Below are 57,671 nucleotides of genomic sequence, written 5' to 3' on the forward strand. Positions count from 1 at the left end.
TAAATATGCAAGATATTTTTATAGTGTTTTTCTATCAATATTACTCATTTTTCGAGGTTGAAATTGGTATATACCAATTTTTAGGATTCGCTATTCATAATATTACAAAAAATGTTACAATACACTCAAATTTATACTATAAAATCATTTTAATATGAAAAATTGGAATGAAAAGAAAGGAGAGGAATATGAATAAAGATGTCGCTTTGAAATGATTATTATCATTTCATTAGGAGTTGATGTAAAAAGATGAAGAGATACGAGGAATTGGATTCTATAAGAGGGATTTCTTCATTAATAGTAATGATCGGTCATCATTTAATGATTTTTTTAGCATTTCAAAATTACAGTTATGGAGATAATAAACCATTTGTTGTGTACCTATTAAAAGAAACGCCTGCTCGTCTTATTTTTAGTAGTGGTAACGAATCTGTTATTATCTTTTTTGTTTTGAGCGGATTTGTTTTGTACGAATCTATTCAAAAAAACTATAGTAGTTATGGGGCATACCTTTTAAAACGTATATGCAGAATATATATTCCCTATATTGTAGCACTAATTATAGCTATTATATGCCAGGCTACAATTAGTGAATATGGTATTTCTTATTTAAGTGAATGGTTTAATCGCTCATGGACGATTGAAAGCTCTTCAAGCTTAATAGCGCAACATATTTTATTGGTTGGGAAATACAATACAGATGCATATAACGGTGTGATTTGGTCACTTGTCCATGAAATGCGAATATCAATAATTTTTCCGTTAATTTTGATGATTTGTTTACGAAAAACGTTGAGGTGTTCATTACTATTATTGTTTAGTTTAAGTATATGTTCTGTTGTAATATTATTTTTGTTTCGTTCGGGCTTAACATTGACAAGCTATGCATTAACAGTGCATTACACGGTGCTGTTTTTACTAGGAGCACTAGTTGCGAAGTATAAAAACAATTTAATAGTTTTTTATAGTAATTGTACTAAAAACACGAAAATTGCATGGTTTTTATTTGCGATTTTACTTTTTATGTATGAAGGACTTATTGGAGAAATTAAAGTGCTCAATAATTTTATATTTCGAGACTACGTAGTGGCGATAAGTGCAAGTCTATTTGTCATATTAAGTTTGTCAATATCAACTTTGTCGTCCTTGCTACGTAATAAATACTTGTTATATTTGGGGAAGATTTCTTACAGTCTTTATTTATACCATATTATATCGTTGTTCTCCCTTATATACATGCTCCATGAAATATTACCATTGCCTATTATTTTAATTTTTTCACTTGTTTTTTCGTTTATACTTGCAATACTTTCGTATGTATATGTAGAAAAGTTTGCATTCAGAGTCGGAAACTATGTAACAAAACAAGTGGACAGAAAGAAGAGAGAGTTATCTGTAAAGAGTGACTTGCAGGATGTTATTCAGAAAAGGGCGGTGAAATAATTGAAGCAAGAAATGAGTATAAAAGATTTTCAACAATTATTGAAAAGAAGATTCGTAACGATTATTTTAACGATGTGTTGTTTAACCGCTTCTTTAGTTCTTATCTCAATGTATGTTCTAAAGCCGTCATATCAATATTCAACGCAAATTCTTGTTGGGAATTTAGATGAGTTTAATAAGGAAAATTCAACAAATAAAACACAAGAAAATAAGCAACTAGTAACATCGTATGTTGATATTTTAAAAAGCCCATTAATTATTTCAACAGTCAAAAAAACTTTGAAATTAGAGCAATCAAGTCATGAATTAGCACAAAAAATCTCGGTTGTGAATACGGATAACTCACAAATTGTAACTGTTACAGTAAAAAATTCCAATCCGAAAGTCGTGAAAGACATTGTAAAGACATTGGCAGAGCAATCACAACAAAGTTTTCAACAGTACACAAATGTACAAGGTGTGAAAGTGTTGACGGATCCTGAGTTACAGGAACAGGCTGAAAAATTGTTTCCAAAATTTCAACTAATCATTCCTATTTCTTTAATTGTTAGTTTTTTTGTTGGGGTAGGTTTAGCTGTATTTCGAGATTATTTTGATGAACGTATATACACGGAACAAGATTTAGAGAAAATAACAACAGTCTCTGTTATTGGTCACATAAATATGAAACCGAATAGAAAAAAGAAACCTACAGAGGTTGATAAACAATCATCTATATATCGAGGTGAACATGTTGATGTTTAGGACAAAGAAACAGCTGCCATTCGATCTGCATGATGATCTGATGAAAGAACAGTTTTATACGGTGTATCACGAGCTAAAAAAATCTGGAAAACAACTGTTCACAGTTAGTTCAACGAAGGACAGAGGGGTTGTTGCCTCGCTTATAGTAAATATGGGTCTAGTGTTTGCGGAAATGAAGAAAAAGGTGTTACTTATTGATGTGAATTTTTCTGATCCTAAATTACATGTATTATTACAAAGTGATCACATGATAACAGTAAACGATATAATAAGCTCTTCCCCCTGCAATTATGAATCTTTTTCTAGTAATTTGTCTAAATACTTATATTGTATTCCTGCAAAAAAAACAGTACACACAGGGACCCCCTTAGTTGCTATGGATGAATTTGATAATGCGATTGCTAAGTGGAAAGAAGATTTTGATTACATTTTCTTTTATTCTTCTGAAGTATTTGATCTTCCTGCTACGCACATTATTGCAGGGAAATGCGATGGAGTGGTCTTAGCAGTTAAAAAGCGAAAAGATTCACTACGTACAGTGCAAAAAGTAATAGCGGATATAAAGAGGAAAGAATGTGAATTAATAGGTATAATTTTATATTCTTGAATGTGGGGGTAACGATCCATGATTCGTGAAACAAATCAAGCCAAGTTGTATACGATTCCGGCTCAAGAAAAGCCTAGTATATTGAATCGAAGTGTAAAACGCTTGTTTGATATTATATTTTCAATCATATTGTTACTATTAACAATACCAATTATGTTGTTCTTTTGTATTATGATTACTTTAGAAACATCAGGTGCTCCATTTTACTTTCAAGAACGTTTAGGTATAAACGGGAAGAAGTTTAATGTATTTAAATTAAGGTCGATGGTAAAGGATGCTGAAATGAACGGACCACAATGGGCAAAAGAACATGATCAAAGAATTACAAAAGTTGGATTGTTTATAAGAAAAACGAGAATTGATGAATTACCGCAACTTTTAAATATTTTAAGAGGAGATATGTCTTTTGTAGGCCCTAGACCAGAGAGAGAGTTTTTTTATAATGAGTTTGATGCGTATATTCCAGAGTTTAAGGAACGTTTAATAGTAAAACCAGGATTAACAGGATGGGCACAAATAAATGGAGGGTATAATCTTGATCCAAAGGAAAAGTTGAGGCTGGATATGGAGTATATTGAAATGAAAACATTTCGGATGGACATCCGTATTTTATGTAAAACCGTTTTAATTGTATTGAATGGTAATGGTGCAAGATAAATATATATGTAAACAAACAACATATGTAAGTAGGTTACTTGCAAAGGAGAACTGGTATGGGTAGATCTATTCTAAACAATATTATCCATCTATTTTATAGTACGATTTTAGCTAACCTTCTTCAGGCCGTCAGTTTAATTGTTTTAGCAAACTTTTTTAACACACAACATTATGGGATGTTTAGTGTTGCCATAGCAGTGACGTTTGTTATGTTATTTTTTACAGACTTAGGACTTAGTAATACGTTTCTTCGAGAAGGGGCAAAGGATGGAGCAGATTTAGAGCAGATTTTATCATCGTATATAAAAATAAGGATGATTCTACTTATTTTTATTTCTATCATCGGTTATATTGCTATTCATTATATGTATGCGGATAAAAATTTAATTTATATGATGATAAACGTAATGTTTTTCATGTTAATAGGATTAACTTGGCAAAACATAGGGGTTGCCTATTTTCAACTGACGGAACGAATGAAGTATATAGCGCTCATAAAAGTTGTATCAGCATCAGTTGTCATTATAATTACATGTTTTTGTATTTTCGGAGAGTTACCGGTGTATGTAACAGCTCGCTTATATGCTTTTGGGTATATGATCGGTGGTGTATTCAGTATATATATCATGAGAAGAAAGACGAAAATGAATATGAAAGTCGTAATTCATAAAGCGTTATTTTGGCAATTAACTCCCTTTATTATTAGCGGTTTTTTAATAATGAGTACGCCACAATTAGCGCCTATCTTGCTTAACTATACATTGCCATTAAGTATGGTAGGTGTTTTTGCAGTGGCGTACCGGATGCCGGCAGCTTTATATCAAGTACCAGGGGTAATTGCAGGTGCATTTTTTCCAGTGCTCTTTAAGCATTATAACCAGAATAATTTAGAAGCGCATACGAAATTAAATTTGCTTCAAATTAAATCAATGGCGATTGTAGGAATATGTATGACGATTGGTTTATATCATTTAGCACCATACTTTATTTCTATATTTTTTCATGAAGAATGGAGCAATGCAGTAGAACCACTCCAAATATTATCATTTCTTATTGTGCTACAAAGTTTAAATATTGCCATTGCTGACGGTTTAACGACGAGTGGATGCCAAAATAAGAGAACTGTTGTGCAGTGTGTAGCATTGGTGATAGGTGGGGTTATGCTTTATAGCTTTAGTAGTCTTGGTGGAGTGATAGGAGCGGCATACGCTATGGTTTTATTTGAAATTGTCGCTTTAGTGGGATATATAGCGGTAAGTGTAGTGAAGAAAAAAATTGTATTCCAAATTGTAATGCCGTATACAATTTATTTTGGTGTAACCTTTATTGGAGTGCAATATATATTGCATACATATCATTTAATTGCGCTTGTTCTTAATATACTAATTGTAGTAGCTGCCATATTCCTATATGATTATGAGCTAAAAAAACTTCTTCTTTCTTTTATAAGAAAAATACGCAAAAAGGATTATATTACGAAACAGGGGATATAGCCTATGGAAAATAGTATGAAAGTATCGATGGGATGGATTATTCTTCTAATATTATTTGTTATGTTAAGTAAATACAATTTATATATTGGATTTTCATTGAAAATATATATGATTTTTTTAGTCATATATTTTTGTTTAACAATTAAAAACTTTCATATTCAAAAGTTATATTTTCATGAAGTTATATTTTTACTGTTTTATTTCATTTATTGTTTAAGTGGAATTCTTTCTATGTATTTAAATGCTAGTATTCGTATGATTTTTGGCGTGCTACTCGTTTTAGGATGCTATTTTATAATGAGGAATTTATTGGGGAATACTGAAATAGTGGTACTTGAATCATCTATTGCTTATGTAGGAGTAGTATTTAATATTGTAAGTCTAATACTCTATATAATCGGTTTACAATACTTTAGTTTATACGGTGGAGAAGAGAGAGAAATTTTTGCTGGTTTATTAGTTGATAGAGGATATCCACGGTTAATTGGATTGCTAGATGATCCTAACATTTTTATTTTCTATAATACAATATTTTTTATGTACTATATAACTAATTTACAAAATATCACTAACATCCTAGGGTTAATTTTATGTGTTACGACGAGTCTATTAACCTTTTCAAGGGGTGGTATATTAGCGCTTGTGCTTGTCGTTTTTGTATATATATGTATGTCTAGTTTCGCTAAAAAAATAAAAATAATTATGAGTTTAGTATTGTTTAGTGTAGTTATTTTTAGTTTATCGAATAGTGTAATGGGGGGGCAATTAGATGACATATTAAATAAACGAATCTCTGATTTTTTCCATGATAATGGAAGTGGTAGATTTACATTATGGGAAGCTGCTTTTAAATATTATTTATCCAATCCATATATCGGAATCGGTGCTTTTAACTTTTCGAATTATTATGAGTATCAATTTAATGAAAAATTGTATGTACACAATACATTTTTAGAAATTTTGTCTGAATCGGGTACAATTGGTTTTCTTCTATATAGCGCGTTTTTATTCATATTAATATTCAAGCTAGCGCAGCATACTTTGTTTCGTGAAAAACCATACCTTCTATTGACTATGATTGCATTTTTATTTCAGATGATGTCATTGTCACTCATTATTAACGAAGCGTTCTTTTTATTTTTAGCAGTTGTTGTGAAGTATATTTCAATATATGAAGGAAGGGGAAAGATAGATGGTAAAATGTCTATCAGCACATAACGAGCCGCCTTATGTTTCTGTAATAACACCTTCTTATAATAGTATACGATTTATAGGTGAGACAATTTTATCTGTACAGAATCAATCGTATGAAAACTGGGAAATGATTATCGTTGATGACGGTTCAACCGACCAATCTGCGGAAAAAATTAAAGAGATAATAGAAGGAGACTCACGAATTAGATTATTATCATTAAAAGAAAATGTTGGTGCTGCTAAAGCTCGGAATTTAGCGATCCAAGAGGCAAGAGGAAGGTATATTGCCTTTTTAGATAGTGATGATATATGGTTGCCGCATAAATTGAAGACACAATTGTTATTTATGGAAGAAATGAATATTGCTTTTTCATATGCGTCGTATAGTTTAATTGATGAAAATGGTAATGAACTAAATCGCGAAGTGAGTGTACCAAAATCTGTTGACTATCATTATTTAGTAGGAAATACAATTATCGGGTGTTTAACAGTGATGATTGATCGTGAAAAAATTCCGTATGTAGAAATGCCTAGTATACAGCCGGAAGATACAGCGTTATGGCTGAACTTATTACATAAAGGGTATGAAGCAAAAGGGATACAGCAAGTGTTAGCAAAATATAGAATTGTTACAAATTCTGTTTCTAGAAATAAAATTAGAGCAGCTTTCCGGTATTGGAAATTGTTAAGGGAACAAGAAAGACTGAATTCGGTACAAATTTTTTACTATTTCAGCAAGTATGCTTATCATGCTTATAAAAAAAATAAAATCAATGTAGTTGGGAAGACGCAATTATGAATATACTGTTGATGACAGATAAATTGATAACTGGCGGAGCCGAGAGCTATTTCTGTAAATTGGAAAGTAATTTGCGTTATGAGGATTTTAAGATTTATACAGCTGCAGGTGATGGAGAACTATATGAATCTCTTACTAGAAAAGAAAATTTCATCTTACTTAGTCGATGGAATCATTTGAGGAATATTTATTATTTACGAAACGAAATTTGTAAACGAAAGATAGAACTTATTCATGCAAATAGTTTGCGAATGGTATTATATGCTTTGCTACTTCAAAAGTTTATTAAAAAAAAGATGAAAATTGTTTATACGAAACATAATGTAACGATATTAGAAAAGAAAATGCCAACGCTTTTTCGTTATTTCATGAATAAATATGTAAACAATATTATTACAGTAAGTGAGTTTGAAAAGAATAATTTAATTTCAATTCATGTAGCAGAAGAAAAAATAAATACAATTTATAACGGTGTCGATATTGAAAAGTTTTTATTCCAGCAGAAAAAGAAAGAATCTACATATAAAATAGGGATATTAGCTAGATTATCCAAAGAGAAAAACCATCTACTATTTGTCAAAATTGCAAATGTGTTGAAAAAGAGAAATGATTTTATGTTTTATATTGCTGGTGATGGACCAGAGAAAGAACCGATTATGAAAGAAATAGAAAAATATGGATTGCAACAGAGTGTAAAGATGCTAGGAAATATTTCTGAGCCGCATGAGTTTATAGGGAATATGGATGCCTTACTTTTATTATCTTTTCGTGAAGTGTTTCCAATGGTAGTAATTGAAGCAATGGCTACAGGGACACCAATAGTTTCAATAGATGTTGGTGGAATACATGAAGCAGTAATAGATGGAGAATCAGGTGTTTTGATATCTGAATATTGCGAATATGAATTCGCGAGTGCGCTTGAGGAACTACAAGGGAATGAAGAAAAGGTAATTGCTATTAGACTAAAAGCACGAGAGAAAGCAATGATGTATTTCTCGTTAACTAAAATGATAGAGGAAACGAAAAATATATATGAATTAAACAAATGACCGGGTAGGTCGTTTGTTTTTTTTATTATAGAAACTTTTAAGAGACAACTCACATATTATATGAAAAAGGTAATATGAGGAGTGAATTTATTTTGTCACAATATATTTCTTCCCAAGAAGATTGTGTGCCAGAAAGTAGCGTTCACATTAATTGTTTTGGCGCAGTTCCAAACTCGGGAAATGATAGCTCATTAGCAATTCAGCAAGCTATTGATTATTGTGTAGCGAATCGAATTTCGACGGTTAGAATTACCGGGGTAAATACGTACAAAATTGTAAAGCCGATTGTTATTAAATCAAACGTAAGATTAGAGTTAGATCCTACCGTAACGCTGCAAATTGATGGAGATTTTAATGCATTTGAGCTACAAAGTAACGCTTCGATAGTTGGTGGTACTCTTCAAGTTATAAATCCATTGTTTCAATCTGTTGTTATTTATGTTTCTGGTTCACAACAAATCGAAGTACCTAATCAATCTGTTATATCAAATATAAATATAGTAAATGCAACCCCATCGTATAAAGGAAAAGCTATACATTTTTATTGTCAAAAGGCATGGGATTTTATTAGTTTCTTTCAAGTTAAATTTATTCAAATTAAAAACTTTCAAACTGCAATACATTTGAAGACAGAATATATAAATGATATCAATACACCTTGTTGGATTAACGCCAATGTATTTCAATCTATATTTATTGATGGATGTGTGTATGGGATTGAAGTAGATGGAAATAGTGATTTACCAAATGAAAGTTCAGGAAATACGTTTCATGATATTCAAGTACAATGTAGACAACAAACGAAAAAAGTAATTCGTTGCTCAGGTGCGTATAATACATTTGATTGTATGATCTGGGATACGTACCGGATGAGTAGTGAACAAATTGTCATTGAATTTTCTTCTAATTCTCATCGTAACTACCTTTTTTCAAATCTGCTTTCGACAACTATTGTAGATAAAGGGCAATATAATGTTTGTAAGTCTACCTATGAAGAATCTCTTCGAATTCAGTTACCGATTACGTTAAATAAACCTCACTTAATAGGCAATCAAGATGATATATTAGTAAATGCTCAGCAAAAGTATATTGTTAAGCAAGTAAGTGGGAAAGTACCGTACGGTGGAAATCTAGCAAATTGCTTTAATTTAATAGATGAACAAAGTGTAAACTATATTGACGTTCCAGATAGTAATCCAGTTGTTATTGAACTGGATTTTACGAAAAAACCAATACAAATGTTAAATTGTTTCGGAATGTATTTTGGATGGGGAGAGAGTCCAAAAAAAATTAAAATTGAATATGCATTAAGCGCAACTGGAAATTGGGTTATCGCATCGGATGTTCCATTAAATGTAGGCGATACAATTATATCGAATATGAAGGCGAATCAACTATATAAAGTAAGAATTACATTAAGTGGTTATTCTCAAGATCATAAGCGTTTTCGAATTAATCGTATCTTTGCAAGATCTTCTCTGGAAAACGGGAATGCTTGGTTAGCGACAACTGGTGGCAGAATGTTTGGAGATATTGAAATAGAGGCAAGTAAAGGTATAATCATGAAGACTGCTAGTGGAGCGAAATGGAAAGTTACTATTAATGAAGCTGGTCAACTTATTACGACTAAAATAACTTGAGAGGGTGTTTAAGTGTATATTCTTAGACAAGTTACAACGTAGTGGGATATAGGTAATGAAAAAGAGATTGTAATTTGGTTTCAACCAAACTACAATCTCTTTTTTGTTTAAATTACTTCCACCAAATCCAAGTCCAAAGGTAATTTCGTACATTTCGAGGAGTAATGCGAATGAAGTGTTCACCGTCAAAGAAGCAATTTAAATTTGGAAGTGTTTCATCTGGATTTTCTGGAACAAAGGTGACGATGTTTTCGTTACTTGTAACGGTTACTGTAATTGGTGGGTCGGTAGGCGATACTTGAAGTTGTAACGAAATATTGGCCGTATTTTTAAATTCTTTATTAACAGGTGGGCTTATTACTTGTACTGTGAATGACACGATAATTGTTTCGTTTGGTTCCAAATTAGTAGCGACTAGGAAACCGATATTCGGATTCGCTAGTGGAGAGCGTTCACCGTTAATAAAGACAGTGCCGTTTATAAATTGTAAACCTGCTGGAATGGTATCTTGTAAAGAAATATTTGAGAGTGAAATTTCGGAAGTATTTGTAACACGTACCATATAATCAAAATATTGATTTAAATAAACTGAGCTGACGGAAGCGTTTTTCGTGACTGTTGCAGTTACAAATTGAACTGGTATACGAACGATATTTGAATTAACAATGAAAGTAACAATTGGATCCTGTGGTGTCAATTGAAAAGCAGCGGTAACTGTTGCAGAATTTATAATTGTACTGTTTGAAGGAATAGAAGTTACGAGAACTTGAAATGTTATAGTTGCTACTGAATCTGCGGGTAAAGAGCCGATATTAATACCAGTATCTGGTCGGATGTTTGGAACGGGAGTACCGTTAATTGTTACACTGTTTTCTATTAATGTTGTACCAGCTGGAATCATATCTAAAACGGAAGTACTTACTGTAGGAATTGGGGAATCATTAAATGCCTCTAATGTGAATGTAATAACATCTCCTATAATGACGATAGATTTGTCTGCTGTTTTCTCAATGCGAACTATTGGATTAATGATTATCGTTGTAACAATATTTGTTTGTTTTGTAACAGTATTTATTTGCCTTCTAATCGTAATAGGTGGTTCGGTTGGACCGACAATAGACGTATAGGAAATAGTCGCATCGTTATTGATTCTAGATTGAAGAGTAGAAGAAGAAATTTTCACTTGGAACGTAATAATAACCGATTCATTAGGAGCAAGATTTCCTAACGTAATACCATTTTCAGGGTTCTCATTAGGCTGATTGATTCCGTTAATCGTAACACTACCAATAACGAATGTCGTATCTACTGGTGCCGTGTCTACTAGAAGAAGATCTTCAATAGTGATATTACCATTATTCGTAATAGTAATGGTGTACGTTAAAGTTTGACCAGGCAAGGCGCTCGTGAAATCAACAACCTTTATCGCAACGACATTATCATTTTGGACAGTTGTAGTGACAGTATTTGTTGTAGTTGTATTCGTAACAGGTGCGTTATTTGGGTTGACTATATAGTTAAAGGTAGTAATTGCATTGTTGTTGAGTTCATTTGGTGTTGGGATAGAAGTTACAGTTACTTGGAATGAAACTATTGCGTCTCCACCAATAGGTATAGTACCAATTGGTATGCCGCTTACTGGATTCACTCCTGGAAGGATTTCTCCGTTTACAATGACGCTATTTTCTATAAACGTAGTACCTTGAGGAATAATATCTTGAATAATTACATCATTTACTGCAACATTACCGGTTTGATTTAGTGTAATCGTATACGTTAACGTATCACCAACCGTTGCAAATGCAAGATCAACAGTTTTATTACTATTCAAATTCGCATGATTAATTTCTGTTGCTGCAGCTGATGAAATAATGGTTTCCGTAATAGGTGGTCGATCTGGTAACGTGTATTCATATTCAATTGTACTCGTGTTAGAGATAGGATTGGTTTGTGGAATCGAGGTGACCCGTACTTGGAATAGAACAGTTGCTCTCGTATTAGGCGGAATGTTATCAATTTGTATACCGTTAAGTGGATTGTCATTTGGACGAGCGTTTCCGTTCACAATAACACTATTCTCTATAAAGTTCGTATTTCCTGGGATGCTATCTGTAACAATAATGTTTTCTATTTGTATATTTCCGTTATTTATAATGGAAATTGTATAAGGGATGATTGTTTGTAGGTCAGCATATTGGATAGGTGTTGTTTTTGTCGCAATTACATTAGCAGAAATAACTTCAGTGAAAGTAATATTACTAGTCGATAGTTGTTCCTCGCCAGTAATTGTATAACGAGAAGTTGATTGATTTTGAACATAGCCGCTGGCTGGAAGAGCTGCGACAGTAACAGAAAATGTGACTGGGATAGAAGTGTTAGGAGCAATCGTTCCTACAAGTATACCAGCACTTGGATTGGCATTAAGCTGAGGAATGTTATTTACTAAAACGCTACTGTCAATAAAGGTTGTTCCATCAGGTATATTGTCTGTAAATACAACAGCAGTTGCATCCGTATTCCCCGTATTCGTTAAAGTTGTTGTATAAGTTAAAATGTCACCAATCGTTACAGAGGTCAAATCAACAGTTTTAAGTGAAACGATATCAGCATCATTAATTTGAACGAAAGTAGTATTGGAAGTAGTCGATTTTTGAATTGGTGCAAAGTCAGGATTGAAAATAAAGTCGTAGACGATGTTTGCAGTATTAGGTGTTGGATTTACAGCAGGTAAATTCGTAACTGAAACTTGGAATGTTATTGTAGCTATTTGACCTGATGCGATATTAGGAATGGAAAAGCCGATATTCGGATCTGCTGCAGGAAGTACAGTGTTGTTAACTGTTACACTTCCCGGAATAAATACCGTTCCATCTTCTATAATATCAGTAAAAAAGATGGAGTTAGTTGTAGTGGATCCGTTATTTTGAATGGATACTGTATATTCAATGGTTTCATCAATGTTAGCTAATACAGTATTAGCAGATTTTGTAGCAATAAGAATAGCATCAATAAATTGTATATTTGTACTATTGGAAGAGGTCGTTTCTGAAATTGGTGGGGCGCTTGGGTCTGGTCGATACTCATAGTGAATGACAGCGATATTATTAATGTTATTTTGTGGCGGTATAGAGACTACGCTTACTTGAAAAGTAACAATAATCGTGTTATTTGGAAGAATTATATCAAGATTGATACCGGTAATTGGATTTTCATTAGGCCTTGGTATGCCATCTACAAGTATGCTATTTGGAACGAATGTGGTGCCAGCGGCAATTGCGTCAATAAGGAGAGTATTTGTAATAGGTACTGTACCAGCGTTTGTAACTGCGATTGTATATGTGATGATTTGACCTATGCGTGTAATAGATCTGTTAGCGGATTTAATTGCACTAACATTTGCCGTCCGCACTTCAGTATTTACTGCATTTGATAACGATATGCGCTGAATAATAGGAGAACTAGGATCAATTTGGTATTCGTACGAAGTGTCTGAAATATTAATGACTGCATTGCCATCTGGTATATTTGTAAGTTGTACTTGGAATGAAATAGTGATTGTTTCATTTGGTTGTATCGTGCCGAGAGTTACTCCGTTTTCAGGATTCACGCCAGGCTGAATTACATTATTTATTGTTAAGCTATCTTCAATGAATATAGTACCTTCTGGAATATTATCAACGAACACGGTATTGTTAGCTGGAACGGTTCCTATATTTTGTAGTGTATTTGTGTAGGTAATCATTTGCCCGATTGATACGAAAGTTACATCCGCGCTTTTAACAGAAATAATATTTGCATTTTGAAGTGATGTTGTAACAATGTTAGAATTTGCAGAGCGATTTACTGGTGGGGCTGTAGGAATGCTTACATATTGGTAAATTGCTGAAGATTGATTTGCAATTTCGGTTTCAGTAGGTGGATTATTTGTTTGCACTTGAAATAGTATCGTTTTGGAACTGTTAGCAGGAATGGTTCCAATCGGTATTCCATTTTCAGGATTTACACCTGGCTGCAGGACACCGTTAATTGTGACACTATCGGGAACAAATGTAGTCCCAGCTGGAATAGAGTCTGTGAAAATAATATTTATTGCGTCAACATTACCGATATTTTTCACTTCAGAAATATAAAGTATAGTTCCGCCAATATCTACAGTTGTTGGATTGGATGTTTTTGTAATTACCAATTGTGCTTGCACGAAATTTGTAATGACGATATTACTAGTAGATGTTTCAGTAATAGGCGGTTGCCCTGGGTCTGGCTGAATTGTATAAGTTGTGTTGGATTGATTTGTAATTGATTCTTGCGAGAATGGATCGTTAATAAGAATTTGGAAAGAAATAAGGTGAGTAGCGTTTGCTGATAAGGTAGGTAAAGTAACACCAGCATTTGGATTGGCACCAAGCATAGCTGTTCCATTAAGTGTAAAACTATTTTCTACGAATGTAGTACCTTCCGGAAGAGTATCTGAAAATATGAGATTTGTAGCTGGAATATTTCCGGTATTTTCTAGTGTTATCGTATAAGTTAAAATATCTCCTGTTGTTGCTTGTTGTGCATTGACTGCTTTTAAAGAAAGAATAGTCGCGTCCGAAATTTGTGTGAAAACTGGATTGGACGTAATTGTTCGAGAGATGATAGGAGCAGTTGGATCAGCGATAAAAGTATAGTCAATACGGGCTGTATTAGAAATAGGATTCACGTTTGGAATGAATTGAACGATAACTTGAAATGTGACGGTGACGATTTCTGAAGGTGAAACGGAGTTTAATGGTATTCCTATGTTAGGATCGGTACCTGGAACAGAAACGCCATTAATGGTAACACTATTCGGAATAAATGCGGTTCCTTCTGGGACCAAGTCTATTAAAGTAACTGTATTTGCAGTAGTATTTCCGTTATTTTGAACGACTACTGTGTAAGTGATTGTACCGTCAGTAGATTGTACGAGAGAATCTGTACTTTTAATTACGGATAACGATGCATCAACAACAGCTGTATTAACTGTATTAGACGAGGATGTTGCTGTAACTGGAGGTTGATTTGGATCGACGATATACGTGTAACTTGTAATGGCTTGATTGATAATTGCTCCTTGCGGTGGAATAGAACTAGCGACAAATTGGAACGTAATAGTAGCAGAATCACCTGGCGCGATAATACCAACTGGAATACCGAGAGTTGGACTTGCATCAGGAAGTGAAATTCCATTTAGCGTAACACTATTTGGAACAAATAATGCGCCCTCAGGAATGCCATTAATGAGTAATACAGAGTTTGCAGGGAAGTTTCCAGTATTCGTTAATGTTGCTGTATACGTAATTACTTCCTCGATAGATACAATTGAACGATTTGCTTGTAAGACAGTTGTAACAGTTGCGTTATTAATTTGTGTTGAAGCGCTATTAGAATTTATCGTGCCTGTAACAGGAGGAGAGGCCGGATCAACGATGAAAGCGTATTGAATAGATGCTACGTTTGTAATCGGATTTGAAGGTGGGGTTGATGTAACTATGACTTGGAAAGTAACAGTTAAGGAGCTACTCACGCTAACTGTTCCGATATTAACTCCGTTATTTGGATCTGCCCCTGGAATGGTACTTCCATTTACAGTAAAACTATTTTCTACAAAAGTTGTTCCTGCTGGAATCGTATCTGAGAAATTTACATTCGTAGCGTTTGTATTACCGCTATTTTGAATTAAAACTGTATAAGTGATCGTATCGCCAATATTCGCAAAGGCAGTATTAGCAGTTTTTACAGCTGAAAGGATTGCTGAATTAATAGAAGTAACGAAGACGTTCGTTTCCACATTTCCAGGTTGAGCCTGTAATGCATTTCCTACGTTATATTGGAAGTTTACAAATCCTAAGTTTTGGAGCTCTGGTGTGAATGTTGTTGGGTTACTTACAATTTGAACTTGGAATACAATTGTTACAGTTTGATTTGGAATGATCGTATTTATGCCAATACCGTCAATGATAGAAGCGGATGGTAACGGAGTGCCATCAACAATAACTGATCCTGCAACAAATTGTGTCCACAATGGTATCGGGTCTGAGAAAATAACGTTATTGGCAGGAATATTTCCAGTATTCGTGATCGTAGTTGTATACGTAATCGTATCACCAATCGTTGCAAAAGCTTTATCTCCAATTTTAGTGGTAGTTAAAATAGCACTTTCAATTGTTGTTGTAACACTATTTGAAGTAATGTTTTTTGAAACTGGAGGGTTAGCTGGATTGACGATATGTTGGAAATTAACGCTAGCTTGATTAGTAATTGGATTTATAGGCGGAATTTCATCGGCACTAATATGAAAAGCTACGATGACAGACTGGTTTGGCGCGATATCACCAATTGGAACGCCTGTAATTAGGTCTGCATTTGGGATAGTAGTTCCATTGAGTGTAAAACTATTCGGTTCAAAGGAAGTTCCGTCTGGAATCATATCGGTAAAAATAACATTCGTCGCACTAACATTTCCGCTATTTGTAATCGTAACGGAGTAGATAATATCTTGCCCAATATCTACCGTTGATACATTTGAATTTTTTTGTGCAGTAAGGATAGCGCTATTAATTTGTGTTGTCGTTGTATTAGATTGATTAGAAGTTGAAATGAACGGCTGGTCGGGATCAACAATATAACGATAAGTGGTAAGAGCTGAATTAGAAATAGGGTTGTTGATTGGTAGGGTTGTAACGGTAGCTTGGAATGTGATAATGGCTGCAGTACCACCGTTAATTGAACCGATATTTACACCAGTAGATAAATCAGCATTTGGAATGGTTTGCCCATTAACCGTGAAACTGTTTGGAACAAAAGTTAAATTGCTATCAAGTATATCGATAACGGTAACATCAGTTGCAGTCACATTTCCTGTATTCGGGAGGTTAAGTGTAAATGTTATTGTATTACCAACATCCGCAAAAGTAAGATCTGTTGTTTTTGTACTTATAATATTTGCGTTGTTTATTTGAAGAAGCGTAGTGTTGGAAGTAGCCGCACTTAATACTGGAGGATTAACAGGATCAACAGTAAACTCATATGTCGTTGATGCAGTATTTGGTGCTGGATTAATAGGTGGAATGCTGTTCACTGTAACTTGAAAGGTGATACTATATATTTCATTTGGTGGAAGTGCTGCAAGAAATACACCGTTATTCGGATTCGCGTCAGGTTGCAAAACACCATCGACAGTTAATGTGTTAGGAACAAATGTGATTCCACTTGGTAATACATCTTTGAATACAATGTTGGCTGCATCTGTATTCCCTATATTTGAAATAGAAGTAGTGTAAAAAGCAGTTTGCCCGATACCTGCAAACGATACACTTTCATTTTTCGTCATGGATAATAGTGCTTCTTTAATTTGCGTTGAAACAGGATTGCTAATTGAAGTTTCTGCATCAGGCGGTGAGACTAATTGGTACGATGTTGATGAGAAATTTACAATGGGGTTTTCCGTTGGTAATGACGTTACAGTAACTTGGAACGAAATTGTTACTGTAGTCCCAGCTGTTATAGTTCCGATATTTACACCGTTCACTGGATTTGCGCCACTTTGAGGAATTCCATTAATAGAAAATGTGTCTGCAATAAATGCTGTTCCGTTCGGTACGGTATCTGTGAATATAACATTTTGTGCGGATGAGTTTCCATTGTTTGTTAAAGCGACAGTATAAGTGAGTGTGTCTCCAATACGACTAAAGGATTTATCGACTTGTTTTAATGAAAGAATGGTAGCTGTATTAATCGTAGTGAACACTGTGTTTGAAGTAACCGTCCTTGAAACAATAGGGGCATTAGGATCAGCGATAAATGTGTAAGAAGCAGTAGCGGAATTGGCAATAGGATTTTGGGCTGGTGTAGAAGTAGCAGTAACTTGAAATGCTATAGATATTGAGCTGTTAGGAGCAATTGATCCAATCGTTATACCGGTATTAGGATTGAGTCCAATTTGCTTGATATCATCTATTGTAACGCTATCAGTAATAAACGTTGTTCCATCTGGTATAAGGTCAATGAAAGCAATATCTGTAGCGTTTGTATTACCACTATTCGTTAAAATGGTCGTATAGGTAATGGTATCACCTAGTGTTACAAGTGTTTGATCGACGGATTTAATCATCGTTATGATAGCATCTAATACAGGGTTTGTAACGATATTCGTTGAAGTAGAAGTTGTAACAGGAGTTCCGTTTGGATCGACAGTATAAGAATATAAAATGGTATCATTCCCCATAATTGAACTTGAAGGGGGAACAGAAAGAACATTTACTTGGAAAGTAATGGTTACTGTTTCACCAGGAGCAATATTTGGTATGTTTACTCCAAGTGCTGGTTGCATACCAGACTGCTGAATTCCATTTATTGTAACTGAATTTGGTATAAATGTAGTACTAGCTGGAATGGTACTTGTAAAAGTTACATTTGTAGCTGGTGTATTTCCTGTATTCGTAATAGTCGTTGTATACGTAAGTGTATCCCCGACGGAAATAACCGATTTATCAACAGTTTTTGTTGTAGTTAATATTGCGCTATTAATGGTCGTTGAAACCGTATTTGATATAGTTGTTTGTAATACAGAAGGTTGGCTAGGATCAACTACATGTTCAAATTGTACGGAACTAAAATTAGAAATTGGATTTATACTTGGAATATTTGTAACAAGAACATTGAGAGTAATAACAGTCGTTCCACTTGGATTTATATTTCCAATCTGTATTCCGTTCCCAGGATTTCCAATTTGCTGTGTACCAGAATCATTTGTTAAAGTTCCGGAAATAAATGTTGTTCCTTCAGGTAAAATATCCGTAAAAATTATATTTTGTGAAGTGACATTTCCAGGATTACTTAATGTAATTGTATAAGAAATTGTATCGCCAATCGTAGCGAAAGTTTTATCTACAGATTTGATTGCCACAACTTCCCCAGAATTTATTTGTGTCGAAACAGAATTAGATGTCGTACTTCGTGAAACAAGTGGTAAATTAGGTCCTGTCATAAATTGATAATCAATGAAAGCACCGTTTACAACTGGTGAATTTGGCCCTCCAGGTCCGATTGTAAAAATAGGATTTGGAATACTAACTACTTGCACGCGGAAGGTAACGTTTATAAAATCTCCTGCAATAATATCCCCAATTGGTATCCCGTTTGCTGGATTTACTCCAGGTAATAAAACCCCGCCTACTCGAACGCTATCTTCTATGAATACTGTATTATTTGGAATCGAATCTGTAAACATGATATTCGTAGCAGTCGTGTTTCCTATATTTTCTAATAAAACTGTATACGTTAAAAATGAATTTCCAGGTGCGATGTCAGAAAATAGTCGATCCACACTTTTCGTTGCTTGGATAATTGCTTCATTAATTTGCACTAAAGTTGGATTACTAGTAGCTGTTTCTGTCACTGGTGGCTGGTTAGGATCAACAATGATAGAGTATGTCGTACTAGATTGATTTAAAGTTGGATTTGTAGCTGGTATTGAGCCGACGATCGCTTGAAAACTAACTATTGTCGTTCCTCCAACCGGAATTGCGTCTAAAGAAATCCCACTATCTGGTCTAAATCCAAGTTGTGGGATAGTGTTAATTTGTACGCTATCAGGAACGAATGAAAGTTCAGGTGGTAATATATCGATAAAAACAGGTGTGTTTGCGGTAGTATTTCCGCTATTAATGAGCGTAGTTGTATACGTAATTGTATCTCCAACGGCAGCAAAAGCACTGCTTGCAGTTTTTGTTGCGATAACGGACGCAGTATTTACTTGTGTAAAAGTTGTATTGGATTGAACTGTTCGTGAAACAGGCGACTCATTTATATCAACAATAAAGCTATATTGAAGCGATGATTGATTCGGAATGGGATTAGGATTTGGAAGAGTTGTAATATTCACTTGAAAACTAAGTGTAACCGATGCATTTGAATTCAAGTTACCAATAGTAATACCGTTTTGTGGATTTGCATTCGGGATTGTTACACCATTTATCTTAAAGCTATTTGGGACAAAGGCGGTACCATTTGGAATGGAATCTGTAAAAACAATGTTATTAGCGGTAGTATTTCCTGTATTTGTAACAACTGAGGTGAATGTAATCGTATCTCCAATTGTTGCGAAAGTTGTACTAGCATTTTTATTTATTACTAAAGTAGCGTCAATAATCGGTGTAACTGTCGTGTTTGTAACGGTACTACCAACAGCTGGTGTTTCAGTTGGATTCACTGCATATTCGTAGTTTACAAGAGCATTATTCGTTAAAGTTCCACTAGGTGGAATAGCGAGAATTTTCACTTGGAATGTAATGAAAGTAGTGCCTCCTGGTGAAATATCGTCTAAATGAATACCTAATGAAGGGTCTAATCCAGGTTGGGAAATGTTATTGATCGTAACGGAATTGGGGATGAAGGATGCACCTGGTCCAAGTCCATCCGTTAAAACTGTAGCACTAGCAGGGATATTTCCTGTGTTCGTAACTGCAATCGTATAAGTAACGATATCTCCAATTGCAGCATTCGGTATGTTTACTGATTTCGTAGCGATAATCGTAGCGTTGTTAATGTGAGTTGTTATTACATTACTTGATGCATTGGCGGATGCTGGAGGTAAGTTCGGGTCTACGATATATTGGTACGTTGTGTTACTTTGGTTCGGGATTGGATTCGGATTCGGGATGGAGTTTACTTGCACCTGGAACGAAATTATCGTATTTGCATTCGGATTTATAGGATCAATTGCTATTCCATTCGTTGGATTTACATTAGGCAGTATATTCCCGTTTACTGTTACACTATTTGGAATAAAAGATGTCCCGCTTGGAATTGCATCGGTAAAGACTATATTTGATGCAAGTGTGTTCCCGTTATTCGTTAAAGTAGTCGTGTACGTAATAATATCATTTACGTTCGCAAACTGTTTATCTGCAGATTTTGCAGCGGTAATCGTTGCATTATTAATAATTGTCTGTACAGTGTTAGAGGCCACGATCTGCATTACAACTGGTTTGGATGGATCGTACATGTATTGGAATGTAGTGCTCGATTGATTCGTAAGCGGATTTGGACTAGGAGTAGTTGGTACAAAAACCTGGAATGCAACAGTACGTGATGAATTTGCTCCAATTGTACCAATTAAAATGCCGTTAGCAGGATTTGCATTAGCTATAGGGACACCGTTAATCGTTACAGTATTAGGGAGAAAGGTGGTACCAGCTGGAATGATATCTGTAAACGTTACATTAGAGGCGGGGATATTGCCGCTATTCGTTAAAATTGTTGCATAAGTTATGACATCGCCAACATCAGCGAAATTTGTACTTGTTAGTTTCGTAGCGACAATATTAGCAGTATTAATTTGTGTAGCTACGATATTGCTAATAGCGTTCCTGACAACAGCAGGTAAATTTGGATCTGCGATAAAGCTATATTGAAGTGCAGCACTGTTTTGAACTGGATTTGGTGAAGGTAAACTATTTGCACTAATTTGGAAAACAATTGTTGTAATGCCGCCTGCTGGAATCGTACCAACTTGAAGGCCGGCACTTGGATCCGCACCTAGCTGTAAAGCACCCCCTATAAAAATACTATTTGGTACGAGAGTCGTACCAGGTGGAAGTATATCGGTAATGACTACATTATCTGCTGGAGTATTTCCTGGGTTAGCTAAGGCAATTGTATATGTGATTGGTTGCCCAACATCAGCGATAGTTAAATCTACATCCTTGAAAATAATTACATTTGCTAAATTAATTTGTGTACTTACAGTATTACTTAAAGATGTTTCTATCGTTGGTGGATCTCCTGGGTTCAAAATAAAGCTATACTGTGTACTAGATGAATTTATTGTTGGATTTTGTGTTGGTAAAGAGGTGACAGTTACTTGATAAGAGACGGTAAGTGAGCCGTTAGCAGGAATAGAAGGTAACGGAACACCGACATTTGGATCGACGTTATTTTGGAGTACACCATTAATAAGGAAAGTATTTGGGATAAAGGTAGTACCGTCTGGATTCGTATCAACAAAAGTAGGACCATCAGCGGAAACACTTCCTGCATTCGCCAAAGTAACGGTATAAGTTAATACATCCCCAACAGTAGCAAACGCTCGATCCACTGCTTTGGTTGAAACGACATTTGCGTCATTTACTTGAGTGAATGTAGTGTTTGAAGTTGTGTTCTTACTTACAGGGGAAGCATTAGGATCCACGATAAAGTTATAGGAAATAGAAGCGCTATTTGAAATAGGGTTTGGATTTGGGATGCTAGTTATTAATACTTGGAATGAAGCTGTAATTGTAGTATTAGCATTGATACTATCGATATTGATGCTAGCTGGTGTAACGCCTGGTTGAGTAACATTGTTAATCGTAACACTGTTTGGTATAAAGACAGTACCATTCGCGATTGAATCGGATAGTACTACATTGTTCGCCGCAACATTTCCATCGTTTGTAAGAGAAAAGGTATAAGTTAAAACATCTCCAACTTCCGCAAATGTTTTATCTACAGACTTAGTAGCCTGAAGGTTTGCTATTCTAATTGTTGATGTAACAGAATTAGAATTTGTTGTTTTTGAAGTTGGTGGCACACTTGGATTTACAGTATATAGGTAAGAAGCGAATGCATTATTAATGATAGGATTTTGGGCAGTAATATTGATGACTGTTACTTGGAAAGAAAGAGTAAAAGTAGCTCCGCCAGGAATTGTTCCTATAGGTAAAGCAACGAGAGAATCTACATTTTGTAAAACACCGTTTAGTGTTACAGTACCAGGAGTTAATATCGTTCCATTTGGTAGTGGATCTGTTAGTTGCACGTTAGTTGCAGCTGTATTTCCACTGTTTGTAATAAGAATTGTATAACTGATTGTTTCGCCAATTGTAGCAAATTGTTTATTTGTTGATTTTGTTACGGTTAAATTCGCATTGTTAATTTGAGTAGAAACAAGATTAGAAGAAATGTTTTTTGTAACGGGTGATTGGCTAGGATTGACGGTATATTGATAAGAAGCGCTTGAACCATTAGATATGACATTCGACGCTGGAATTGTATTTACTACTACTTGAAATGAAACATTTTTTGTTGTGCCAGTTGGAATAGATCCTATATTCACACCAGTAGCGGGATTTGCTCCAACTTGTGTCGTACCATCTATTGTTAAACTGTTGAGAACAAAAGTTGTTCCAGTAGGAATGACATCTGTAAAAATAACGTTATTCACATTCGTATTACCTGTACCTGTAAAGGAAACAGTGTACGTTAGTGTATCACCAATATCTGCAAAATTTTTGTCTACTGCTTTCGTCATTGTTACAGTAGCATTATTCACTTGAGTGGAGACAATATTCGTCGTATCAGTCCCGCTTACTGCCGGTTGATTTGGCACAGGAATGTATTGATAAGTTGTTGTACCACTATTTAATATTGGATTTGTTTGCGGGATAGAAGGAACGAATACTTGAAATGAAACCGTAGTCGTAGAATTAGCAGCAATAGATCCAATTGATATACCAGTAGCGGGATTTGCGCCAGCTTGAGTAACCCCGTTAACAGTTACACTCCCTGGAATGAAAGTAGTCCCGCTAGGAATCGGATCCGTATATATAACGTTCGTTGCCGCGATATTTCCTATATTAGCTAAGGCAATACTGTAAGTTAACGTTTCACCAATATCTGTAAAAAGTTTGTTGACTGATTTTGTGCCATTAATATCTGCGAGGTTAACTTGTGTTCCAGCAGAGTTGCTTGTTGCAAGACCGTTAAAGGTTGTTCCTCCGGCGATTGGTGTATATTGAAATGTAATATTAGCAGTGTTAGAGATAGGATTTTGACTTGGAAGAGAAACGACAGTAGCTTGGAAAGTTACTGTACGAGAAGCACCATTATTAATGGTTCCGAGAGATATACCAGCGGCCGGATTTGCGTTCGTTTGTGGGACATTATCTATTGTTACAGTGCCAGGTATAAAGGAAGTACCGTTAGGGAGGATGTCTGTAAAAATAACGTTATTGGCAGGAAGAAGTCCGGTGTTAGGGATAGTAACTGTATAAGTGAGAACGTCTCCAATTGCCGCAACACTTTTATTTACGCTTTTCGTTGCTTGAATATTAGGTGAATTTATGTTGATTTGTAAACCGACTGTATTCAACATATAAGCGTCTCCGTTAGTCGTTAAACGGATTGCGGCGGACACTTGAGAATTTGTTAAATAAGGAGAAATATCAATAGAAGTAATGTCCCAACCTTGCCGGCCTGCGGAGATATTTGTGCTTGTAGCGGCACTTTGATTGCGCGTTCCAAATGTCCCAGTTGTATCTAAGTTTCCTGCAGCATTATTCACTTGAGAACCGAAGAAGTTATTTACAGCATTATTTGGCCCAGATAAAGCATTTAATGAACTGAAATTTGGTCCAAATAGCGCTTGATCCCCTGTTATATCTGCATCTCCTTCAATAGAACTTAAAAATAATCTCCCGCTTACAGGTCCTCCTGAAGGTGTTAAGAATCCAGAAACAGCTACATCTGCACTACCAGTATCAGCAGAAACACGGTTTCCAGCTACGTAAATTGTTAAGTTTCTTGCTGGTAATGTCCCGTTTTGATAAGCGACGATAAGCGTCCATCCAGCTGAATTAATTGTTCCATTAGAAGCATCTATAGGATCTACAAGTCCAGGGACAGCTCCCGTAGTATAAGAACCAGAGCCTCCAGCTTGAATAAGGGTTGTTACGTCTGCTGAACGAGTGTAAAAGCCAAATGTAATAGAATTTGAAACGAAAGTTTGATTTGAAGCTGTAACAGCTGAAGGAGTAATCAAGTATGTTGAAACAGGTGTTGTAAAAGAAACCGGGTTTCCTAATACACTCGTAATGTTTTGATCACGAGATAAATAGTTTCCACCCCAAACGAGTTCTGCGTAAAGAATCGTACTACCAGCAGGTATATTTAAAAGAGCGGTAGAACTATTTTGTGTATAGTTTAACGTTGTACCAGCAGGAAAAGTAGGTACTTGTAAAGCAGTATTTGTAGTTGCGAATGCACCAATTGCTCCGATTGTACCAGCACGGTTTTGATTACTAATTTTACTTAATCCTAAAGTATTTCCTGTAATAGCGAGTGCGCCGTTAGTGGTGGTAGAAAATCGATTCGTAATGGGCATGTTGTCACCTCATTTCCAATATAGTCTTGGTCAAAATAGGATATGTGTGTGACAAATAAAGGGAAACATGTACAAGTTGATTTGATAATAATGATTTAAATGTCTAGATAAGGGGATGGATTATGATTGAATTAGAAATGAGGGTAGAACGTCTTAGGAAAGAAAAAATAGAGGACATTGTAGCGTTATCTTCTTATATTGGGTGGGATTATAACAGGGAAGAAATTGAGACTATTTTTAGCTCAGGTATTGTATACGGTGTGTGGAATGAGAGGGAGGAACTCATTGCTAGTGCGGCAATAATATTATATGAAGAGAAATTAGCATCTATCGGAATGGTCATTGTACATCCGAATTATAAGGGACGCGGGATTGGAAAGACGATAACGAATGCATGCATGAAGAGCGTATTGGCTCAAACTGCCATTATGCTTATTGCTACAGATGAGGGGGAATTTTTATATGAAAAATTAGGATTTAGAGCAGTAAGCTATGTTTCTAAATACATATGTAACTCGTACAATGTGAATGATTATTGTATAGAAAATGAAGATTATATAATGAATTATCAAGAGTGTGATTTAGAAGAACTAATAAAATTAGATGAATATGCGTTTGGAACAAATAGAAAAGAGTTTTTAACGAAAAGAATTATGCAAAGTGAACAGTGTATCGTTGTAAAGGATAAGGAACAACATGTACTAGCATATGGTTTAAGCGTACAAACACCAGAAAATAAAATAATAGGACCAGTCGTTGCTAAAAATGATGAAATGGCGATGCGAATTGTACATTATTTAGCAAGTGAACATCATGGTAAATTAAGAATTGATGTACCAGAGGGGAAAAACGATTTTATGAATGAATTAGAGGCTGTTGGCTTTCAAAAGGTTAATACACCACCAATTATGATGAAAAATAGCGATCAATTATTAAAAAGGAATAATGAGTTATATAGCATTGCAGCGCAAATTTTTGGATAAAAAAGAATCCTTCTGAATGAAGGATTCTTTTTCGTTAATCACGATATTGATCATGAATAGGTACAAAAAGGTCTTCCTCGACATCCCTAACAACTGAAAAATGATCCACATTATAATGTCCATGTAGAATTTTATTATGATGAGCAATAATTTGCTCTGCAGATAATACGTTAGAATCAGTTGTGGAATGACCATTTTTAATTAATGTAACGTCACATCCTTGTACAGTCGCAGTTCTAACTGCGGTGTCGATACAATGCTCTGTTTTACATCCACCGATAACGATATGGCCAATCTTCTCTTCTTTTAAAAGTTCAAGTAAAGAAGTGCCATAGAATGCGTTCGTTGCTGCTTTATTAATAAGGATTGCAGACTGAGGTACTTGAATTTCATTATGTACTTCAAATCCCTCACCGCTACCAGAAGCAACATCGATATCTCTTACGAAAACAATAAGGGCATTTGCATCGATTGCTTTCTGCACAGCTGTATTTAGTGTGGATAGTAACTCGGTTTTACGAAAAACTGCATTTTCTTTTTCATTTCCATCCATTAACTCTTGTTGCGCATCAATAATTAATAGTGCTTGTTTCATTTTATATCCCTATCCCCTTTAATATAAAATAAGTTACCAGTTACATATTCTTTTATATTGTAAGGAAATCCTCTATCGTCTACTTCGGATAGATTTACAAAGTTGTCATATAAATTTCATTCTCATAGCTTGTAAAAACATGTATGATAGGAGATGGAGAATTTTTGAGTAGGTGGGAATAGCATGCAAACAGTAGAAGATTATCTTTCATTCTTACATACGAAAGGATTTAAACTATCAGAGGAAGCACAAGGGTTTATTATGTTCGGACAAGGATATACGGGTGCATCTGATGGAATTGTGAACGCGGCAATAGAAGCGACAATTAAACATCAGTTACAGTTTGATGGGAGTTATTTTGTTGCGTTATTAGAACGATTGAAAGAAGAAGAGATTACAGATAAAAAAAGCGCTAAGGCTTTTATGCGGAAGTTACAAGCGTAACTTCACGCAGCCTGCGCTTCTTTTTTTGTTTTGGAAGGTAATTCAACAAACACCATGCCTAGGAAAATACAGAGGCATCCGATAATAGCGGAAATAGAAAGTTGTTCGTTTGCAACGAGAACGCCTGTTAAGGCAGCGAAAACGGGCTCCATTGCGAAAATAATGGCTACTCTCGTTGGAGACGTATGTTTTTGCGCTGATGTTTGAATGAAAAAAGCAATGGATGTTGCGAATAGAGAAGTTAGAAATAGGGCGAATAAAAAGGAAGAATTCGTCCATAGTGCTGCTGAAAGTAATTTTTCCCAATCTTCAAACAAAAAGGCGCAAATAGAAGAAAACATACCGACAGCTAACACTTGCGACGTACTTAACAATAAAGGTGATATTTTCTTAGAGAAGAAGCCATTAACAAGAATATGAGTAGCGAAAGCAACCGCGCAACCGAGAACGAGTATATCTCCAATGTTTAATTGAAATGAATCACCAGCTGTTAATAAGTATAAACCTGCTGTTGCTACAGCAATGCCCATTACGATAAAAATAGTAGCTTTTTGTTTTAAAAAGATAAAAGACAAAATAGGTACCATAACGATACTAAGCCCTGTTAAGAATCCTGCTTTTGAAGAAGTTGTATAAAGTAAGCCGAATGTTTGTAACACATAGCCAACACATAAAAAGAATCCAACGATTAATCCAGCAAGGCTACTCTGTTTTATATCTTGTTTTGAAGTTTTTTTTGCGAAAATCATTTGAACGAATAATAAAATAATTCCGGCGAATAAAAAGCGAATACCATTAAAAGTAAATGGACCAACGAAAGACATAGCATTTTGAACGACAACAAACGTAGCTCCCCAAATAAAAGAGACAAATAATAAAGCAAGAGGAGCAATCCAATCTTTTTTCACACTCATACCTCCGTTAATTTTGTAAGATAGCCTTTCTAGCTAACTCATCAGCAACTTTATTTTGACTACTTGGAATCCACTTAATAAAAAAGAGGTCGAAATTTTTTATGTACTGCAGTGCTTCTTCTAATAAAGGTGCAAACATTTTATTTTTTGCGTATTCTTTTTCGACAGCTCGCTCGACAAGTTGCGAATCTGTACGAAAAGAGACAATGTTATAATTATGCTCCGTGCAATATTTTAATGCCGCAAGTAAAGCGTGGTATTCTGCTTCATGATTGGACATTGTCCCGAGGGGTAATGATAATTGTACAGCTGGTTGAACCCCTTTAATAAATACTCCCGCACCAGAAGGACCAGGATTTCCTTTTGATGCACCATCAATATATACTTCAATCAAAATGAGAAACCTCCAAATGATAAGGTGATCCCCTACTTATATGTTTCTTTGAAGTAGGGGATAGAGTAATTAGCCGATTGTAATGCTATAACGACATGTAAATGTTTCATTCGCTTGTAAAGATTGAATTCCTTTTTTTTTCTTGAAATCTTTTGCTGGAGTTACTTCATCGGCAATTCCGTACCAAGGTTCAATACATAAGAAAGGTGCATTATCCCCTGGTGTCCATACGCCGACAAATGGGAATCCATCAAATTCTACTTTTACAAATTTATTATGTTTATGAGAACGAATCGAAATTTCATTCGTATTCATATGTTCAAAAATAAGCGCATCATTTTTGAATAAATCATATGTAAGTGGCAATTCATTTGTATTTTCAGCGATTAATTGCTTTTTGTTTGAAAGATAAGGTCCTTCTAATACACTGGTTTCTAAGTGTTCCGAACCATTAAACGATAAGTGATAATCTGTAAATGATTCACCGTCCAATAAAGGCAAGTTGAATCCAGGGTGTGCTCCGATTGAGAAGAACATCTCTTTTGAAGAAGGATTATTTACTTCATATGTTACATGAACACTTTGTCCGTCTAGCTCATAAGAAACGAGTAATTCGAATTCGTATGGGTATTTTTTTAATGTTTCTTCATTACTAGTAACAATATAAGTGATTTTCGTTTCACTTTGTTCTTTTACAGAGAATGTAAGATCACGAGCGAAACCGTGTTGTGTTAATGAATATGGTTTACCGTCTACGTAGTATGTATTATCTACTAATCGGCCGACAATTGGAAATAAAATTGGTGCGCGGCGCCCCCAATAAGTAGAATCGCCTTGCCATAAGTATTCAGTGTTATCTTCTTTTAAGCGAACGCTTTGTAATTCTGCACCTTTGTCAGAAATGGAAACGATCACTTTTTCATTTTGAATTGTTGCTGTCATGAAGTGAAACCTCCTAAAACTTTCATATGTTTTATTATACGTTGTCTAAAAGAAAAAAGGTAGTTCACGATAGGAATCTATTGACGAAAGAGGGGCTACCACGTAAAATATAATCTTGTTGCTAAAAAAACGAATAACGTGGTTCGAAACCATCCCACGTAAAAAAACTAAGGAGATTTTGTCATGAATATTAGAACTTTAGTCGGTAATGGTATTTTAGCGGCATTATATATTGCTGTTTCTATGCTTATTCAGCCATTTGGCTTTACGAATGTACAGTTTCGTATTTCAGAGATGTTTAATCATCTTGTTGTATTTAATAAGAAAGCAATTTACGGAATTGTATTAGGTGTATTTTTAACGAATCTCTTTTTCTCACCTATGATCGCTTACGATTTAGTATTTGGAGTAGGGCAATCTATTCTTGCATTAGTTGCAACGATTATTTCTATGCGATTTATTAAAGGTGTTTGGGCTCGTATGATTTTTAATACAGTTATCTTTACAATTACAATGTTTATGATTGCAATTGAACTTCATCTTGCATTGGGTTTACCATTTATGTTGTCTTGGTTGACATGTGCAGTTGGTGAATTTGTTGTCATGGCGATTGGTATGCCTGTAATGTACTGGATTAACAAGCGAGTACAATTTGAAAGATTTATGCAATAGATGAAAGAGTTATTCCTATAGGGATAGCTCTTTTTGTATGTAATCACATTGAATATAATGCTGTGACTATTGATACAATATAATAAAATAAAGTGAGGCTTTCATTAGCTGGCTACATATAAGAAGTCTTATATAAGGGGAATCTAGTATGAAATATAAAATTCATTGGTTGTATAAAACAAAGCGCGGTTTGCAGACGGAATTAACGACAGATTATATGAACATAGAAGAAGTACTTCAATTTGCAGAGGATTTTGAGAAAACGGGTAGGGTGAAAGAACTACTATTTTACGATGAAATGGATGCCGAATGGTCATTAAAGGAAATGAAAAAGCTGAGTAAACAAGTGGAGGAAGAGCCTCAAGAAATACACGTTTATTTTGATGGGGGGTATGATGTGCAAACGAAAGAGGCTGGCGTTGGTATATGTGTGTATTATAAAAAAGGAAATACAAACTACCGCATTCGCCGCAATGCATATATAGAAGGTATATATGATAATAATGAAGCGGAATATGCATCATTATTATACGGTATGAATATACTCGAGGAACTAGGGATTAAGTATGAAGCAGTTACACTTCGCGGAGACTCACAAGTGGTACTGCAGCAATTAGCCGGAGAATGGCCTTGTTATGATGAACATTTAAATCATTATTTAGATCAAATTGAACAAAAGGCGAAGCAAATGAAATTAAAACTTGTATGTGAGCCGATATCTAGAAAACAAAATAAAGAAGCACATCAATTAGCTACGCAAGCATTAGAAGGAACAGTTATTGATAGTCATAAAGAAATAACCGAATAGAGAGGTGCAAAGGTGGATAAAAAGCAACTCATTACAGAGGTAAATGACTTATTAGAAACGTATTGTGAAGGGTGTTTTTTGCGAGAACATAATCGAAAGACGAATAGTAAGTATTACGCTCATTCATTTTGTATCAGGCAATGTACAGTTGGAGAAACGTTGAAAAAGTATGGAGAACAGCTGTCATGAAAAAACATCCAGAGAAAATTCTCTGGATGTTTTTTAGTGCTTCGCTTCATTTAATTGATGCTCGCATTGACTTAATTTTTTTTCCTCATTCATCAGAAACGGCTCATCTAAATCTGTTGCAACAGACTTCATAATTTCAAGCTGAGAGCGAGCGGCTTCTACAGCAGTAGTAGCATGCTCTAATGTATCTGGATCCATTGAAATTGTTGCTGATCCTACCATTTTTTGTGCTGTTTCTACACGGAATTTCACTTCTTCAAAATCATTTACTTCTGATCCCATTAATAATTCCTCCTTTGTATAGTGCGCATTTCACATAGTTTTTGCTCTGTAAAACGGAAATATACAAAGGAATAACAAAGGAGGTTACCAAGTAAGGTAACCTCCTGTTATATGTTGGATTAAAGTTTTACTACGTTAGCAGCTTGAGGTCCGCGGTTACCTTCAGTAATATCGAAAGATACTTCTTGACCTTCTTCTAAAGCTTTGTAGCCGTCTCCTTGAATAGCAGAGAAATGTACGAATACATCGTCAGCGCCTTCCATTTCGATAAATCCAAAACCTTTTTCGTTGTTAAACCATTTTACTTTTCCTTGCATGTTACAATTCCTCCTAAAAGCGTTTACTATTTTCATTTAGTGAAATTCATTTAAAAAATAATATAAACTAAAAATGCTATATTCTTGAATATTCTGCTAAATGATTAATTTAAATATACACGAATTGGGAGAATTTAGTCAAGTAAGCGATTTTATTTTTTTGTATTTTTAAATAATTTTTCAGTCAAATTTTTAAATAGGTATAGGACAGACCGAGTATGTAATATTCTTAATTGAATGCTATACATAATGAGGTGAAAGAATGAATAAGTCTTACTTATTAGACAATGAAGGAATGAGAACGAGAACCGATATACCGGATTGGGTTGCAAAAGAATTTGAGATTTTTTCAAGTGTCGTGTTAGAACCAACTTTTCCATGTTATTTCGGTTTAACAGCTTTGAAAAAGAATGAACTTCGTTATTCATTTCTTTCTCATAATGATTGGAGTCATTTGCCACATACAATGTTATCTTTTTTAGAGTTAATGAAAGAGAGGCCGATTGTAAGAAGGGGCTTTTTCCTTTTTGTAGAACCGGAATGTGAAGAACAATCACTCGAATATTACCGTGATTCCTTTTGGAAAGTGTTACAGTATTTACATGAAAACGATAATCAAGCATGGCCAAAGCAAATTCCTGAAGATCCAGACCATTATTTATGGGAATTTTCATTTGGTGGTGAGCCAATATTCGCATTTGGAAATGCGCCAGCTTATAAAAAACGAAAAACTAGATATTTAGGGAATTCACTCGTTATTGGGTTTCAGCCACGCACTATTTTTGATGGATTAGAGGGAGATCATCCTAAAGGAGCATATTCAAGACAAATGGTCCGTGAGCGAGTTGAAAAGTGGGATCAATTGCCGAAACATCCTAACATTAGTCATTATGGTGACCCAGAGCATCGCGAATGGAAACAATATTTCATAGGAGACGATGTAGAGCTAATAAAAGGGAAATGTCCTTTTCTTCATAGGATAGAAAAGTAAGAGCCATCACCTAGATGGTTCTTTTGTATATTTTGGATAAAAAAGGGTATTTTATTATGAAAGCTAGTCTATTTTTTTAATTACATCATTAACTAGTAGTAAAGAGAGTAGAAAGGATAGAGCGATGTTTGGAGCAATTATACAGCAAATCGTATTAGGTATATCATTGGCTGCGCCAGTAGGGCCAATTAATATTGAAATGTTAAAACGAGGAATCGAACGTGGGTTTTGGCACGCTTGGGTTGTTGGAATTGGCGGAATGACTGCAGATGTTTTATTTATGCTTCTCATTTATTTCGGTTTATCTTCTGTGTTTATGTATACATATGTACAAGCCTTCATGTATTGCACGGGTTTTTTCTTGTTATTTTATTTAGGATTTCAAAGTGTAAAACAAGGAATTTTCCACTCGAATATGGAATATAAAAAAGAAGAGGTAGGTGGCCTTAAGCAATCGTTTATGGCAGGATTTTTAATTGCGATATCCAATCCATTAAATCTTGTTTTTTGGTTTGGTATATACGGAAGTACACTTAGCTCATTACTTACGAAGGTAACGAAACAAGAAGCTTTTTTATACAGTCTTTGCATTATTGCTGGTATTATTTTATGGAATTTAAATATTGCTTTTTCTGTACATTTTGGAAGAACTTTATTAAAACCAAAAGCGCTTGGCTACATAACAGCCGGAGCAGGTATTATTTTAGTATGTTACTCTATACATTTTGCATACAAAGCTATACAGTTGTTCACATAAGATTGAAGGGGAGATTTTTATGTATCGAACCACTATTGAAGGAAAAGAAATTATAATTACGTTAGCGCCAAAAATCCGAAAAGAAATTACTGATAGAGATCCACTATATGAAACGGTATTTCATAATGCAGCAAGATTGTTACAAACAAAGCAACCGACGTTTGCAGTAAATCATGAAATATTGGGGCTTATTATTGGAGAAGTGCAAAGAGGAGAAGTAACAGTGTTTGCAGTGGAACATATTATTCCGAAGCAAAATATATTTGGACCAAACAATTTTTTCTCGACAATAGAACAGCAGGCAAATTTGTAAAGTGAATAGAATAAGAATAGAAAAGAAATAGTCGTAACGATATGTTGCGGCTGTTTTTTTGGAAAAGGGGGAAACAAGATGAAGAAAGTGGGGAAAGAGTTCTTTTTACAACATGATATCGTTATTATGTATAGCATTCTATTTATTTTCATTATTATTTTAAAAATGCAATTTTTTACGTGGTTTGGTATGTTAGCATGTATGGTTGGGATTGCTTTCTATACACTTAATGAATATATGACACATCGTTTTTTATTCCATATAAAGCCACCTAAAAACACATTTCTATTAAAAATGTTAAGAAGATTGCATTATGATCACCACGTATATCCAGATGATTTAAAACTTTTGTTTTTACCTGTTTGGTTTAGTATACCTAGTTTTACTATATATTTGCTTATAGCATATGGTATTACAAAAAGTGTTACTATTACACTTTCATTTGGAATCGGAATGATTATTATGCTACTCGTTTACGAATGGAAACATTATATTGCCCATAGACCGATTCGTCCCGTCACTAAGTTTGGAAGATGGTTAAAAAAACAACATATATTACACCATTATAAAAACGAAAAGTTTTGGTTCGGTGTTTCAAATCCAGTATTCGATTTTATATTTGGAACACTTAAAGACGGAAAAGAGGTTGAGTTAAGCGAAACAGCTCGTAATTTAGAAAAGGAAAAAAAGACAAAAGTAGTGCGTTAAGCACTGCTTTTGTCTTAATGAGGAAAAAATAAGTAAGGTGTCACTTTATGTTGAAAAAGTATATTAAAAATTTAGGGGAAATTGCCGAAAAATGTCTATCAAAAAATCTTTGCATGAATGCACGGATTGTCTACAATAAGTATAAGTTTCTGAATATTTATAAAATTTAGTCTTTAGGTATGCAAGGGGGAAGTGCATTTCAAGTAAGAGAGGGGATCGGTTAATGAAACGAGATGATACGTCAGCACGTAAGTTGCAAAATGAGGTGAATTATACAGAGGTTGTTCAGTCAGAAGAATTTCAATTGCTATTAAATACGAAAAAGAAGTTCATCGTTCCAATGAGTATTTTCTTTTTAAGTTTTTTTATTGCGTTACCTATATTAACATCGTATTCAAAGGTACTCAATACACCGGCATTCGGTGATGTTACGTGGGCATGGGTATTTGCATTTGCTCAATTTATTATGACGTGGTCATTATGTATGATTTACAGCAAAAAAGCGGAATCCTTTGATAAAATCTCACAAAACATTCTGCAAGATATGCAAAAAGGGAGGGGATGACTTTGAATGTAACCGCTTTTGCACTATTTTTAATCATCGTACTTGGTACACTCGTCATAACTTATTTTGCATCGAAGAAAACGAAAAATGCGAGTGAGTTTTATACGGCTGGAGGGGGATTAACTGGTTGGCAAAATGGTCTGGCTATTGCGGGAGATTATATGTCTGCTGCGTCCTTTCTTGGTATAGCTGGGGCAATCGCGTTAACTGGGTTTGATGGGTTCTTTTATAGCATCGGTTTTTTAGTTGCATACTTAGTTGTATTATACTTAGTTGCAGAGCCGCTTCGAAATTTAGGAAAGTACACGTTAGCAGATATGATTGCAGCGCGTTTTGATGCGAAAAAAGTTCGCGGAGTTGCAGCGCTTAATACGATGACGATTTCGATTTTTTATATGATTGCACAATTAGTTGGGGCTGGTGCACTTATTAAATTATTATTAGGAATCGAATATACGACATCTGTTTTAATCGTTGGTACATTAATGACAGTGTACGTTATTTTTGGCGGAATGACTGCGACGAGCTGGGTTCAAATTGTAAAGGCTGTATTACTTATGGCTGGTACATTTATTATTTCTGTTATCGTTTTCGCAAAATTTAATTTTAGTGTGACTGAAATGTTCGCACAAATGAAGACAGCTACACCGTTAAAAGACTCGTTTTTAAACCCAGGAGTAAAGTATAAAGATGGCCTTGATACGCTATCTTTAAATTTAGGACTAGTTCTTGGTACAGCTGGATTACCACATATTCTTGTTCGCTTCTTTACAGTTCGTGATGCAAAAACAGCACGTCAATCTGTAGTATACGCGACGTGGTTAATTGGCGCATTTTATATTATGACAATTTTCTTAGGATTTGGGGCAGCGGCATTTGTAGGGAATGAGGCAATTATTAAAGCAAATCCTGCTGGTAATATGGCAGCACCTTTATTAGCGAAAGCGTTAGGTGGAGATTTCTTATTTGCTTTCGTATCAGCCATTGCTTTTGCAACGATTTTAGCTGTAGTGGCAGGCCTTGTATTAACAGCAGCGTCAGCCTTTGCACATGATTTTTATAATGAAATTATTCGCAAGGGGAAATCAACGGAAAAAGAGCAAGTTTCAATGGCTCGCTATGCGTCTATTGGAGTAGCGGTATTATCCATTATACTAGCGTTATTTGCTCAAACATTGAACGTAGCATTTTTAGTTTCATTAGCATTTGCAGTTGCAGCGAGTGCAAACTTACCAGTTATATTATTCACAATATATTGGAAGCGTTTCAATACAGCGGGTGCCATCTCTGGTATGATTGTTGGTCTCGTATCAGCTATTGTTCTCGTAGCGTTAAGTCCGAATGTTTGGAATCCTGTAGCTGGAAAAGCTATATTTGTTGGAGAAGCGATATTCCCATATACGACACCTGGAATTATTTCGATCCCGCTCGGATTCCTTGCAGCGTATTTAGGGACCATTTTATCTAGTAAGAAAGAAGATGCGGCGAAGTTTGATGAAATTCTTGTGAAATCTAATACTGGTCATGGTATTAGTGATGCGTCTTCACATTAAAAAAGAGGGGCTTTTCGATAATAAGAAAAGCTCCTTTTTCTTTTGTCATTTTATTGTAAATAATACTGCTTTGTAAGTAGGATTTGTCTTAATTTTGTGGAATGAAAATAAGCAGGGAGAAATTTAAATCATCATGGCACCAGCGCAGCTTTTGTGAAAAATAAGTTGTTATGGAAGGTGGAAGAAATGATGAAAACGAAACAGACTGATGAATTATTAGCAAAAGATGAGCAATATGTTTGGCACGGAATGCGTCCCTTTAGTCCAAATAATACAATGGTAGGGGCAAAAGCAGAAGGGTGCTGGGTTGAAGATATACAAGGGAAAAGATATTTAGATGGTATGAGTGGTCTTTGGTGTGTGAATAGTGGATACGGCAGAAAAGAGCTCGCAGAGGCAGCTTATAAGCAATTACAAACATTATCATACTTTCCGATGTCACAATCGCATGAACCGGCTATAAAGCTTGCAGAAAAATTAAATGAGTGGCTTGGAGGAGAGTATGTTATTTTCTTCTCTAATAGTGGTTCGGAAGCGAACGAAACAGCTTTTAAAATAGCAAGGCAATACTATGCGCAAAAAGGTGAAGCACATCGTTATAAATTTATGTCACGTTACCGCGGGTATCATGGAAATACAATGGCAACGATGGCAGCGACGGGACAAGCACAGCGTAGATATCAATATGAGCCATTTGCTTCAGGCTTTTTACATGTAACGCCGCCAGATTGCTATCGTATGCCTGGAATAGAAAGAGAGAACATTTATGATGTAGAATGTGTGAAAGAAGTAGATCGCGTTATGACATGGGAATTAAGTGAAACGATTGCAGCTTTTATTATGGAACCAATTATTACGGGTGGAGGCATTTTAATGCCACCACAAGACTATATGAAAGCTGTTCATGAGACGTGTCAAAAACACGGTGCCTTGCTCATAAGCGATGAAGTGATTTGTGGTTTCGGACGTACAGGAAAAGCATTTGGATTTATGAATTATGATGTGAAGCCAGATATCATTACGATGGCAAAAGGGATTACGAGCGCATATTTACCGTTATCAGCAACAGCTGTGAAAAAAGAAATATATGAAGCATTTAAAGGGAAGGGAGAATATGAATTCTTCCGTCATATTAATACATTTGGTGGAAATCCAGCGGCTTGTGCATTAGCACTTAAAAACTTAGAAATTATGGAAAATGAAAATTTAGTTGAGCGCTCTGCACAAATGGGCTCGCTTTTATTAGAGCAATTAAAAGAAGAAATTGGAGAGCATCCACTTGTTGGGGATATTAGAGGAAAAGGTTTACTAGTTGGAATTGAGCTAGTAAATGATAAAGAGACGAAAGAGCCAATTGATAACGACAAAATTGCAAGTGTTGTAAATGCTTGTAAAGAAAAAGGGTTAATTATAGGGCGAAACGGTATGACAACAGCAGGATACAATAACGTCTTAACATTAGCACCACCGCTTGTTATTTCGAGTGAAGAAATCGCTTTTGTTGTTGGAACGTTGAAGACAGCGATGGAACGCATTTAATGAATGAAGCGAGCTGTAGATTACAGCTCGCTTTTGTTTAGTAGGAGGAGTTTTTTATGGAGAAATATGATCCTAGTCAACATTATCACATCGGATATTATGAAGATGGATATGATTTGGAAGTGACAGCGTACAAAAGAATAAATGAACCAGTTTGGGATGCTTATATTCCGCACTATGAGGCAGACGGTTTTTATAAGAAAGTGGAGGAAATGAAACTAGGCGAATATATAGATGATTATGGCATTAAGGTGTATTCATTTAGTAATGATATCGATGATGAAGAAGCTCGAACTATTTTTGAAAAATGGTTAAAAAAGCACGAGATTGTTTAAAGATAAAACAAAAAGGAGATTGCTATTTTATAAGATAGCAATCTCCTTTTATTATAGTAAACTTATTTACTTGCTTTCATTCATTGCTTTATCTTTAGCACCAAAAGTGTATTTTAACATTGGTGGTGTAATCATTGTAGTTAAAATAACGACAATAACGATTGCTGTAAAGTAATCTTGTGCTAATAGACCTGAAGAGAGTCCTGTTCCTGCGATGATAAGTGCAACTTCACCACGAGAAACCATACCAGAACCGATAATTGCAGAAGACTTTGCATCAAATCCAGTCATGCGTGCACCAACACCACAACCAATTAGTTTTGTTAATACAGCGATTACTGTTAATGCTAGGATGAACCAAATTTGATTGCCAATACCGTCAAATGTAATATTCATACCGATACTAACGAAGAATACTGGAACGAACATAGCGTAAGCAATTGGTTCTACTTTCTTTTCTACTTCATGTTTGTAGTTTGTTTGAGAAATTGCAATACCAGCAGCGAAAGCACCAATAATACCAGCAATTCCTAATAATTCGCCGAAATATGCGAATGAGAAACAGATGATAAGAGCTGCGCTCACGATAGACTCAGATACGCGTAGTGGTGATAACCAACGCATGATCGCTGGTACACCTTTCCATCCAATTAAAATAATAGAAGCGAAGAATACTACTTTCTTCAAGATAATCATTGTTAAGTTAACATCATCAGTGCCTAAGAAGCTCATTGCGAATGCTAATAAAATAACAACAAGAATATCATCAAATACAGCGGCTCCAAGCATCGTCGTACTCTCACGTGTTTTCATTTTACCTAAATCACGAAGTGTTTGAACGGAAATACTAACACTTGTCGCGCACAGAAGTAACCCTAAGAATACAGCGTTTCCTTGTTCCATTCCCATAACAAGACCGGAAACGTAACCACCTACGAATGGAAGAATGATACCCCCGAGTGCAACTGCTAAAGAAGAATTGCGATTTGCGTTTAATTCATCTAAGTCTGTTTCAAGTCCTGCCATAAACATTAAAAGAATAACACCGACATTACTTAATTGTGTTAGAAGCTCTGAATTTTCAATCCAACCTAATATAGCTGGGCCGATAACGATACCGACAATTAATTTACCTAGCACAGAAGGTTGACCTAATCTAACACTAAGATCACCAGCAAGTTTTGTACTTAATAAAATAAGTGCAATTTGAAAGAAAAATTCGAATTCCATCTGATCCTCTCCTCGTCATTTTTAGTTTTATCATACGATTTCTCGGAATTTGCCTAATGAAAATATGTAAAACCCATTAAACAAAAAGGGTCTGATTACAAGTTCTTTTGAACTCGTAATTTGAACCTGTAATTAATATATAATAAAATTTATTAAAAATCAATGAAAAAATAGCAGATTTTCATGATGGAATTTGATTTAGGTATGAAGGGAATGGCTATATAATAAGAAGAAATAAGGCAACATTTTTAATGAATTGGAGAAGGAAACATGTTATTAAATAAACGTTTTACAATTGGAGAAATGGCAAAAATGCATAATATCGCAGAATCTACATTAAGGTATTATGATGAAAAAGGAATTTTTCATCCGTCCATTGTTGATCCTCAAACGAATTATCGTTATTATACAATCGATCAATTTTCACTGTTAGATACGATTAAATTTTTACGCCAGTTAAATATTCCGTTAAAGGAAATTAAGAAATATATTGATGAAAGAAATCCAGCATACGCACTCAATTTACTGGAAAAACAACAAGAGATGATGCTGAAGAAACAAAGAGAAATTGAGTATGCTTTGGCGAAAATGGAGCATAGAATTCATTTAATTAAGGAAGCAACAAAAGCAAAAGCTGAACAAATGGTAATAAAAGAGATCCCGCAGCGAAAAATAACAGCTATTGCGGTTGCCCCGAATACGACGGATGATATGTTTGAGTACTACATTCATTCGTTGCAAAAAAATATGAGGCAAATGGATGATAGCTTATTTTCTGGAGATATTGGTGTAACTGTTGCGAAAAAAGGGTTAATGCAAAATGAGTTTCAAGCATATAGCAGTGTATTTATTCTTTTGGATTATATGCCGTATGAAGTGCATACTTCAGATGAAATTAAAGAAGGTTTATATGCTTGTTCTTATCATCATGGACCGTATGAAGAAACAGATGCAACGTACAAGGAGTTACTTACATACATTGATAAAGAAGGTTACGAAGTACATGGAGATTCGATTGAGATTGGATTGATTGATTGGTCTGTAACAGAAGATCCTGAGGAGCAAGTAACAGAAATTCAAATTCCTATAATGAAAAAACAAAGCAATAAGTTATAGGACTCGTATAATTACAAATGAGCATCAAACGCGATAATTAAGTCACCTATTTTTTAATTCTCTATTGACCTTAAAGTTACTTGAAGGTTTAAACTAAGAAAAGAGAGTTGAAAAAAAGGAGCATATTAGAGTATGGAAGCAACAGAAAAATTAAGAGAAAAACCAATTAAAAGTTTATTTATTTCTTATTTAATACCAGCCGTCCTCGGAATGGTATTAATGTCAGTGAATATTGTAATTGATGCGGTTATGATTAGTAGAGGAGTTGGGGCGAACGGTTTAGCAGGAGTGAACGTGGCTATTCCAGCCTTTTCGATTTTCTTCTCTATTTCATTATGGATTGGAATGGGCGGGGCAACGTTATATTCCATTGCATTAGGTGAAAATAAACGAGAGAGAGCGAGGTCTATTTTTACTCAATCAATGACGGTAGCAGTTGTTATCGTAGGTGTTTTAGCAGCGATTTGCTTATGGAGAATAGAAGATTTAGCATACTTATTTGGTGCAAATGAAGTAATTTTACCATATGCGTTAGACTATTTACACGTATTATTAACATTTGGAATGATATACGTTTTAGAAAATATTTTAAGTACATTTATACGAAATGATGGAAATCCTAATTTAGCAATGGCTGGTCTTGTTGTAACGGCTGTATTAAATATAGTGTTTGACTATATCTTTATTTTTATCTTTGGATGGGGCGTAACAGGTGCTGCCTCAGCGACTATTCTTTCGGCAGCGATTGGTTTCCTTGTATTATTAACCCATTTCTTTAGAAAAAGTAGTATTTTAAAGTGGACGAAATTTCATTTTGAATGGGATACTGTCAAACAAATTATGGTGATTGGTTTCCCAAGTTTTACAGCAGAAAGTACGGTTGCAATCGTAACGATTGGTTTTAATATCGCATTTGTCCAATATGCAGGAGAAGTAGGAGTAGCTTCCTATGCGATGGTGAATAGTATTCATGCAATGACATTACTATTATTCTTTGGTGTTGGAGCAGCATTACAGCCAATTGCTAGTTTCCATTACGGGGCAAATTTATCAGAGAGACTTCGTGAAGGATTGAAGTTTGCTGTGAAAATTGCTGTTGTCCTCGGAGGCTTTGCGATAATTGTCGGATTATTCTTTGGGAAATATATCATTGGTTTATTTGATGTTCAATCTCCAGAATTATTGGAGTTAACCTTAACAGGTATTAGTTTATTCTTTATCCAATACGTATTTTTAGGTTATAACATTGTGTATGGAGAGTACTTCCAATCAGTGCGACAAACGAAGAAATCAGTACTTATTATAATGAGCCGAGGATTACTATTTATTATTCCATTGTTATGGATTATGCCGAAATTATTTGGTATAAATGGAATTTGGCTCGTTATGCCAGTTGCAGAAGTAATGACAGCGGTTATCGTATTTACGATGAATCGTATGAAACATCCTGTGCCATTAAATATGGCAGGAGAGAAAGAAGCGATATGATGAAGAAAATCCCCTTAAGCAATTAAGGGGATTTTCTTATTCCTTTAAACTAATCGCAAAAGATCCATCCGTTTCTTGAACAGAAGCAAAGGCAACGTTTTTAATATTTGTAATTCCTTTTTCTTTTAATTCTTTATATAACCATTTTTCATCTTTATGTATTAACTTTAAGTTATCATATTGAATTTGTGAATCGACGATAAGTGCAATTGGTAATCCAGCATACTTAACTTCTATGTTTAAATCTTTTGGAGTTAATGGTACAAGTTCTCTTTTTGGTAAAATACTAATAGCGCCGTTCGCTTCTAAAATAGCGTATTCAATTTCATGAACACTTGGATATCCTGCAACGCGAAGATTAGAAAGCAATTCTGCAATGGGGTATCTACTTTTTTGTAAGTTCTCAAAAATAATATCACCATGTTTAATTAAAATGATAGGGTGTCCGAGAATAAAACGATTTAGTTTGTTGAATAGGCTTAATTTTGTAAGGAGTAAATGTAAACATGTGATAACAACCATACCGAGAAATGCTTGTAAAGCACCAGAGACGGGTATGGCCTGGAAAGCTAAATAAGATAAAAAAATTATAGCCCCAAAATCATGAGGAGTTAGTTGTGCTAACGCGGATTTACCGAGTAACTTAAGCGATAGTAAAAATAAGATGAAAAAGAACGACACGTTACATAAAAAGAGAAGCAATAGAGACACTCCTTCGTGTAAAGTTGTACTTACTATTCCCGAAAGTAATATAAATATTACCTTTCAGAGGATAAATTAGGGTTTATTGGAATTTGTCTGTATACAAACAAATAAATGGATATTATCATGAAGGAAGTAAAAGAAAATAGGAGTATATGAATATGAGAAAGAAGAAAATAATGAAGGGCATTTTAGGTGTTATAATGATTTGCGCCGTGTATGCGGGGTTTTTACAATATCACATTTATAAGCATGGGCATATGAATGCAACCTACGATGCTGATTACATACTTGTACTAGGATCGAAAGTAAATGGGACGAAACCATCTTATTCATTGCAATATCGTATTGATAAAGCAGCTGAATATTTAAAATCACATGAGAAAACAATCGCTATCGTATCTGGAGGACAAGGAAAAGGTGAAGACATTTCAGAAGCATTAGCAATGAAACAAGGATTAATAAAACAAAACATCGTAGAAGACCGCATTATAATGGAGGACAAATCTACGAGTACAGATGAGAATATTACATTCTCAAAACCGTTAATTCCAGCCGATATGAAAAAAGGTATGATCGTAACAAACGATTTTCACATGTTTAGAGCGAAAAAAATAGCGGCCAAACAAGGTTTACAATTAGAAGGTCTTCCGGCAAAAACACCGAAACCAATCATCATTCCATCGAATGTACGAGAATATTTAGCAATTACACAGTATTGGTTTATGAATCGAATATAGTGAAAGTGATCCCGTCTGAAACTCAGGCGGGATTTAGTTTGAGGAAAATCTTACAAATATGTCACGTTCGTGAAAGGTAAAGCGATAGTTTCTAGAATGATTTCCTGACATAATGAAGGTAACAAAAACTATTTAGAGGTGAATCGGATGAAAGGAAATAATATTTTATCTTCGTTATGTTACTTTAGTATCTTTTTTGCACCATTTTTACTACCAATTATCGTGTACTTTGTTGCAGAAGATGAAGTGAAGTATCACGCGAAAAAAGCATTTTGGTCACATGTTTTCCCATACGCAATCTTATTTGGAGGACTAGCAGTATCAGGCATGTACGGTTTAGGGTTCAATCAATCTGACGGTGCTGGAATTGGAATGGCTATCACATATGCAGTGTTCATTCTTGTAGGGATTTACTACTTCATTTGGAATATCGTAAAAGGTATTAAAGTTTTGAAAACGGCGTAATAAGATAAGTATAATTTCATTTACCGTATTGATAAACGTTTTAAAAAAGGGCAATTCAAAAAGAATTGCTCTTTTTGTGCTTATAAGTTGTGAAAATTGAAAAAAATATGTTAATTTTTCATTATGAAGAGAAAAAAGGAGTGATTTTCATGAATGAGATCATACATAAGATGGAGCAACATGTTTCAGTTCGTAAATATAAAGAAGAATCAATTCCGAAAGATGTAGTAGAAAAGATGGTGCATGCTGCGCAACATGCAGCTTCATCACATTTTGTACAGGCGTATTCTGTTATATATGTAACAGATCAGCAATTAAAGGCTAAACTAGCAGAGCTATCCGGAAATCGCCATGTGAAGGACTGTGCAGCATTTTTTGTTTGTTGTGCAGATTTAAAACGACTTGAAATTGCATGTGAAAAACATAGTACAGAGATAAAGCATGAGGGAGTAGAAGACTTTATCGTTGCGACGGTAGATGCTTCACTTTTTGCGCAAAACTTAGCATTAGCGGCAGAATCATTAGGATACGGTATTTGTTATATTGGTGGTATTCGCAATAATCCGAGAGAAGTGAGCGAATTGCTTCATTTACCGGATAAAGTATATCCTGTATTTGGAATGACAGTCGGTGTACCAGATGAAGAACATGGAGTTAAACCACGTTTACCAGTAGCAGCAGTTCTTCATGAAAATGGATATGATGAACAAAAATATGATGAATTACTAAACGAATATGATGAAACGATGAACGCGTATTATAAAGAAAGATCATCAAATAAGAAAAGCGTAACATGGACGGAATCCATGAGTTCATTTATGTCTAAAGAAAAAAGAATGCATATGAAAGAGTTTTTAAGTGAAAAAGGATTAAATAAGAAGTGAGTAAGAAGGCAAACCTGACGTATAGGTTTGCCTTTTTTGGAGGAGAAATACCTAAGGCCAGAAAGTTGTTTATTCTTTCTGAACTTAGGTATTTTGTTTGTTATCATATACATAGAAATAAAAATTAATAATCTTTTACAAAAGTGATAGAAAATGAGAATGAAATGCCAATAGTAAGTAAAAGCGGCATAATAGCCGCTTTTTATCGTTTTATTTAGTAATTGATTTGAAATACTTTCCTTATGAAAGAAAGATTATTGCTAATTGTAAACTGTCAATAAAGTTATTTAAGTTTTGATATGGAATACCCCGCCGGAAAATACAGCAATAATTTCGTTTGAACATATCTGTTATTGCACGATCTAAAGCATCTTCTATAACAAGTTCAAACTTTCAATAAGAAGATAACCCCCTGTACAACTTAAAAGAATGTACGTAAATATTTTAAAAATCCGTTGATTAAGCCATTTAAAAATAATTTGACCTATAAACAAACCTAAAAATACAATTGGAATGGCATAAAAACTTGATTCCCAAATGGTTTTGTTTGTGCCAGTAAAGAGTATTTGAGTTACTAGACTAATGAAATATATAAACAGATAAAAAGCTAATGTAGTTGCTCTTAACTTCTCTTTTTCAGTATTAGTTCCTGTAAAATAAAGTAACAGGGGTGGACCTGGCATACCGATACTTGTCGTTAAAAGACCAGATAATCCGCCAACTATGAAATCTCTAGATTGTGTTGATCTAACCTTAACGTTGCATATTAGCAACAATGTTAATAGTAAGAGTAGGATGCTAACTGCTAATTTAAAAGTGTTTATGTTAACGGAAATGAAAATTAAAATGCCAAAAGGAACACCAACTATACTTCCAAAAATAAACCTTTTCAGTAGAACAAAATCAACGTCCATTCTTATTTTCCAAATGAGTGAAATGGAGATAATTAAAGATAAAATAATGTTTATTTGTATAGCTTCTTGTGGTAGAAATAACATAAGTAAGAAAGGGGTTGCCATTATGGAAAAGCCAAAACCTGTACTTGCTTGCAGAATAGAAGCCACTAATATAATACATATGAAAATGAATGTGATACTCAAAACAGCCCTCCTATTTAATCAAGTTTAACTAGTTAAAGTCTATTATTTAAGTGCAATGTTTCACAAACTTATTTGTATTTTAACATAAATATCTAGTTTTTTCTCAAATAGTGTTGCCATATAAGGCTCTTTAATTAAAAAATCTGACTTGTATTTTTAAACAATTTTATTATGGGGAAACAAATAAGGAATGGGATCAAAATGTATTGATTATCATTAAATTATTCACTGAGATCCCCGCGATAAAACAAGAACAGCCATATAAAACTTACAAAAATACAGCATGTAGCTAATAAACTGCCAATCATTTGAGGAGAAAGAATTTCTAACAGTCCTCCTGTAAAAAACATCGATAACTGAATAAGAGATGCGTAAATGGAATAATGGAATGAAAAAACTTTACCTATCATATTTTCGTGTGTATAAGTTTGAAGTAATGTCGTATCAAGTGGAACGATGATTCCTCCTGCTATGCGCATACAGAATAAAGTAATGATACCGATAATAAGTTGATCGGATAGAATGAATCCGAGAAAGAAAATTCCTTGTAGTAAGTAGGCCCAACCGAATACTTTTTTCATTTTTTCTTTATTATGGGATATATAAAGATTAACGAGAAGGCTTCCTATCATAAGCCCAGCCCCTTGAACCGTATATAAAATCCCAATGTTCGTATGGAAAATTTTTTCGGCATAGATCGTTAGAAGTAGTTGATAAGCGCCTCCAATAATTCCCCATGAAATGCCGACAAGAATTAATGTTAAAATGATTTTTGTTTGTAATATGTATGTATAATCACCTTTTATATCAGTGAAAAATGCTTTGTTCTTGTTACAAGTATCATGAGCAGGAATACTCATATTATAAATAAAATAGGCTGAAATAAAGTATGATAGGCTATTTACTAAAAAAGCGAACTCAATATGTAAAGATTGTGTAAGTATCCCGCCCAAAGAAGCACCTATAATAGACATAAAACCAGTAATTGTACTAGAAAGAGAGTTAGCAGTTACGAAATGGTTTTGGTGTACGATATTTTTTAAGGCTGCTTGTTTAGCCGGTTCAAATACACAAGAAAGTACGGATAAACATATATTGGCAATGAAAATAATCTCAATTTTATAGCCTGCGAGTAAGTATGTAAGGACTAGAATTCCCCGTGTAATATCGGTGAAAATCATAATATTCTTTTTAGAGAAACGATCTACAATTAAGCCTATGAATGGACTAAGAAGAAGCTGTGGTAAACCTTTACTTATAAAAGTAAGTGCGATCATAAACGGCGATTCCGTTATGCTGTAGACAAATGTTAATAAAGCTACCGTATGGAACCAATCCCCAAGTACACTTAATGTTTGCCCATAAAATAGTTTATTGAAGTTTTTATTTGTTTTAAGAAGTGTGGAATAAGAAACTGACATAAATAGATTAATCCTTATGTAATGATGATGCTTGAACTTGTTTTTTCCATTCGTTTACATACACTTTCTCCTCTGTAGGAAGTCCAACAGGTAATTGTGCTTCGTAAAGACCTCTAATCATTGTAATCCCCCTTAGTAAAAATGTTTCTTATTCCATAGTAAACAATATGTTGCTGGTTGAAATCGCAAATAAGAGGGATATAAATTCATACGAAAGTATGAAAAAAAACAGCTCATATTTGAGCTGTTTTTCTATAGTTTTTAGTTCATTTTTCAAGGATAGGATATATTAATATCCGTATCCGCCGCCACCCCAACAGCTACATCCGATGATGATTAGAAGGATGAATAGTACGATAAGCAAAGCAAATCCACCGCCGAAACCAGCGCAACTTCCACCATAACTCATATGTTTTCCTCCTTTTTAGTAAGTTAATCTATATGGTTCATGGACTACTATATACAGTATGTTTTTGTATAGAAAACGAGCCAGTCTCATTTATAATTAGACAAATGCCTGTAGATTCATTAGGATTGCATGTTAGTGATTTGTAAATAAACCTTTACGTAATTCATAATTTAGGCATAAAAAATAAAAAATTGTAAAAAAAACCATTTTCTTATTTTTTTATGAGAGAATATGTACTATAATTTTACAAGTAATATTATGGGAAAAGGGAGTTTTAGTATAGAGATGGAGATGGGACAATTAAAAAATAAAATAGAAAACAAAAAGAAAGAGTTAATTCAACTTGTTGCGAGACACGGATTGGATCATGATAAAGTTTTGTTATTTAGTCGTGATTTAGATATACTTATTAATAAGTTTATGAACATAAAAGACAAAGTGCATAAATAAAAAATTTATAGTTTTTTATATTAAGATGTTTCACAGAAAGGAGAGGACAGTAATTGGAACATTTACAGGAAGAATTGTATAAACAAATAAAAGAAGAAAAAGGTACAGTTACAATTTTCTTAAAGAGTGGCGTTAGAATAATAGGAGAAGTTGTTGGAGTGGATAAATTTACAGTTTTAATCTTAGTGGATGGAAAACAACAGCTTATTTATAAGCAGGCTATATCAACAATAATGAAATAAGACACTCTTGTTGAGTGTCTTATTTCATTATTGCTTGCATGCCTCAACATCAATGCCGGCAGCAATTAACTTCTTTTCTCCATCTTGTTCAATAATTTTTTGTAATTTAGATAAGAAAGAATCAAAGTTTGTATGCTTTGCTACTTGGAACGTCATTTTATGTTCAATTGGTAGCCACGTATCAATATCAGCTTCGTTATGCTGGATTTTCACCTCAAGTTTATCGAGTGCATTAGCAACTTTTGCTTCGTACGTTTCTTTCGCTTCAAACTCCATCCATAAGTCATATAATTCCTCTCCGAGAGAACCTGTTAACGTTTGTTTAATATTTAAAATAGCCTCCAGTTCATTTTTTTGTTTTTGTAGCTGTAATTCGTGACTATTCATTGTATCAAAAGCAGGAATATCACCAGCTTCGGCTTCGACTAGGTCGTGAATAATAACCATTTTAAGTAATTTCTCAATACTTACTTTTTGATCCAAATAAGGTTCAACTAAAATGGCCATTAGAGACATCCGCCATGTATGTTCGGCAACACTTTCTTGACGTCCGTTGGAAAGCCAGCTATGTCGCATTTCATATTTTAGTTTTTCTGCTAATGCAATGACTTGTAAAATGTTGTGTTCCATCGTGATCCTCCTCATTTATTCATACCATAATTCTAATATAGAAATGAAATGTGTCAATTTCATGAGTATATTGCGATAAACAGATGATAAGCGTATAATACATGTTGTATGTGAAAACGTATTATTAAAATAAAAAAATGTTATATAAAAATGGAAAGGAAAGGGCAGAAATATGGGAGAGAAAAATCAAGTATTAGCTAGACCACAAAGAAGAAAAAGGAAGTTTGATATTTCTAGCCCAGTGGGCATTATAGTAGGTTTCATTATAGTGATAGCGGCAATTATGCTTGGCGGCGGTGGAATAAAAGCTTTCAAAAACTTTTTAGATGTTTCATCTATTTTAATTGTCATAGGGGGAACAACAGCGACAATTGTTGTGGCATATCGATTTGGAGAAATAAAAAAATATACGAAAAGCATTTTTACTGTTTTACATAGAAGAGAAGAAGATTTAGAACAGTTAACGGATTTGTTTGTCGATTTTTCGAAAAAGTCTAAAAAGCACGGCTTGCTTTCTTTAGAGGTAGATGGAGAGCAAGTAGACAATCCTTTTATTCAAAAAGGAATTCGATTAATGTTAAGCGGTTACGATGAAGATGAATTAAAAGAAGTGTTATTGAAAGATATTGAAACGGAAGTGTATGAGTTAAGAAAAGGAGCAGCATTATTAGATAAAATTGGTGATTTTGCTCCAGCTTGGGGAATGATTGGTACGTTAATCGGTCTTATCATTATGCTCCAAAACTTACAAGATACATCGCAAATTGGTACAGGAATGGCAGTTGCGATGTTAACGACATTATATGGGTCTGTACTTGCGAATATGATTGCAATCCCTCTTGCGGAAAAAGTATATCGTGGTATTGAAGATTTATATACAGAGAAGAAGTTTGTAATAGAAGCAATTTCAGAATTGTATCGTGGACAAATCCCTTCTAAATTAAAGTTGAAACTGGATACATACGTATACGAAACAAAGGTAAAAAAGGTAAAAGGAGCAGCCTAATATTTCAAGGAGTGGTATGATGAGTAAAGGACCGCAAAAGGGATCGCCTCGTTGGATGACGACTTTTACAGATTTAACGATGTTATTATTAACTTTCTTTGTATTACTAGTTGCTACATCAAAGCAAGATGCAGTAAAATTGTCAAAGATGCTTGAAAAGTTTAGTGATACGGGGCAAGTAGATGCAAAAGTAATGGAAAATACAATACCAGATATTTCACATGAAAAAAATGATGAAAAAATGATCTCAAAAAAGAGAATGGATGAATTATATAAGAAGTTAAAAGCGTATGTAGATAATAACGGTATTAGTCAAGTGAATGTATATCGGGAGGATACAGGGGTAAGCGTCGTTATAGTAGATAATTTAATATTTGATACAGGCGATGCAAACGTTAAGCCCGAAGCGAAAGGGATAATAAGTCAATTAGTTGGATTTTTTCAATCCGTACCTAACCCAATTGTTGTAGAGGGACATACAGATAGTAGACCTATTCATAACGAGAAATTTCCTTCTAATTGGGAGTTATCTTCAGCACGAGCGGCAAATATGATTCACCATTTAATTGAAGTGTATAATGTGGATGATAAAAGGCTAGCTGCGGTAGGATATGCAGACACAAAGCCAATTGTACCAAATGATTCACCGCAAAACTGGGAAAAAAACCGTCGCGTTGTTATTTATATAAAAGAGTAGTATATTATTATTTTAATAATAAAATAATAAAAATACGAAAATTCTTTTAAAAAAATATTAAATTTTATCATTTTATTTTGTATAATGAGTGAGAATGATAAGGTGAAATATTAAGATATATTTATACATAGAAGGAGAGAATTAAAAAGAATGGCACATAAAATTTTAGTAGTAGACGATGCGATGTTTATGCGAACGATGATTAAAAACTTATTAAAAAGTAATGCTGAGTTTGAAGTTATCGGCGAAGCAGAGAATGGGGTAGAAGCAATTCAAAAGTATAAAGAACTTCAACCTGATATTGTAACATTAGATATTACTATGCCAGAAATGGACGGGCTTGAAGCATTAAAAGAAATTATTAAAATTGATTCAAGTGCAAAGGTTGTTATTTGTTCTGCAATGGGACAACAAGGTATGGTATTAGATGCAATTAAGGGCGGGGCAAAAGACTTTATTGTAAAGCCATTCCAAGCGGATCGTGTAATTGAAGCTTTAACAAAAGTAGCAAATAGTTAATATAGAAGGGGTGCCACAAGGAATCAAAACAGTGATAGCGGATCGACGTGTGGCCCCCTTTTTTCTCATTGTAAAACACTAAATTGTTATACATAAATGAAATGTTTGTTAGACAGGTAGGGGATAAAAATGCAAACAGATCTATTAAATATATTTTTCGAAGAGTCAGAAGAACATTTACAGTCGCTAAATGAAAATGTGCTAGTGTTAGAACAAAATCCTGGTGATATGGATGTTGTAGGAGAAATATTCCGATCCGCTCATACATTCAAAGGTATGTCTGCGAGCATGGAATTTACGGAAATGGCTGATTTAACGCATAAGATGGAAAATGTGTTAGATGAAATTCGTCATGGAAATATAGTTGTAAATGCGGATATTATTGATGTGATTTTTGAGTGCATTGATAATTTGGAGAAGATGGTTGCAGATGTGCAACAAGGTGGAATGGGCAATATTGATGTAGCCTCAACTAAACAGAAATTAGAAGCATTATTGAACGGCAATGTAGAAACTCCTACGGAACATATAGAGCAAAATCATATAGACACCGATGATGCAGTTTCGCATGAAGTGCATATAACAGTTGAACAGCAAGCAATTTTAAAAGCAGTACGTGCCATTATGTGTATTGAAGCATTGCAAAATGTAGGGAATATACAAAAAACAGCTCCGAGTATTGAAGAAATTGAAGCAGATGCTTTCGGATTTGAATTTACAGTATTTATGGATACTGATTGTAGTATAGAAGAATTGAAACAAGTAGTACTTCATGTTTCTGAAATTGAGAAAGTGGAAGTAAAGCAAGGAGAACCTATATCGAAGGAAGTAGCTTCTAAAAAAGTCGTTACACAAGAAGTTGTGCAAGTAGAAGAAAAGCTACAACCAGCTGTGGCTATGCAGGTAGAATCACCAATAGAGGCAACGAATCAACCTTCAAGTGCTATGCCAGCTAAAAGTACTACAAAAACGAAAAATGCTAAAGTGGAGAATCGTTCAATTCGTGTTCAATTAGAGAAAATCGAAAGATTAATGAATATGTTTGAAGAAAGTGTAATTGAACGTGGGCGCATTGATGAATTGGCTCAAACGATTCAAAACAAGGAGCTAATTGAACATTTAAATCGATTAGGCGATATTTCAAAAGATATTCAAAATGTACTATTAAATATGCGTATGGTGCCGATTGAAACTGTGTTCAATCGTTTCCCGCGTATGGTACGTATGTTAGCGAAAGATTTAGGGAAAAAAATCGATTTACAAATTACAGGTGAAGATACTGAAGTAGATAAAATTGTTATTGATGAAATCGGTGATCCGCTCGTTCATTTAATTCGAAATGCAATCGATCACGGTGTTGAAACTGTTGAAAAACGACGTGATGCAGGTAAAAATGAGACAGGTACGATTAAATTAGAAGCCTTTCATAGTGGAAATCATGTCGTTATTCAAATTACGGATGATGGAAACGGTATTAATAAAGGGAAAGTATTAGAAAAAGCGATTAAAAATGGCGTTGTAACTGAAGCGGATGCGAATAGATTAACAGATCGTGAAGTGTTTGATCTTATTTTCCAACCAGGATTTAGTACAGCTGAAGTTGTATCAGATCTTTCTGGACGCGGTGTCGGATTAGATGTTGTAAAACATACGATTCATAGTTTAGGTGGACATTTAATTATTGATTCTGAGGAAGGAAAGGGAAGTACATTTAGAATTGAACTTCCATTAACGTTGTCTATTATTCAATCTATGCTTGTTCAAACGAATGATAAGCGTTATGCTTTACCTCTTGGAAATATCGTTGAAGCAATTCGAATTAAGAGAGAAGACATCCAATCCTTACAAGGAAAAGATGTGTTAAATTATCGTAATCAAATTATTGAAGTGAAACATTTAAGTACTGTATTTGGTGAAAAAACAGTAGATGAGGCGTTTGCGTCATATGATGGTCAAATGGTTCCTGTGTTAATTGTTCGTAACACACATCGCAGCTATGGACTTATTGTAAACACAATTATCGGTCAAAGAGAAATAGTCTTAAAGTCATTAGGTGACTTCTTTGCAGAGAGTTCTAACTATTTCTCTGGTGCGACGATTCTCGGTGATGGACGAGTGGTCCTCATTTTAAACCCAGAAGGTTTATAATAGGAATGAAGGAAAGCTCCCCACTTGTATACAATTGGGGAGCTTTTTGGCTAATCGTTACGAATCTAATAATGGGATACATAGTAACGTTTTATACTAATGAGTTTGCTAAAATAGAATAAGAGTTTATATTATTTGATAGAAAAACAGAAATGAGGAGGCAGGGAAAATGCCTGAGCAACACACAAAAGGGGATACGAGCACGATTGTGCTAGAAAAAGAAAATGAGCATTTAACGCCCCAAGAATGCGATATTCTTGGCGAAATTGCAAATATATCATTTGGTTCAGCTTCGACTGTATTATCAACAATTTTAAATAGGCAAGTAAGCATTACTGCTCCTCGTATAGAGTTGGTAGATTTATATGATTCAAGAGATGTCGAAGTTCCGCATGTTGTATTAAACATTCATTTTACAAAAGGATTAGATATGGAAAACCTCCTTGTCCTTAAGCAAGATGTTGCATTGTCCATTGCAGATTTAATGATGATGGGAACAGGTGAAGTGGAGGACGGAAAAGAACTTGGTGAATTAGAGCTAAGTGCTGTACAAGAAGCGATGAATCAAATGATGGGATTCGCAGCTACATCTATGTCGGAATTCTTCCAAGATACAGTAGATATGTCTCCGCCGACGATTAAAGTTGTAAAGTTATCAGAAGAAATGGAGAAAATCTCTGAAATCGATGGGAATCATACGATTGTTAAAGTATCGTTTGATTTAAAGATAGATAATCTTGTAAACTCTAAACTTGTACAAATTGTTTCAGTTGAGCATGCGAAACAAATGGTAAATAAATTAATGCAATTATCTGGTGGAGTAGAAGAAACAGACGAACCAGCAGAAGTAGTGGAAACTGAGATTGTAGAAGAAGTTGAAAAAGAGCATTTAACACAAGAAGAGAAAGATGTGCTTGGTGAAATTGCAAATATTTCAATTGGCTCCGCTTCAACAGTGTTATCAACGCTTTTAAATCAGCCAGTTACAATTAGTACACCAAATGTGGAAGCAATCAATGTTCGTCATTATGATGGAGTACCAGTACCATTTGTTATTTTAAATGTCGACTTTGTTGAAGGGCTAAAGAATGAGAATGTATTCGTATTTACGAAAGATGTTGCCTTAACAATGGTAGATTTAATGATGATGGGAACAGGGGAAGTTGACCCAGAAAAAGAGCTTACTGAATTAGAACTGAGCGGTATTAAAGAAATTATGAACCAAATGATGGGTCATGCTGCTACGGCGATGTCAGAAATGTTTCAAGAAAAAATGGACATGACGCCGCCAAATGTTAAATTTGTAACGTTAAAAGAAGAAATGGAATATTTGGGAGAGTCAATGGAAGTGGACGAACTCGTTCAAATTACGTTCAATCTTGAAATTGGCGATCTGCTTCAATCGAAGATGTATCAAATTTTGCCGATTTCCGAAGCGAAAGAAATGGTAAGGCGACTTCTGTATCCGATGGTGGAAGAAGAAGAGATTGCCACAGAAGAAATTGAAGAAGAAAAAATTGTAGAACCAGTTGTGCAACCTATTGAATTTAAAGAAGTAAAACAAATGGAACCAGTATATATGGACACGTCCATTCTACAAAATGTAGAAATGAACGTGAAATTTGTATTTGGAAGTACAGTGAAAACGATTCAAGATATATTAAGTTTACAAGAAAATGAAGCAGTTGTACTAGATGAGGATATTGATGAACCGATTCGTATTTATGTAAATGATGTATTAGTAGCGTATGGTGAACTTGTAAATGTAAATGGATTTTTTGGAGTAAAAGTGACGAAATCACTATAAGGCATTGAAATAGGAGTTTGAACTAGTAGATGAAAAACGTAAAGTTTTTTCTAATGAGTTGGCTATGCATACATGTGTGCTTGTTCTTCCCCTTGCAAAGTCAGGCTGAGGAACAAATTGAGCCAGATCAAAAAATAAATGAAGTGAATGTACAAGAAGAAAATAAGGAATCTCAAGAATCTTCAGAGCAAGTGGAAACGAAACAAGATGAAGAGAAACAAAAAGAAGCAGAACAAGAAGTAGAACAAGAAGTAGTAAATAAACAATTGAATGAAAGAAAGATAGAAACAGAACAGGGAATTATTACAGTAAATAAGCCGGAGCTTAAAGTTGGCGAAGAAATGCGAATTGCTGTAGAACCAAATGGGAAAAACATTCAAAGTATGAAAGGTATATTGCAGTTACAAAAAAATGGCGAGCAATATGCGCAAGAAAGAATACTATCTTTTGAGTATGATGAAGAAACGAAGAGCTGGGTTGCTAACTATAAAGCAGGGGATTTTGATTTGCAAGGTGATTGGAATCTTCAGCTCGTTCAAAGTTACAAAGAGAATGAGAAAGAAGAGATCGTAAAAAATGAAGTGAAAGTCCCGCTCATTCGTATTAAAAATGAAACGCCAACTATAGATAAAGAATTGCCAAAGTTACAGAAAGTTACTATTGATGAAGTAAAAGAGAACTTAGTTGAACGAAAACAGGGAGATTCTATACATATACGAGTAAAAGCGTCAGATATAGAATCGGTTGTAAAAGAAGTGCGCGTTACATTAAAAGGGAAAGAAAATAAAGAGCTTTCGTTTTTATTAGACTACAACAAGCATGATATGGATTGGCAAAAAGTATTTGAAATAACAGAAGCATTGCCGGCTGGGCCATACGAATTACTTGTAGAGATAATAGATGCAGCAGGTAATAAACTTGTTGAAGAAAGTGAATATACCATTTCTGTTTTGGCGCCAAAAAACGAAGATGATAAAAAGATAGAAGAGAAAGAGAAAGAGAAAGAAGATAAATTAGATAATAAACTAGAAAATGAATTAGAAGATAAGAAAGAAAATGAGAAGCAAGAAGATTTGAAAATCAAAAACCCGCTTCTAGAAGAAAAATTGCCGGTTGTTCAAATTCCGAAGCAAGATGAGAAAGTAAATAAGTTTATAAAAGAACCGTTGAAAGAGAAAGAGGAATTTACTTACGTTATAAAAGAGCCGTTCGAAGACAACAAGGAAGTACATAAGGCGAAGGACCAAAAAGAGAAAAATAACAAACAGGTTGTCTCTAAAAAGAAAGAACAAAAAGAAGAAACGAAAGACAAGGAAGAAGAAAAAGGTGAACAGGGAGTACAAGCTTCGGATGTATTTACTATCATGTCAGGTTTATTCGTACTGTTTTTAGTTTTAAAGAGTAATAAAGAATGGGGCTAATTATTTCATAGTAGTGGAGGCGCTTAAATGGAGATTAAACGTACGACAATTGAAGATAAGACGCTACAACCATTAAAACAGCCTGCAGCTATTTCGGAACATGAAATCCAGAAAGAACGAAAGCGTAGCAATTTAGTGTTTACTGGACAGTCTAAAATTATTTCGAAAAATAATGAAATAGGTATTTTACTTGCAAGTTTAAGTGATGGAAAGATTATGAAGGAAATACTTTCTAAAGAGATGGATACAGTGTTACAACTTTTTAAAAAGTTACATACATTATCTCAAGAAGGAAAGCAATCAGAAAAAGTGTTTGAACAAGTAATTAGAAGCCTACAAGGACTTATTAAGCAGGCGCACATAAAAGAACTTCCTTTGTTAGATGGAACATATGATTTCGCTGAAGTGCAACTATCATTTGGTAGAAAAGTACATATTCCTTTACTAGATGTAAGTGCACTCATCTCTAGAGTGGAAAGTGATTCTTCAGAAGGAAATATAAATTTGATGGTAACGGTAATTACTGCTTATATAACAAAATTGTCTAACGAAACGATTTTAATTAGCGTTACAGACCGCATTGCTAAAGATCGGGATGTAAGTGTATGGAGAGCGCTTGCGGAAATGAACATGACACAATTGTCACAGGCGTTGAAACAAACGATGCAAGAACATAAATGGTCTATGACGTTTCTTTTTCTCTTCATATGGATTGTCGGTATTATTTTAATTCGAGTTATGTAAAAAGGTCGTCACTCCATTGTGACGACCTCTTTTATATTTTTTCGTAGAAGAATGTATCAAATCGCTGAAGATTGTAACGTTCGGGTGTTAAAATTTGTTCCGTACTACCAACAAATAGTACACCGCCTTTTCGTAAAGAACGACTAAATTTTTCGTAAAGTTTTACTCTTGCTTCTTCGGTAAAATAAATCATTACGTTGCGACAAATAATCAAATCATAATTTGTATCGAATGACTGCATTAAAAGGTCATGTTGTTTAAACGAGACGTTTTGTTTAATGTTTTGATGCAATGAATATAGACCATTCTCTTTTGTGAAATGACGTTCTTTCAAATCAGTAGGTAATTCCTTTAACGAA

The 57,671-nt window shown here is 34.6% G+C and carries 50 protein-coding genes and 1 riboswitch (1 of these 51 cut by a window edge); of the genes, 36 read left to right on the forward strand and 14 right to left on the reverse strand.

Annotated features, from left to right (window positions below):
* Window positions 1–249 precede the first annotated feature (249 nt).
* The 9 genes from BAQ53_RS07705 (at window position 250) to BAQ53_RS07745 (ending at window position 9,626) form a co-directional block, all read left to right on the forward strand.
* Window positions 250–1,443, forward strand: coding sequence for an acyltransferase family protein (locus tag BAQ53_RS07705; RefSeq protein ID WP_000833038.1), 1,194 nt, complete (start codon window positions 250–252; stop codon window positions 1,441–1,443).
* Window positions 1,444–2,187, forward strand: coding sequence for a YveK family protein (locus tag BAQ53_RS07710; RefSeq protein ID WP_000807052.1), 744 nt, complete (start codon window positions 1,444–1,446; stop codon window positions 2,185–2,187). It abuts the gene before it with no gap.
* Entirely contained in the window at window positions 2,174–2,794 is a 621-nt protein-coding gene (locus tag BAQ53_RS07715; protein WP_002163913.1) for a CpsD/CapB family tyrosine-protein kinase, read from the forward strand. The genes BAQ53_RS07710 and BAQ53_RS07715 overlap by 14 nt, the downstream gene beginning before the upstream one ends.
* An 18-nt stretch (window positions 2,795–2,812) precedes the next feature.
* Entirely contained in the window at window positions 2,813–3,451 is a 639-nt protein-coding gene (locus tag BAQ53_RS07720; RefSeq protein ID WP_000617641.1) for a sugar transferase, read from the forward strand.
* A gap of 56 nt (window positions 3,452–3,507) precedes the next feature.
* Window positions 3,508–4,944, forward strand: a complete 1,437-nt coding sequence (locus BAQ53_RS07725; RefSeq protein ID WP_000533737.1) for an oligosaccharide flippase family protein — start codon at window positions 3,508–3,510, stop codon at window positions 4,942–4,944.
* A gap of 3 nt (window positions 4,945–4,947) precedes the next feature.
* Window positions 4,948–6,162, forward strand: a complete 1,215-nt coding sequence (locus BAQ53_RS07730) for an O-antigen ligase family protein (RefSeq protein ID WP_208906672.1) — start codon at window positions 4,948–4,950, stop codon at window positions 6,160–6,162.
* Entirely contained in the window at window positions 6,137–6,937 is an 801-nt protein-coding gene (locus BAQ53_RS07735; RefSeq protein ID WP_000237679.1) for a glycosyltransferase family 2 protein, read from the forward strand. Before BAQ53_RS07730 ends, BAQ53_RS07735 begins: the two co-directional genes overlap by 26 nt.
* Complete coding sequence (locus tag BAQ53_RS07740; RefSeq protein ID WP_001023712.1) at window positions 6,934–7,986, forward strand: glycosyltransferase family 4 protein; 1,053 nt, start codon at window positions 6,934–6,936, stop codon at window positions 7,984–7,986. Before BAQ53_RS07735 ends, BAQ53_RS07740 begins: the two co-directional genes overlap by 4 nt.
* A 92-nt stretch (window positions 7,987–8,078) precedes the next feature.
* Entirely contained in the window at window positions 8,079–9,626 is a 1,548-nt protein-coding gene (locus tag BAQ53_RS07745) for a glycoside hydrolase family protein (protein WP_000084977.1), read from the forward strand.
* Between the two features lie 112 nt (window positions 9,627–9,738).
* On the opposite strand, the gene BAQ53_RS07750 is transcribed toward BAQ53_RS07745, so the two are convergent.
* The gene (locus BAQ53_RS07750) at window positions 9,739–24,792 is read right to left on the reverse strand and encodes a DUF7507 domain-containing protein (protein WP_208906673.1); all 15,054 of its coding nucleotides are present in this window, start codon (window positions 24,790–24,792) and stop codon (window positions 9,739–9,741) included.
* A gap of 122 nt (window positions 24,793–24,914) precedes the next feature.
* On the opposite strand from BAQ53_RS07750, the gene BAQ53_RS07755 reads away from it, so the two are divergent.
* A complete protein-coding gene (locus BAQ53_RS07755; RefSeq protein WP_061883949.1) occupies window positions 24,915–25,775 on the forward strand; it encodes a GNAT family N-acetyltransferase in 861 nt (286 codons plus the stop codon).
* Between the two features lie 34 nt (window positions 25,776–25,809).
* Here BAQ53_RS07755 and BAQ53_RS07760 read toward each other — a convergent pair whose 3' ends face one another.
* Window positions 25,810–26,370, reverse strand: coding sequence for a cysteine hydrolase family protein (locus tag BAQ53_RS07760; RefSeq protein WP_000806331.1), 561 nt, complete (start codon window positions 26,368–26,370; stop codon window positions 25,810–25,812).
* Between the two features lie 183 nt (window positions 26,371–26,553).
* Here BAQ53_RS07760 and BAQ53_RS07765 point away from each other — a divergent pair, with 183 nt between their 5' ends.
* Window positions 26,554–26,814 carry a DUF6123 family protein gene (locus BAQ53_RS07765; RefSeq protein ID WP_001195212.1) on the forward strand — a complete coding sequence of 87 codons (261 nt, stop codon included), beginning with the start codon at window positions 26,554–26,556 and terminating at the stop codon, window positions 26,812–26,814.
* Between the two features lie 2 nt (window positions 26,815–26,816).
* On the opposite strand, the gene BAQ53_RS07770 is transcribed toward BAQ53_RS07765, so the two are convergent.
* From BAQ53_RS07770 to BAQ53_RS07780, 3 genes are all read right to left on the reverse strand, one after another.
* Complete coding sequence (locus BAQ53_RS07770; RefSeq protein ID WP_208906674.1) at window positions 26,817–27,722, reverse strand: DMT family transporter; 906 nt, start codon at window positions 27,720–27,722, stop codon at window positions 26,817–26,819.
* Between the two features lie 13 nt (window positions 27,723–27,735).
* Complete coding sequence (locus BAQ53_RS07775) at window positions 27,736–28,122, reverse strand: reverse transcriptase-like protein (protein WP_000573872.1); 387 nt, start codon at window positions 28,120–28,122, stop codon at window positions 27,736–27,738.
* A 69-nt stretch (window positions 28,123–28,191) separates the two neighbouring features.
* The gene (locus BAQ53_RS07780; RefSeq protein WP_208906675.1) at window positions 28,192–29,064 is read right to left on the reverse strand and encodes an aldose 1-epimerase family protein; all 873 of its coding nucleotides are present in this window, start codon (window positions 29,062–29,064) and stop codon (window positions 28,192–28,194) included.
* Window positions 29,065–29,196: 132 nt separating this feature from the next.
* Window positions 29,197–29,241: riboswitch (PreQ1 riboswitch) on the forward strand.
* Between the two features lie 6 nt (window positions 29,242–29,247).
* On the opposite strand from BAQ53_RS07780, the gene BAQ53_RS07785 reads away from it, so the two are divergent.
* The 3 genes from BAQ53_RS07785 (at window position 29,248) to BAQ53_RS07795 (ending at window position 30,733) form a co-directional block, all read left to right on the forward strand.
* Window positions 29,248–29,736 (forward strand): QueT transporter family protein, encoded by a 489-nt coding sequence (locus BAQ53_RS07785; RefSeq protein WP_001026476.1) that lies wholly within the window; start codon window positions 29,248–29,250, stop codon window positions 29,734–29,736.
* A 148-nt stretch (window positions 29,737–29,884) separates the two neighbouring features.
* Complete coding sequence (locus BAQ53_RS07790) at window positions 29,885–30,544, forward strand: ribonuclease H family protein (protein ID WP_000875543.1); 660 nt, start codon at window positions 29,885–29,887, stop codon at window positions 30,542–30,544.
* A gap of 12 nt (window positions 30,545–30,556) precedes the next feature.
* Window positions 30,557–30,733 carry a zinc-finger domain-containing protein gene (locus BAQ53_RS07795; protein WP_000358801.1) on the forward strand — a complete coding sequence of 59 codons (177 nt, stop codon included), beginning with the start codon at window positions 30,557–30,559 and terminating at the stop codon, window positions 30,731–30,733.
* Between the two features lie 33 nt (window positions 30,734–30,766).
* Here the strand turns inward: BAQ53_RS07795 and BAQ53_RS07800 are convergent, their stop codons facing one another.
* Entirely contained in the window at window positions 30,767–31,015 is a 249-nt protein-coding gene (locus BAQ53_RS07800) for a DUF2564 family protein (protein WP_000534396.1), read from the reverse strand.
* A 119-nt stretch (window positions 31,016–31,134) separates the two neighbouring features.
* Window positions 31,135–31,332, reverse strand: coding sequence for a cold shock-like protein CspB (cspB, locus tag BAQ53_RS07805; RefSeq protein WP_001161731.1), 198 nt, complete (start codon window positions 31,330–31,332; stop codon window positions 31,135–31,137).
* 262 nt (window positions 31,333–31,594) lie between these two features.
* Here cspB and BAQ53_RS07810 point away from each other — a divergent pair, with 262 nt between their 5' ends.
* The 8 genes from BAQ53_RS07810 to BAQ53_RS07845 all read left to right on the forward strand — a co-directional run bounded on the left by BAQ53_RS07810 (window position 31,595) and on the right by BAQ53_RS07845 (window position 38,093).
* The gene (locus BAQ53_RS07810; RefSeq protein ID WP_001043773.1) at window positions 31,595–32,323 is read left to right on the forward strand and encodes a YqcI/YcgG family protein; all 729 of its coding nucleotides are present in this window, start codon (window positions 31,595–31,597) and stop codon (window positions 32,321–32,323) included.
* Window positions 32,324–32,447: 124 nt separating this feature from the next.
* Complete coding sequence (locus BAQ53_RS07815) at window positions 32,448–33,080, forward strand: LysE family transporter (RefSeq protein ID WP_208906676.1); 633 nt, start codon at window positions 32,448–32,450, stop codon at window positions 33,078–33,080.
* Between the two features lie 19 nt (window positions 33,081–33,099).
* Window positions 33,100–33,393: a hypothetical protein gene (locus BAQ53_RS07820; RefSeq protein WP_000286382.1), complete on the forward strand. Its 294-nt coding sequence runs from the start codon at window positions 33,100–33,102 to the stop codon at window positions 33,391–33,393.
* A 78-nt stretch (window positions 33,394–33,471) separates the two neighbouring features.
* The gene (locus tag BAQ53_RS07825; protein ID WP_000755399.1) at window positions 33,472–34,101 is read left to right on the forward strand and encodes a sterol desaturase family protein; all 630 of its coding nucleotides are present in this window, start codon (window positions 33,472–33,474) and stop codon (window positions 34,099–34,101) included.
* Window positions 34,102–34,324: 223 nt separating this feature from the next.
* Complete coding sequence (locus tag BAQ53_RS07830) at window positions 34,325–34,666, forward strand: DUF485 domain-containing protein (protein WP_000817376.1); 342 nt, start codon at window positions 34,325–34,327, stop codon at window positions 34,664–34,666.
* 2 nt (window positions 34,667–34,668) lie between these two features.
* Window positions 34,669–36,219 (forward strand): solute symporter family protein, encoded by a 1,551-nt coding sequence (locus BAQ53_RS07835; protein ID WP_001103249.1) that lies wholly within the window; start codon window positions 34,669–34,671, stop codon window positions 36,217–36,219.
* A 189-nt stretch (window positions 36,220–36,408) separates the two neighbouring features.
* Window positions 36,409–37,758, forward strand: coding sequence for an aspartate aminotransferase family protein (locus BAQ53_RS07840; protein ID WP_000850944.1), 1,350 nt, complete (start codon window positions 36,409–36,411; stop codon window positions 37,756–37,758).
* Between the two features lie 56 nt (window positions 37,759–37,814).
* Window positions 37,815–38,093, forward strand: a complete 279-nt coding sequence (locus BAQ53_RS07845) for a DUF3986 family protein (protein WP_000417077.1) — start codon at window positions 37,815–37,817, stop codon at window positions 38,091–38,093.
* Window positions 38,094–38,159: 66 nt separating this feature from the next.
* Here the strand turns inward: BAQ53_RS07845 and BAQ53_RS07850 are convergent, their stop codons facing one another.
* On the reverse strand, window positions 38,160–39,323 hold the full coding sequence (locus tag BAQ53_RS07850) for a cation:proton antiporter (protein WP_000393874.1): 1,164 nt from the start codon (window positions 39,321–39,323) through the stop codon (window positions 38,160–38,162).
* 270 nt (window positions 39,324–39,593) lie between these two features.
* Between BAQ53_RS07850 and BAQ53_RS07855 the strand changes: the two genes are divergently transcribed.
* Both BAQ53_RS07855 and BAQ53_RS07860 read left to right on the forward strand, forming a co-directional pair.
* Window positions 39,594–40,439, forward strand: a complete 846-nt coding sequence (locus BAQ53_RS07855) for a MerR family transcriptional regulator (protein WP_000925915.1) — start codon at window positions 39,594–39,596, stop codon at window positions 40,437–40,439.
* A gap of 132 nt (window positions 40,440–40,571) precedes the next feature.
* Window positions 40,572–41,927, forward strand: a complete 1,356-nt coding sequence (locus BAQ53_RS07860; RefSeq protein ID WP_000388398.1) for an MATE family efflux transporter — start codon at window positions 40,572–40,574, stop codon at window positions 41,925–41,927.
* A gap of 36 nt (window positions 41,928–41,963) precedes the next feature.
* Here BAQ53_RS07860 and BAQ53_RS07865 read toward each other — a convergent pair whose 3' ends face one another.
* Window positions 41,964–42,629, reverse strand: a complete 666-nt coding sequence (locus BAQ53_RS07865) for a DUF421 domain-containing protein (protein ID WP_000923924.1) — start codon at window positions 42,627–42,629, stop codon at window positions 41,964–41,966.
* 161 nt (window positions 42,630–42,790) lie between these two features.
* On the opposite strand from BAQ53_RS07865, the gene BAQ53_RS07870 reads away from it, so the two are divergent.
* The 3 genes from BAQ53_RS07870 (at window position 42,791) to nfsA (ending at window position 44,718) form a co-directional block, all read left to right on the forward strand.
* Complete coding sequence (locus tag BAQ53_RS07870; protein WP_202822491.1) at window positions 42,791–43,369, forward strand: YdcF family protein; 579 nt, start codon at window positions 42,791–42,793, stop codon at window positions 43,367–43,369.
* Between the two features lie 147 nt (window positions 43,370–43,516).
* A complete protein-coding gene (locus BAQ53_RS07875; RefSeq protein ID WP_000678055.1) occupies window positions 43,517–43,834 on the forward strand; it encodes a magnetosome magnetite crystal formation protein family in 318 nt (105 codons plus the stop codon).
* Between the two features lie 149 nt (window positions 43,835–43,983).
* The gene (gene nfsA, locus BAQ53_RS07880) at window positions 43,984–44,718 is read left to right on the forward strand and encodes an oxygen-insensitive NADPH nitroreductase (RefSeq protein ID WP_001002397.1); all 735 of its coding nucleotides are present in this window, start codon (window positions 43,984–43,986) and stop codon (window positions 44,716–44,718) included.
* Between the two features lie 374 nt (window positions 44,719–45,092).
* Here nfsA and BAQ53_RS07885 read toward each other — a convergent pair whose 3' ends face one another.
* The 3 genes from BAQ53_RS07885 to BAQ53_RS07895 all read right to left on the reverse strand — a co-directional run bounded on the left by BAQ53_RS07885 (window position 45,093) and on the right by BAQ53_RS07895 (window position 47,648).
* A complete protein-coding gene (locus tag BAQ53_RS07885; RefSeq protein WP_061883952.1) occupies window positions 45,093–45,818 on the reverse strand; it encodes a sulfite exporter TauE/SafE family protein in 726 nt (241 codons plus the stop codon).
* Window positions 45,819–46,039: 221 nt separating this feature from the next.
* Window positions 46,040–47,239 (reverse strand): MFS transporter, encoded by a 1,200-nt coding sequence (locus tag BAQ53_RS07890; protein ID WP_208906677.1) that lies wholly within the window; start codon window positions 47,237–47,239, stop codon window positions 46,040–46,042.
* Between the two features lie 289 nt (window positions 47,240–47,528).
* The gene (locus BAQ53_RS07895) at window positions 47,529–47,648 is read right to left on the reverse strand and encodes a YjcZ family sporulation protein (protein WP_000120179.1); all 120 of its coding nucleotides are present in this window, start codon (window positions 47,646–47,648) and stop codon (window positions 47,529–47,531) included.
* 231 nt (window positions 47,649–47,879) lie between these two features.
* On the opposite strand from BAQ53_RS07895, the gene BAQ53_RS07900 reads away from it, so the two are divergent.
* Window positions 47,880–48,098 carry an aspartyl-phosphate phosphatase Spo0E family protein gene (locus tag BAQ53_RS07900; protein WP_000291688.1) on the forward strand — a complete coding sequence of 73 codons (219 nt, stop codon included), beginning with the start codon at window positions 47,880–47,882 and terminating at the stop codon, window positions 48,096–48,098.
* A gap of 53 nt (window positions 48,099–48,151) precedes the next feature.
* The gene (gene hfq, locus BAQ53_RS07905; protein WP_000400664.1) at window positions 48,152–48,340 is read left to right on the forward strand and encodes an RNA chaperone Hfq; all 189 of its coding nucleotides are present in this window, start codon (window positions 48,152–48,154) and stop codon (window positions 48,338–48,340) included.
* A 27-nt stretch (window positions 48,341–48,367) separates the two neighbouring features.
* On the opposite strand, the gene BAQ53_RS07910 is transcribed toward hfq, so the two are convergent.
* Window positions 48,368–48,970 (reverse strand): HD domain-containing protein, encoded by a 603-nt coding sequence (locus BAQ53_RS07910; protein ID WP_000400780.1) that lies wholly within the window; start codon window positions 48,968–48,970, stop codon window positions 48,368–48,370.
* A 172-nt stretch (window positions 48,971–49,142) separates the two neighbouring features.
* On the opposite strand from BAQ53_RS07910, the gene BAQ53_RS07915 reads away from it, so the two are divergent.
* The 7 genes from BAQ53_RS07915 to BAQ53_RS07945 all read left to right on the forward strand — a co-directional run bounded on the left by BAQ53_RS07915 (window position 49,143) and on the right by BAQ53_RS07945 (window position 57,312).
* Entirely contained in the window at window positions 49,143–49,976 is an 834-nt protein-coding gene (locus BAQ53_RS07915) for a flagellar motor protein MotP (RefSeq protein WP_000504191.1), read from the forward strand.
* 19 nt (window positions 49,977–49,995) lie between these two features.
* On the forward strand, window positions 49,996–50,673 hold the full coding sequence (locus BAQ53_RS07920) for an OmpA family protein (RefSeq protein ID WP_000033627.1): 678 nt from the start codon (window positions 49,996–49,998) through the stop codon (window positions 50,671–50,673).
* Between the two features lie 150 nt (window positions 50,674–50,823).
* Window positions 50,824–51,192: a response regulator gene (locus BAQ53_RS07925; RefSeq protein WP_000940568.1), complete on the forward strand. Its 369-nt coding sequence runs from the start codon at window positions 50,824–50,826 to the stop codon at window positions 51,190–51,192.
* A 129-nt stretch (window positions 51,193–51,321) separates the two neighbouring features.
* Entirely contained in the window at window positions 51,322–53,340 is a 2,019-nt protein-coding gene (locus BAQ53_RS07930) for a chemotaxis protein CheA (protein WP_208906678.1), read from the forward strand.
* Between the two features lie 169 nt (window positions 53,341–53,509).
* Window positions 53,510–55,147: a flagellar motor switch protein gene (locus tag BAQ53_RS07935; protein ID WP_001115015.1), complete on the forward strand. Its 1,638-nt coding sequence runs from the start codon at window positions 53,510–53,512 to the stop codon at window positions 55,145–55,147.
* A gap of 29 nt (window positions 55,148–55,176) precedes the next feature.
* Window positions 55,177–56,568, forward strand: a complete 1,392-nt coding sequence (locus tag BAQ53_RS07940; protein WP_208906679.1) for a transglycosylase — start codon at window positions 55,177–55,179, stop codon at window positions 56,566–56,568.
* Between the two features lie 27 nt (window positions 56,569–56,595).
* On the forward strand, window positions 56,596–57,312 hold the full coding sequence (locus BAQ53_RS07945; protein WP_000403960.1) for a hypothetical protein: 717 nt from the start codon (window positions 56,596–56,598) through the stop codon (window positions 57,310–57,312).
* Between the two features lie 31 nt (window positions 57,313–57,343).
* Here the strand turns inward: BAQ53_RS07945 and BAQ53_RS07950 are convergent, their stop codons facing one another.
* On the reverse strand, window positions 57,344–57,671 hold the 3' portion of the coding sequence (locus BAQ53_RS07950) for a CheR family methyltransferase (RefSeq protein WP_021728666.1). Its footprint extends 455 nt past the window's final position; only the last 328 of its 783 coding nucleotides appear in the window; its start codon lies off the right edge, out of view — the gene reads right to left on this strand; its stop codon occupies window positions 57,344–57,346.

The sequence above is a fragment of the Bacillus sp. B25(2016b) genome (assembly GCF_001679765.1).
Lineage (GTDB): Bacteria > Bacillota > Bacilli > Bacillales > Bacillaceae_G > Bacillus_A > Bacillus_A thuringiensis_K.

What these genes read in the sequence shown, in the direction of transcription:
- BAQ53_RS07705 (WP_000833038.1), top strand. Translation starts at nt 250, where the DNA reads ATGAAGAGATACGAGGAATTGGATTCTATAAGAGGGATTTCTTCATTA.
- BAQ53_RS07715 (WP_002163913.1), top strand. Translation starts at nt 2,174, where the DNA reads ATGTTGATGTTTAGGACAAAGAAACAGCTGCCATTCGATCTGCATGAT.
- BAQ53_RS07720 (WP_000617641.1), top strand. Translation starts at nt 2,813, where the DNA reads ATGATTCGTGAAACAAATCAAGCCAAGTTGTATACGATTCCGGCTCAA.
- BAQ53_RS07725 (WP_000533737.1), top strand. Translation starts at nt 3,508, where the DNA reads ATGGGTAGATCTATTCTAAACAATATTATCCATCTATTTTATAGTACG.
- BAQ53_RS07730 (WP_208906672.1), top strand. Translation starts at nt 4,948, where the DNA reads ATGGAAAATAGTATGAAAGTATCGATGGGATGGATTATTCTTCTAATA.
- BAQ53_RS07735 (WP_000237679.1), top strand. Translation starts at nt 6,137, where the DNA reads ATGGTAAAATGTCTATCAGCACATAACGAGCCGCCTTATGTTTCTGTA.
- BAQ53_RS07740 (WP_001023712.1), top strand. Translation starts at nt 6,934, where the DNA reads ATGAATATACTGTTGATGACAGATAAATTGATAACTGGCGGAGCCGAG.
- BAQ53_RS07750 (WP_208906673.1), bottom strand. Translation starts at nt 24,792, where the DNA reads ATGCCCATTACGAATCGATTTTCTACCACCACTAACGGCGCACTCGCT.
- BAQ53_RS07755 (WP_061883949.1), top strand. Translation starts at nt 24,915, where the DNA reads ATGATTGAATTAGAAATGAGGGTAGAACGTCTTAGGAAAGAAAAAATA.
- BAQ53_RS07760 (WP_000806331.1), bottom strand. Translation starts at nt 26,370, where the DNA reads ATGAAACAAGCACTATTAATTATTGATGCGCAACAAGAGTTAATGGAT.
- BAQ53_RS07765 (WP_001195212.1), top strand. Translation starts at nt 26,554, where the DNA reads ATGCAAACAGTAGAAGATTATCTTTCATTCTTACATACGAAAGGATTT.
- BAQ53_RS07780 (WP_208906675.1), bottom strand. Translation starts at nt 29,064, where the DNA reads ATGACAGCAACAATTCAAAATGAAAAAGTGATCGTTTCCATTTCTGAC.
- BAQ53_RS07785 (WP_001026476.1), top strand. Translation starts at nt 29,248, where the DNA reads ATGAATATTAGAACTTTAGTCGGTAATGGTATTTTAGCGGCATTATAT.
- BAQ53_RS07790 (WP_000875543.1), top strand. Translation starts at nt 29,885, where the DNA reads ATGAAATATAAAATTCATTGGTTGTATAAAACAAAGCGCGGTTTGCAG.
- BAQ53_RS07800 (WP_000534396.1), bottom strand. Translation starts at nt 31,015, where the DNA reads ATGGGATCAGAAGTAAATGATTTTGAAGAAGTGAAATTCCGTGTAGAA.
- cspB (WP_001161731.1), bottom strand. Translation starts at nt 31,332, where the DNA reads ATGCAAGGAAAAGTAAAATGGTTTAACAACGAAAAAGGTTTTGGATTT.
- BAQ53_RS07810 (WP_001043773.1), top strand. Translation starts at nt 31,595, where the DNA reads ATGAATAAGTCTTACTTATTAGACAATGAAGGAATGAGAACGAGAACC.
- BAQ53_RS07815 (WP_208906676.1), top strand. Translation starts at nt 32,448, where the DNA reads ATGTTTGGAGCAATTATACAGCAAATCGTATTAGGTATATCATTGGCT.
- BAQ53_RS07820 (WP_000286382.1), top strand. Translation starts at nt 33,100, where the DNA reads ATGTATCGAACCACTATTGAAGGAAAAGAAATTATAATTACGTTAGCG.
- BAQ53_RS07825 (WP_000755399.1), top strand. Translation starts at nt 33,472, where the DNA reads ATGAAGAAAGTGGGGAAAGAGTTCTTTTTACAACATGATATCGTTATT.
- BAQ53_RS07830 (WP_000817376.1), top strand. Translation starts at nt 34,325, where the DNA reads ATGAAACGAGATGATACGTCAGCACGTAAGTTGCAAAATGAGGTGAAT.
- BAQ53_RS07840 (WP_000850944.1), top strand. Translation starts at nt 36,409, where the DNA reads ATGAAAACGAAACAGACTGATGAATTATTAGCAAAAGATGAGCAATAT.
- BAQ53_RS07845 (WP_000417077.1), top strand. Translation starts at nt 37,815, where the DNA reads ATGGAGAAATATGATCCTAGTCAACATTATCACATCGGATATTATGAA.
- BAQ53_RS07850 (WP_000393874.1), bottom strand. Translation starts at nt 39,323, where the DNA reads ATGGAATTCGAATTTTTCTTTCAAATTGCACTTATTTTATTAAGTACA.
- BAQ53_RS07855 (WP_000925915.1), top strand. Translation starts at nt 39,594, where the DNA reads ATGTTATTAAATAAACGTTTTACAATTGGAGAAATGGCAAAAATGCAT.
- BAQ53_RS07860 (WP_000388398.1), top strand. Translation starts at nt 40,572, where the DNA reads ATGGAAGCAACAGAAAAATTAAGAGAAAAACCAATTAAAAGTTTATTT.
- BAQ53_RS07870 (WP_202822491.1), top strand. Translation starts at nt 42,791, where the DNA reads ATGAGAAAGAAGAAAATAATGAAGGGCATTTTAGGTGTTATAATGATT.
- BAQ53_RS07875 (WP_000678055.1), top strand. Translation starts at nt 43,517, where the DNA reads ATGAAAGGAAATAATATTTTATCTTCGTTATGTTACTTTAGTATCTTT.
- nfsA (WP_001002397.1), top strand. Translation starts at nt 43,984, where the DNA reads ATGAATGAGATCATACATAAGATGGAGCAACATGTTTCAGTTCGTAAA.
- BAQ53_RS07890 (WP_208906677.1), bottom strand. Translation starts at nt 47,239, where the DNA reads ATGTCAGTTTCTTATTCCACACTTCTTAAAACAAATAAAAACTTCAAT.
- BAQ53_RS07895 (WP_000120179.1), bottom strand. Translation starts at nt 47,648, where the DNA reads ATGAGTTATGGTGGAAGTTGCGCTGGTTTCGGCGGTGGATTTGCTTTG.
- BAQ53_RS07900 (WP_000291688.1), top strand. Translation starts at nt 47,880, where the DNA reads ATGTACTATAATTTTACAAGTAATATTATGGGAAAAGGGAGTTTTAGT.
- BAQ53_RS07910 (WP_000400780.1), bottom strand. Translation starts at nt 48,970, where the DNA reads ATGGAACACAACATTTTACAAGTCATTGCATTAGCAGAAAAACTAAAA.
- BAQ53_RS07915 (WP_000504191.1), top strand. Translation starts at nt 49,143, where the DNA reads ATGGGAGAGAAAAATCAAGTATTAGCTAGACCACAAAGAAGAAAAAGG.
- BAQ53_RS07920 (WP_000033627.1), top strand. Translation starts at nt 49,996, where the DNA reads ATGAGTAAAGGACCGCAAAAGGGATCGCCTCGTTGGATGACGACTTTT.
- BAQ53_RS07925 (WP_000940568.1), top strand. Translation starts at nt 50,824, where the DNA reads ATGGCACATAAAATTTTAGTAGTAGACGATGCGATGTTTATGCGAACG.
- BAQ53_RS07930 (WP_208906678.1), top strand. Translation starts at nt 51,322, where the DNA reads ATGCAAACAGATCTATTAAATATATTTTTCGAAGAGTCAGAAGAACAT.
- BAQ53_RS07935 (WP_001115015.1), top strand. Translation starts at nt 53,510, where the DNA reads ATGCCTGAGCAACACACAAAAGGGGATACGAGCACGATTGTGCTAGAA.
- BAQ53_RS07940 (WP_208906679.1), top strand. Translation starts at nt 55,177, where the DNA reads ATGAAAAACGTAAAGTTTTTTCTAATGAGTTGGCTATGCATACATGTG.
- BAQ53_RS07945 (WP_000403960.1), top strand. Translation starts at nt 56,596, where the DNA reads ATGGAGATTAAACGTACGACAATTGAAGATAAGACGCTACAACCATTA.